49 protein-coding genes, 1 tRNA gene and 3 pseudogenes are annotated in these 42,294 nt (G+C 65.9%); 19 read left to right on the forward strand and 34 right to left on the reverse strand.

Annotated features, from left to right (window positions below; all coding sequences use genetic code 11):
* Positions 1–42 precede the first annotated feature (42 nt).
* Positions 43–636 carry an FxDxF family PEP-CTERM protein gene (locus GRI89_RS10585; RefSeq protein WP_159794972.1) on the reverse strand — a complete coding sequence of 198 codons (594 nt, stop codon included), beginning with the start codon at positions 634–636 and terminating at the stop codon, positions 43–45.
* A gap of 194 nt (positions 637–830) precedes the next feature.
* On the opposite strand from GRI89_RS10585, the gene GRI89_RS10590 reads away from it, so the two are divergent.
* Positions 831–983: a hypothetical protein gene (locus tag GRI89_RS10590; protein WP_159794975.1), complete on the forward strand. Its 153-nt coding sequence runs from the start codon at positions 831–833 to the stop codon at positions 981–983.
* A 324-nt stretch (positions 984–1,307) separates the two neighbouring features.
* Here GRI89_RS10590 and GRI89_RS10595 read toward each other — a convergent pair whose 3' ends face one another.
* The 3 genes from GRI89_RS10595 to GRI89_RS10610 form a co-directional block, all read right to left on the reverse strand.
* Positions 1,308–1,823: a hypothetical protein gene (locus tag GRI89_RS10595; protein WP_159794978.1), complete on the reverse strand. Its 516-nt coding sequence runs from the start codon at positions 1,821–1,823 to the stop codon at positions 1,308–1,310.
* 372 nt (positions 1,824–2,195) lie between these two features.
* Positions 2,196–2,723, reverse strand: a complete 528-nt coding sequence (locus tag GRI89_RS10605) for a hypothetical protein (RefSeq protein ID WP_159794984.1) — start codon at positions 2,721–2,723, stop codon at positions 2,196–2,198.
* Positions 2,720–3,334, reverse strand: coding sequence for a TetR/AcrR family transcriptional regulator (locus GRI89_RS10610; protein WP_159794987.1), 615 nt, complete (start codon positions 3,332–3,334; stop codon positions 2,720–2,722). The genes GRI89_RS10605 and GRI89_RS10610 overlap by 4 nt, the downstream gene beginning before the upstream one ends.
* Before the next feature lie 76 nt (positions 3,335–3,410).
* Between GRI89_RS10610 and GRI89_RS10615 the strand changes: the two are divergent.
* Positions 3,411–4,612, forward strand: a pseudogene (locus GRI89_RS10615) (IS3 family transposase); the annotation flags it as partial.
* Positions 4,613–4,763: 151 nt separating this feature from the next.
* Here GRI89_RS10615 and GRI89_RS10620 read toward each other — a convergent pair.
* Positions 4,764–4,850: transfer RNA gene (locus GRI89_RS10620), tRNA-Leu, on the reverse strand.
* 176 nt (positions 4,851–5,026) lie between these two features.
* Between GRI89_RS10620 and GRI89_RS10625 the strand changes: the two genes are divergently transcribed.
* Positions 5,027–5,260 carry a hypothetical protein gene (locus GRI89_RS10625; protein WP_159794990.1) on the forward strand — a complete coding sequence of 78 codons (234 nt, stop codon included), beginning with the start codon at positions 5,027–5,029 and terminating at the stop codon, positions 5,258–5,260.
* A gap of 10 nt (positions 5,261–5,270) precedes the next feature.
* Here GRI89_RS10625 and GRI89_RS10630 read toward each other — a convergent pair whose 3' ends face one another.
* The gene (locus GRI89_RS10630; protein WP_159794993.1) at positions 5,271–6,083 is read right to left on the reverse strand and encodes a zinc-ribbon domain-containing protein; all 813 of its coding nucleotides are present in this window, start codon (positions 6,081–6,083) and stop codon (positions 5,271–5,273) included.
* 161 nt (positions 6,084–6,244) lie between these two features.
* Here GRI89_RS10630 and ftsE point away from each other — a divergent pair, with 161 nt between their 5' ends.
* The 4 genes from ftsE to GRI89_RS10650 are packed head-to-tail and all read left to right on the forward strand — an operon-like array spanning position 6,245 to position 9,088.
* On the forward strand, positions 6,245–6,964 hold the full coding sequence (gene ftsE, locus GRI89_RS10635; protein WP_159794996.1) for a cell division ATP-binding protein FtsE: 720 nt from the start codon (positions 6,245–6,247) through the stop codon (positions 6,962–6,964).
* Positions 6,964–7,887, forward strand: coding sequence for a cell division protein FtsX (locus tag GRI89_RS10640; RefSeq protein WP_159794999.1), 924 nt, complete (start codon positions 6,964–6,966; stop codon positions 7,885–7,887). The genes ftsE and GRI89_RS10640 overlap by 1 nt, the downstream gene beginning before the upstream one ends.
* Entirely contained in the window at positions 7,884–8,408 is a 525-nt protein-coding gene (locus GRI89_RS10645; RefSeq protein ID WP_328598208.1) for a YdcF family protein, read from the forward strand. Before GRI89_RS10640 ends, GRI89_RS10645 begins: the two co-directional genes overlap by 4 nt.
* Positions 8,405–9,088, forward strand: coding sequence for a lysophospholipid acyltransferase family protein (locus GRI89_RS10650; protein WP_328598209.1), 684 nt, complete (start codon positions 8,405–8,407; stop codon positions 9,086–9,088). Before GRI89_RS10645 ends, GRI89_RS10650 begins: the two co-directional genes overlap by 4 nt.
* Here the strand turns inward: GRI89_RS10650 and GRI89_RS10655 are convergent.
* Entirely contained in the window at positions 9,085–9,996 is a 912-nt protein-coding gene (locus GRI89_RS10655; protein WP_328598210.1) for a prephenate/arogenate dehydrogenase family protein, read from the reverse strand. The two genes, GRI89_RS10650 and GRI89_RS10655, sit on opposite strands and share 4 nt — an antisense overlap.
* Entirely contained in the window at positions 9,993–11,096 is a 1,104-nt protein-coding gene (locus GRI89_RS10660) for a pyridoxal phosphate-dependent aminotransferase (protein WP_159795126.1), read from the reverse strand. The genes GRI89_RS10655 and GRI89_RS10660 overlap by 4 nt, the downstream gene beginning before the upstream one ends.
* A gap of 69 nt (positions 11,097–11,165) precedes the next feature.
* Here GRI89_RS10660 and metX point away from each other — a divergent pair, with 69 nt between their 5' ends.
* The 8 genes and pseudogenes from metX (at position 11,166) to GRI89_RS10700 (ending at position 16,238) form a co-directional block, all read left to right on the forward strand.
* Positions 11,166–12,269 carry a homoserine O-acetyltransferase MetX gene (metX, locus tag GRI89_RS10665; protein WP_159795005.1) on the forward strand — a complete coding sequence of 368 codons (1,104 nt, stop codon included), beginning with the start codon at positions 11,166–11,168 and terminating at the stop codon, positions 12,267–12,269.
* Positions 12,266–12,856 (forward strand): methionine biosynthesis protein MetW, encoded by a 591-nt coding sequence (gene metW / locus GRI89_RS10670; protein WP_328598211.1) that lies wholly within the window; start codon positions 12,266–12,268, stop codon positions 12,854–12,856. Before metX ends, metW begins: the two co-directional genes overlap by 4 nt.
* Positions 12,857–13,183: 327 nt before the next feature.
* Positions 13,184–13,486, forward strand: a complete 303-nt coding sequence (locus GRI89_RS18415) for a methyltransferase family protein (protein ID WP_456236772.1) — start codon at positions 13,184–13,186, stop codon at positions 13,484–13,486.
* Positions 13,444–14,115: pseudogene (locus GRI89_RS18020) on the forward strand (methyltransferase). Before GRI89_RS18415 ends, GRI89_RS18020 begins: the two are co-directional and overlap by 43 nt.
* A 249-nt stretch (positions 14,116–14,364) precedes the next feature.
* Positions 14,365–14,694, forward strand: coding sequence for a hypothetical protein (locus GRI89_RS10685; protein WP_159795014.1), 330 nt, complete (start codon positions 14,365–14,367; stop codon positions 14,692–14,694).
* Between the two features lie 121 nt (positions 14,695–14,815).
* Positions 14,816–15,253 carry a hypothetical protein gene (locus GRI89_RS10690; protein WP_159795017.1) on the forward strand — a complete coding sequence of 146 codons (438 nt, stop codon included), beginning with the start codon at positions 14,816–14,818 and terminating at the stop codon, positions 15,251–15,253.
* Between the two features lie 129 nt (positions 15,254–15,382).
* Complete coding sequence (locus tag GRI89_RS10695; protein ID WP_159795020.1) at positions 15,383–15,922, forward strand: hypothetical protein; 540 nt, start codon at positions 15,383–15,385, stop codon at positions 15,920–15,922.
* 94 nt (positions 15,923–16,016) lie between these two features.
* Positions 16,017–16,238 (forward strand): hypothetical protein, encoded by a 222-nt coding sequence (locus tag GRI89_RS10700; protein WP_159795023.1) that lies wholly within the window; start codon positions 16,017–16,019, stop codon positions 16,236–16,238.
* A gap of 75 nt (positions 16,239–16,313) precedes the next feature.
* Here GRI89_RS10700 and fdhD read toward each other — a convergent pair whose 3' ends face one another.
* The 14 genes from fdhD to GRI89_RS10770 all read right to left on the reverse strand — a co-directional run bounded on the left by fdhD (position 16,314) and on the right by GRI89_RS10770 (position 28,713).
* Positions 16,314–17,105, reverse strand: a complete 792-nt coding sequence (gene fdhD / locus GRI89_RS10705; protein ID WP_407924978.1) for a formate dehydrogenase accessory sulfurtransferase FdhD — start codon at positions 17,103–17,105, stop codon at positions 16,314–16,316.
* A 92-nt stretch (positions 17,106–17,197) separates the two neighbouring features.
* Complete coding sequence (locus tag GRI89_RS10710) at positions 17,198–17,479, reverse strand: formate dehydrogenase subunit delta (protein WP_235913223.1); 282 nt, start codon at positions 17,477–17,479, stop codon at positions 17,198–17,200.
* Complete coding sequence (fdhF, locus tag GRI89_RS10715) at positions 17,476–20,331, reverse strand: formate dehydrogenase subunit alpha (RefSeq protein WP_159795028.1); 2,856 nt, start codon at positions 20,329–20,331, stop codon at positions 17,476–17,478. The genes GRI89_RS10710 and fdhF overlap by 4 nt, the downstream gene beginning before the upstream one ends.
* On the reverse strand, positions 20,321–20,851 hold the full coding sequence (gene mobA, locus GRI89_RS10720) for a molybdenum cofactor guanylyltransferase (RefSeq protein WP_159795030.1): 531 nt from the start codon (positions 20,849–20,851) through the stop codon (positions 20,321–20,323). Before mobA ends, fdhF begins: the two co-directional genes overlap by 11 nt.
* A gap of 1 nt (position 20,852) precedes the next feature.
* Positions 20,853–22,409 (reverse strand): NADH-ubiquinone oxidoreductase-F iron-sulfur binding region domain-containing protein, encoded by a 1,557-nt coding sequence (locus tag GRI89_RS10725; protein WP_159795032.1) that lies wholly within the window; start codon positions 22,407–22,409, stop codon positions 20,853–20,855.
* Entirely contained in the window at positions 22,409–22,837 is a 429-nt protein-coding gene (locus tag GRI89_RS10730; RefSeq protein WP_159795034.1) for an NAD(P)H-dependent oxidoreductase subunit E, read from the reverse strand. Before GRI89_RS10730 ends, GRI89_RS10725 begins: the two co-directional genes overlap by 1 nt.
* On the reverse strand, positions 22,834–23,670 hold the full coding sequence (gene fghA, locus GRI89_RS10735; RefSeq protein ID WP_159795036.1) for an S-formylglutathione hydrolase: 837 nt from the start codon (positions 23,668–23,670) through the stop codon (positions 22,834–22,836). Before fghA ends, GRI89_RS10730 begins: the two co-directional genes overlap by 4 nt.
* 13 nt (positions 23,671–23,683) lie before the next feature.
* On the reverse strand, positions 23,684–24,415 hold the full coding sequence (locus GRI89_RS10740) for a CPBP family intramembrane glutamic endopeptidase (RefSeq protein WP_159795038.1): 732 nt from the start codon (positions 24,413–24,415) through the stop codon (positions 23,684–23,686).
* An 18-nt stretch (positions 24,416–24,433) separates the two neighbouring features.
* Positions 24,434–24,817, reverse strand: coding sequence for a VOC family protein (locus GRI89_RS10745; protein WP_159795132.1), 384 nt, complete (start codon positions 24,815–24,817; stop codon positions 24,434–24,436).
* Positions 24,818–24,833: 16 nt separating this feature from the next.
* Entirely contained in the window at positions 24,834–25,211 is a 378-nt protein-coding gene (locus tag GRI89_RS10750) for a VOC family protein (protein ID WP_159795040.1), read from the reverse strand.
* Between the two features lie 110 nt (positions 25,212–25,321).
* Positions 25,322–25,678 carry a cupin domain-containing protein gene (locus tag GRI89_RS10755; protein ID WP_159795042.1) on the reverse strand — a complete coding sequence of 119 codons (357 nt, stop codon included), beginning with the start codon at positions 25,676–25,678 and terminating at the stop codon, positions 25,322–25,324.
* Positions 25,679–25,691: 13 nt separating this feature from the next.
* A complete protein-coding gene (locus tag GRI89_RS10760; RefSeq protein ID WP_159795045.1) occupies positions 25,692–26,804 on the reverse strand; it encodes an S-(hydroxymethyl)glutathione dehydrogenase/class III alcohol dehydrogenase in 1,113 nt (370 codons plus the stop codon).
* Between the two features lie 21 nt (positions 26,805–26,825).
* Positions 26,826–28,244, reverse strand: coding sequence for an MFS transporter (locus tag GRI89_RS10765; RefSeq protein WP_201290910.1), 1,419 nt, complete (start codon positions 28,242–28,244; stop codon positions 26,826–26,828).
* A 31-nt stretch (positions 28,245–28,275) separates the two neighbouring features.
* Positions 28,276–28,713 carry a MarR family winged helix-turn-helix transcriptional regulator gene (locus GRI89_RS10770; protein ID WP_159795137.1) on the reverse strand — a complete coding sequence of 146 codons (438 nt, stop codon included), beginning with the start codon at positions 28,711–28,713 and terminating at the stop codon, positions 28,276–28,278.
* 101 nt (positions 28,714–28,814) lie between these two features.
* Here GRI89_RS10770 and GRI89_RS10775 point away from each other — a divergent pair, with 101 nt between their 5' ends.
* Positions 28,815–30,299 (forward strand): carotenoid oxygenase family protein, encoded by a 1,485-nt coding sequence (locus GRI89_RS10775; protein ID WP_159795048.1) that lies wholly within the window; start codon positions 28,815–28,817, stop codon positions 30,297–30,299.
* Positions 30,300–30,319: 20 nt separating this feature from the next.
* Positions 30,320–30,727, forward strand: coding sequence for a glyoxalase superfamily protein (locus GRI89_RS10780; protein WP_201290911.1), 408 nt, complete (start codon positions 30,320–30,322; stop codon positions 30,725–30,727).
* Positions 30,728–30,729: 2 nt separating this feature from the next.
* Here GRI89_RS10780 and GRI89_RS10785 read toward each other — a convergent pair whose 3' ends face one another.
* From GRI89_RS10785 to GRI89_RS10810, 6 genes are all read right to left on the reverse strand, one after another.
* Positions 30,730–31,368, reverse strand: a complete 639-nt coding sequence (locus tag GRI89_RS10785) for a murein L,D-transpeptidase catalytic domain-containing protein (protein ID WP_159795051.1) — start codon at positions 31,366–31,368, stop codon at positions 30,730–30,732.
* 49 nt (positions 31,369–31,417) lie between these two features.
* Positions 31,418–32,155, reverse strand: a complete 738-nt coding sequence (locus GRI89_RS10790) for a hypothetical protein (RefSeq protein WP_159795054.1) — start codon at positions 32,153–32,155, stop codon at positions 31,418–31,420.
* 57 nt (positions 32,156–32,212) lie between these two features.
* Complete coding sequence (locus tag GRI89_RS10795) at positions 32,213–32,734, reverse strand: retropepsin-like aspartic protease family protein (protein ID WP_159795057.1); 522 nt, start codon at positions 32,732–32,734, stop codon at positions 32,213–32,215.
* A 69-nt stretch (positions 32,735–32,803) separates the two neighbouring features.
* Positions 32,804–33,037 (reverse strand): hypothetical protein, encoded by a 234-nt coding sequence (locus GRI89_RS10800; protein WP_159795060.1) that lies wholly within the window; start codon positions 33,035–33,037, stop codon positions 32,804–32,806.
* 25 nt (positions 33,038–33,062) lie between these two features.
* The gene (gene ispG / locus GRI89_RS10805; RefSeq protein WP_159795062.1) at positions 33,063–34,196 is read right to left on the reverse strand and encodes a flavodoxin-dependent (E)-4-hydroxy-3-methylbut-2-enyl-diphosphate synthase; all 1,134 of its coding nucleotides are present in this window, start codon (positions 34,194–34,196) and stop codon (positions 33,063–33,065) included.
* 25 nt (positions 34,197–34,221) lie between these two features.
* The gene (locus GRI89_RS10810; protein ID WP_159795065.1) at positions 34,222–35,757 is read right to left on the reverse strand and encodes an FAD-dependent monooxygenase; all 1,536 of its coding nucleotides are present in this window, start codon (positions 35,755–35,757) and stop codon (positions 34,222–34,224) included.
* A gap of 182 nt (positions 35,758–35,939) precedes the next feature.
* Here GRI89_RS10810 and GRI89_RS10815 point away from each other — a divergent pair, with 182 nt between their 5' ends.
* Together GRI89_RS10815 and GRI89_RS10820 are read left to right on the forward strand one after the other, a co-directional pair.
* Positions 35,940–36,695 (forward strand): hypothetical protein, encoded by a 756-nt coding sequence (locus GRI89_RS10815; protein ID WP_159795068.1) that lies wholly within the window; start codon positions 35,940–35,942, stop codon positions 36,693–36,695.
* Positions 36,696–36,760: 65 nt separating this feature from the next.
* Positions 36,761–37,780 carry a CorA family divalent cation transporter gene (locus GRI89_RS10820; protein WP_159795071.1) on the forward strand — a complete coding sequence of 340 codons (1,020 nt, stop codon included), beginning with the start codon at positions 36,761–36,763 and terminating at the stop codon, positions 37,778–37,780.
* Here the strand turns inward: GRI89_RS10820 and GRI89_RS10825 are convergent.
* The 6 genes and pseudogenes from GRI89_RS10825 to GRI89_RS10850 all read right to left on the reverse strand — a co-directional run.
* On the reverse strand, positions 37,777–38,289 hold the full coding sequence (locus GRI89_RS10825; protein WP_328598212.1) for a GNAT family N-acetyltransferase: 513 nt from the start codon (positions 38,287–38,289) through the stop codon (positions 37,777–37,779). The two genes, GRI89_RS10820 and GRI89_RS10825, sit on opposite strands and share 4 nt — an antisense overlap.
* On the reverse strand, positions 38,286–38,750 hold the full coding sequence (locus GRI89_RS10830; protein WP_328598213.1) for a GNAT family N-acetyltransferase: 465 nt from the start codon (positions 38,748–38,750) through the stop codon (positions 38,286–38,288). Before GRI89_RS10830 ends, GRI89_RS10825 begins: the two co-directional genes overlap by 4 nt.
* On the reverse strand, positions 38,747–39,610 hold the full coding sequence (locus GRI89_RS10835) for an RDD family protein (protein ID WP_159795114.1): 864 nt from the start codon (positions 39,608–39,610) through the stop codon (positions 38,747–38,749). The genes GRI89_RS10830 and GRI89_RS10835 overlap by 4 nt, the downstream gene beginning before the upstream one ends.
* The gene (locus tag GRI89_RS10840; RefSeq protein WP_159795117.1) at positions 39,607–40,659 is read right to left on the reverse strand and encodes a stage II sporulation protein M; all 1,053 of its coding nucleotides are present in this window, start codon (positions 40,657–40,659) and stop codon (positions 39,607–39,609) included. The genes GRI89_RS10835 and GRI89_RS10840 overlap by 4 nt, the downstream gene beginning before the upstream one ends.
* Positions 40,659–41,969 carry a DUF58 domain-containing protein gene (locus tag GRI89_RS10845; protein ID WP_328598214.1) on the reverse strand — a complete coding sequence of 437 codons (1,311 nt, stop codon included), beginning with the start codon at positions 41,967–41,969 and terminating at the stop codon, positions 40,659–40,661. The genes GRI89_RS10840 and GRI89_RS10845 overlap by 1 nt, the downstream gene beginning before the upstream one ends.
* A gap of 139 nt (positions 41,970–42,108) precedes the next feature.
* A pseudogene (locus GRI89_RS10850) lies at positions 42,109–42,294 on the reverse strand (AAA family ATPase); the annotation flags it as partial.

The following is a 42,294-nucleotide window of genomic DNA, read 5'->3' on the forward strand; positions in this document are numbered from 1 at the left end:
AGCTGCTAGCGACCCTGGTCACGCGTTCAGCGGGCAGCGAGCTTAGGTATATGAAAGCCGGATACGTCTGCCAGCTTTCGCGTCCTTGCGACGCCGCATGGCGAAACCAAGGACCGCGAAACCCACGATCATCATTGTCCATGTGGCTGGCTCGGGGACTGGCAACTCAGGTTCGCGAACAACCTTCCCGAACGACAAAGTGCCCGCAAAACTCCCGCGTCCGCCCGTATAGCCGGCAACATTCAGGATATTAATCGCCTGCATCATCACGGGTGGAATGGTGCCGAATTCGGAAATGCCACCATCAGGACTGAAAAAGGCAAATGGAATTCCATTCAAGGTTGCTGAAGTAAAATTGATGTTGTTTGAAGCCGCCGTCGCGGGGCCAGTGGTAAGGGCTGCACCAACGAGTTGCCATCCGGGATTGGCCGCGAACGTGCCGCTAGCCGTAAAAATGCCAGCGCATCCTGTGGGGCCCAAATCACAGCTAACCTGATTCAAAGGGCCGATGCCCGACTGGAAAGTGCCAGCTGGATTTCCAGGACCGAAGTCAAACGAAATCACCGTTGCCGCATTTGATGCGCCGCCAAACAAGAGACCGACCGCGAGGTCTACGAGTGAGGTGGAAATTTTCATGACGAGTCAACATTGCCAACTATTCGACTAAGGCCATATTTCAATGGCAGCAAAATAAGCACTCCACAGATAATTAAATGACGTGTGAAATTAACCATTTTGTCCAAGTATCCACTTTATTAGGATTTGAATACGCTCAGAAGAATTCACGCTTGCCCGAAATCGCACCGATCAGACTAGGGGGATGACTCTCAATGGGTGTCGTCCTTGCCGATGGTGAAAAGACCGCCGAGATTCACGACTGTCAGGAATGCACTAATGACAAGCAGCCTAATCGCAGCTTTCAGACTAAACAAAGCATTGCTGCAAATCTCTTCGTGCGCGGTCATCCACGAATGATGGAATAGCTGAATGGTAAGAAGCATGGCTCGCACTTGCCAAGCGGGAGGCAGGGCAGGTCCGAACCCTTAAGCCCAATACTTAAGCTTAAGCTGGGTCACGTTAAGTTGCCAGAGTTCAGTTGTGGCGATTTTGCTGCGGTGTTTAGACGTATTGGCTTGGCACTCGCCCTAACGCGTTTGGGCTGAGCGTTAAGGGCGATACCGCTGGGCAAGACCAGTTCCAAAAGTGCTAGCGCTTGGTCGGAAGGCGAGCGAAACTTAGGTCCGATTTTCGCTCACTCTTTGCCCCCGCCGCAGAGCATGGCGCGGTGCGTCACAAAAAGCAGCTGTTCAGGATTTGAACACTGTAGGTTTCATCTCACGTAACCGACTTTCGAGGTCAACTTTTCTTGCTTCTATTGACTTCCACTCGGGAAGTCGCTCGGCTTCCGAACCGTGTTTGGCAAGTAACATACTTTGCGAATCGATCAGCATGTCCCGCTCCGAAACTAGGTCATCCCATCTCTCTTGCTTGAGTTCCCAAGAGTTCTTTGGCCTTCGTGCTGCAATTCGTTCTGCGCGGTCCTCCGCGTCTCTAACAATTGTGAGTTCGATCGCTTCGCCGACGGTTTTTGGCGGATATCCATTAGGGTCAACAAGTGGGTGACCGCAAAAGCTGGCGGACGTGAGGCTGTGCTTGACGACATAATTGGCAAAAATGGCACCATCGTTGGCGCTGAGTTGGGACCGAATCCCTTGCACTGTATCCATGTCGCTGAGATCGACATCAGTTAGTTTGATGCTTCGCGCATCTGGAGCGCAACTTAGAAGCATCATGCAAGCAAGGGGAATTAATGCGCGAACCATGGCCAATCTCGTAGTGGCCTCCTTGGGCCTTTTCGATGAATCTTGAGTTAACGAGGCGCCAGCAGCGGCATTGTCAGACTAACTGCACTTGGTCGATTTTGGATGAAATTGACTAGCTTCGGAAGCCCGAATTTTGGCCAAATGCCTCTGATCCTAGGAGCGAAGCCGGAGACAAGGCGAGACTGACAGCAGCCCTGAGCTGCGGACAATAGGTTAAGGTGCAATTGCTCTGACAATGCCCGGAATGTGGTTAGTCGCCTGCTGCCGTGCGATGAAAGCGTCGATCGTACTGGCCTGCGCGACCGCCGCGGTGGGTGTGACCGCTTGGCACAGCGACAGCAGCGCTTTCGGCGTCATCGACAGCACTCCCGCTCAGGCGGCCAGCTGAGGTACCAGTCCCGGCCCGAACATTCCGGCGCATCCGGCCGGGTTCATGAAGCCCTTGTAGCGGGCCACCTCGGCTTCGGTAAGCACTTCGATCAAGAAGGTCCCGTCGATCCACAATTCGACTAGGCCGAAGATGCCGGCGCGCTCGCAACGGACGGCGCGGATCCCGGCCTCCTGGGCAAGTGCAATGATCTGGATTTCCGACAGCCGCGTCGCCAGCGCCATATGGAAGGCGGATGGGCGCACCTGGTAATCGTCGACATAGATCTGGTCTTCCCATGCCATCGTCGCCGGACCGGCGATCTCGACCGTGGGATCGGCTTCTCCCACCCCCGGGTGATGGGCCATACAATCGGGATAGACTTCGACCGCGAGACCCGAACCATCGTTCGCGACGGCGATCCACGCTCCGGGGACAACCGGAAATTCGAAGGCCTGGCCATCGATCAGAGCGGCAAGCAGCAGCGCAGTTGTCCGCGGATCGGTGGCGGGCATCGAGATATGGGCAATCATGGGTTCGGTTCCTTTATTCGTTCGAGAATGAGATCGAGCAGCCAACGGGTCGCTTCGGCGGCTTCGTCACCGCTCAGCTCCCACTGCTCGCGCAACGAAGCCCAGGCATAGGCGCTGTGTAGCAGCTGGATCAGCGCGGCGATCTTCCGGCTGTGGCTGGTGTCGAGTTGGGGCGCCACCTCGGCGACGATCGCGAGGAAGGCTTCCTGCCGATCGTCGTTAAGCGCGGCGCGCATCTCGCGCCCCTGCGGAGTGCCGATGGCAGCGATGATCTGCGCCGACAGGCGATCGAAACCGGCAAACAGCTGCTGATGCTGGCCGAGCATTTCTTCGACCGTCCGCGGCATACCGATGCGTGGGTCCATCTGGGCGTTGAGGTACTCCCACACACCCTTCAGCAGGGCGTCGCGGTTGGGGAAGTGCCGGTAGACGGTCATTTCGGTGATCGCGGCGGCTTCCGCGACCGCCTTGAAGGTCATCGTTTTAGGATCGCCGTCGGCAGCCAGCAGAGACGCCGCCGCCTTCAGAATACGGTTGCGAGTCAGCGCCGCCTGCGCCTCACGCAGTGAAGGACTGGATTTGGTGGATGAAGTTAGTGATGATATAACCATGTTAGTATCACTAACATTACGCTATTAGTTTGTCAAGCGATGGCGTCGGCATTGTCACGTTAACTCGTCCGAGTTGCGCGAACAGCTTTTTGCCCAGAGCCTGTATTACACCTGGTCGAAGGAGTTCATGGAGGCCGGCAAGCGACGCCTGGCCGGTGACACGGCCCGTGCCGCGACCACTGACAAAGTGCAGGATCTGCGCCGCGAAGCCCGTGCCCTGAAGGAATGTGTGGCCGACCTGACGCTGGAAAACCGGCTGCTCAAAAAAAGCATGATCGCGGATGGGGGCGACGACGAATGAGGTATCCCGCATCCGAGAAGCTCGAGATAATCCGGATCGTCGAGCAGTCGCACCTGACCGCCAAGCGGACGCTGGACCAACTCTGCATCGCCCGGCGGACGTTCTACCGCTGGTACGATCGCTTCCTCGAAGGTGGCCCGGAAGCGCTGGAAGATCGGCCATCGGCACCGAACCGGGTGTGGAACCGCATCGCGCCCGAGGTGCAAGATCAGATCGTCGAGATGGCACTGGAGCACAGCGAGCTGTCACCGCGCGAGCTGGCGTTGCGCTTCACCGACGAGAGGCGCTACTTCGTCTCGGAAGCCACGGCTTATCGGCTGTTGAAGGCCCACGACCTGATCACCAGCCCGGCCTATGTCGTGATCAAGGCTGCAGATCAGTTCCACACCAAGACCACCCGGCCGAACGAGATGTGGCAGACCGATTTTACCTACTTCAAGATCATCGGCTGGGGCGGGATGTATCTCTCGACCGTGCTCGACGACTTCTCGCGCTACATCATCGCATGGAGGCTATGCACCAACATGCGGGCCGAGGACGTGACCGACACGCTCGACCTCGCACTGGCAGCTTCCGGCTGTGACAGCGCCACGGTGCTGCACAAGCCCAGGCTGCTCAGCGACAACGGCCCCAGCTACATCGCCGGCGAACTGGCCGAATACATCGAGGCTAACAAGATGAGCCATGTCCGCGGTGCATCGTGCCACCCGCAGACGCAGGGCAAAATCGAACGATGGCACCAGACCCTGAAGAACCGCATCCTGCTGGAAAACTACTTCCTGCCCGGTGACCTGGAGGCCCAGATCGAGGCGTTCGTCGAGCACTACAACCACCGGCGATACCACGAGAGCCTCGATAACGTGACACCCGCCGACGCCGACTTCGGCAAGGCGCCAGCCATCATCAAACAGCGTGAAAGGATCAAACGACAAACCATCGAGCATCGGCGCTTGCTTCACCGCAAGCTCGCCGCTTAACATCAACCCCAAGACGAGGCCCGCACTCCGCTAATCTACGCCGCGAGTTGTGCCGAATGTTCTGACGACGGACAGGGCACCCCGGCCGGGGTGTTTTCTCATCATCAATGCTGGAAAAAATATCGTTCTTTTACAAGAACTTAGGACTGTTTGGTGCGGTCGAGAAGACTCGAACTTCCACGGGCTTTCGCCCACAACGACCTCAACGTTGCGCGTCTACCAGTTCCGCCACGACCGCACGTGAAAAAGGAGCCGTTAACACCGGCTCCTCCGGGGTAGGTGCGCGCCCTTAGCAAAGGGGTCACACCCCTGCAAGCGGCTCAGCGCTAAGAAATGCACGCCCCGTCCTCTCACTGTGGAACGCCCCTAACGGTCCCCTTGCGAACATAGTGAACGACGCGGCAACTATTGCCCATGAGCTTTGCCGCCGCCTTCCTTCTTGCCGCAGCCGCCGCCACACAGGCTGCGCCCGCCGCGAGTGAAGAGGGACGCGGGCAGGGAGCGCAGGTCGCCAGTGCCGATGTTTCGGTGACGATCCTGCGGGGCGTGGCGGTCCGCGGCGGCGAGCTGAGCAGTGCGAACTCGACGGAAGCGCCGCGCAGCCAGGTGCACAAGAGCGCGGCCCTGGTTACCTACGAATTCGAATAGGCGCTGACGCTTACTGCGGCTTCCAGCCGATTTCGGCGACCTTGGCCGCGCGCGGTACATCGGTCACCGCCTCGTTCACCGACATCGATTCGCCCGGCGCCAACGTGCGCTTGGGCGGATAGACTTCCCACGAATAGACGATCCGGTCGCGCGCATCGCGCAGGACGATGAGGATCGGCGGGACATCGTGCGAAGTGCTGCCGATGTTTGTGATCGTTCCGCTGGCGCCGAAGAACTCGGTGCCGTTGGGAAGTTGCCGCCGCTCCTGCTGGTCGGCGGGGAAATCGAGCTGCAGGTCGCGCTGGCCCATGGCGAAGGTCGGGCGGCTGACCGGCACCCAGTCGGGCAGGCCGAGATAGCTTACCGCGGCGATCAGGCCGCCCGTGACGAGCGCGAAGACGACCCCTGAATAGGTAAGGACCTTGAGCCAGTTGCGGCGCGGCCGGAACGGGGGCTCGTGTTCGAAGTGCGAAGGCTCGTCCTCGAACGGCGGTGGAGGCTCGCTCCTGACAGGCGGAGGCAGCGGTTCGTCGAACGCCGTCGTGCGCGGTTCGGGCTCGAGTTCGGCAACCGCAACCGGTGAAGCGGCGACGGGCTCCGGCGCGGGCTGCCGGATCGGCCGCGAAGTCGGCGGAGGGGGAGGTGGCGGCGCGGCGGCCGGCCGCGCTTCCTGCGCCGCAGGTTCGGACACGGCCTCGGGCGGTGCCCCTTCCTGGAACCACGAATGCCGGCACTTGGCGCAGCGCACCGTCCGCCCGTCGACGCCGACGGCGCTTTCGGGCACGACGTAACGGGTCGCGCAGGCAGGACAGGAAATTATCATGCTAGGGTCAAGCCTAGCGCCCCGCGGCGCATGGCAACAAGATGCGCGACCGTGAACATGCGTCCCTCTGTGGCTTTTTTCCACACTGATAGGAAGCTATAGCCCGCCCGAATGCCGCCGATTTCCGCCATCAGGGTAAACGACGAGCCGGATCTTCGCCGATGAACGCGGCGGAGGGCAGCATCGTGCAGTTCGACAACGTCGGGCTGCGCTACGGAACCGACCGCGAAGTGCTGAGCGACGTGTCGTTCACGCTCTACCCGGGAAGCTTCTACTTCCTCACCGGTGCGAGCGGTGCGGGCAAGACCTCGCTTCTCAAGCTGCTCTACCTCGCCCAGCGCCCATCGCGCGGAATGATCCGCATGTTCGGCACCGACGTGATCACGATGCGGCGCGAGCGGCTGCCCGCCCTGCGCCGCCGCATCGGCACGGTGTTTCAGGATTTCCGGCTGGTCGACCATCTCTCTTCGTTCGACAACGTCGCACTGCCGCTGCGGGTTTCCGGCGTTCCGGAAAGCGATATCGAAAAGCCGGTCGCCGACATGCTCGACTGGGTCGGGCTGTCGCATCGTTCCGAAGCGCGCCCGCCGACGCTGTCGGGCGGCGAGCAGCAGCGCGTGGCGATCGCCCGCGCGGTGATCGCCCGGCCCGAGATCCTCGTCGCCGACGAACCGACCGGCAACGTCGATCCGGACATGGCGATTAAGCTGCTGCGCCTGTTCGAGGCGCTCAACCGGCTCGGCACGACCGTGGTGGTCGCCACCCACGACCTGCATCTGCTCAAGAAGGTGCCCGAATCGCTCATCATGCGGCTTGACAAGGGGCGGCTGCACGATCCCACCGGCGCGCTGCGCTACCCGCCACGGCGACAGGTCGGCTGATGGCCGCGCCCGGACTCTTGAAACGTCACCAGCCGCGCTTCGGCGCCGAGCGCTCGGGCATCCTGCAGCAGACGCGCCTCGCCGGGCCGATGCCGTGGGTCATCGCCATCATGATCGCGCTGACCGTGATCGCCGCGGCCGGCGGCCTCGCGCTCAGCAACATCGCCGCCAACGCCCGCTCGCAGATCGCCGGCGGCCTGACCGTGCAGGTGGTCGAGGCGGCTCCGGCCGAGCGCAACCGTCAGGCCGAGGTCGCGGTGGCGCTGCTGTCCAACCGCGAAGACATCGCCAGCGTTCGCCGTGTGCCCGACGAGGAACTCTCCGCGCTGCTCGAACCGTGGCTGGGCGACTTTGCCGGCGAGGGCGACGAAGCGATCCCGACCCCGGCACTGATCGACGCCCGACTCAAGGGACCGATCACCGCGCAGCGCCTCGCCGACCTGCGTGACAGCCTGGCGGCATCGGTGCCGTCGGCGCGGGTCGATGCGCAAGCCAGCTGGCTTGCGCCGGTCTTCCAGGCAATTTCCTCGCTGCAATGGCTGGCCATCGGCCTCGTCGTGCTGCTCGCCGCGACCAGCGCCGCGGCGGTCTGGCTGGCGTCGCGCAGCGCGCTCGGATCTAACCGCGACACCATCGAGATCGTCCACCTGCTCGGCGGGACCGACGGGCAGATCGCGCGCATCTTCCAGCGTTCGATCGCCGCCGATGCGACCGTCGGTGGCGTGGTCGGCCTTGGGCTCGGCGTCGCCGCGCTGTTCGTGCTCGGACGCCAATTCTCGGCGCTCGATTCCGGCATGGTCGGCGGCGGTGGACTGGGCGTGGTCGACTGGGCGCTGATCGCTGCGATCCCGGTCGTCGGAATTGTTCTCGCGCTGCTGACCGCGCGCTACACCGTCCTCGCCGCCCTGCGGAGTATGCTGTGATCGCGCGCTTCGCGGCTTTCGTGCTGGCGATCTGGCTGCTCGGCTTCGGCTGGTTCGCCGCGACCCTGCCGCAAGCCGCTTCGAACAAGGAGCGCACCGACGTGATCGTCGTGCCGACCGGCGGCGTCGGGCGGATCGACCGCGGCGTGGCGCTGCTGCACGAAGGCTCGGCGCAGAAGATGCTCGTCTCGGGCGTGTTCGAAGGGGTCAAGCCGGACGAGTTCGCCGCCGAATACAAGCTCAGCCCCGAGGAAATGGAGTGCTGCGTCGTACTCGGCTTCTCGGCGCTCGATACCCGCGGCAACGCCCGCGAAACGGCGCAGTGGGTGCGCAACGGCGGCTACCGCTCGCTGCGCCTCGTCACCAGCGATTGGCACATGCGGCGCAGCGCCAACGAGATCGAGCAGGTGCTGCCGCCGGGCGTGCGGGTGCTCGAGGATGCGGTGCCGAGCGAGCCCTCGCTCAAGATCCTGTTCCTCGAATATCTCAAGCTGCTGGCGAGCTGGCTGGGCAACCTGTGACCGTCCTGCGCAATCTGCTCTTCTACCTGCTGTTCTACGGCGGCTCGCCGGTCTTCGTGATCGGAACGCTGGTCTCAAGGGCTCTCGCGCCGGACGGGAATTTCCGCGAATGGCCCAACGCCTGGTCACGTTATCATCGCCGGTTGGTGGTCCACGTGCTCGGGATCGAAGTGCGGATCGAGGGCACGCCGATCGCCCAGCAGGCGCTCTACGCGATCAAACATGAGAGCTTTTACGAGGCGATCGACCTCGGCTCGTTGTTCGACATGCCGGTGCCCTTCGGCAAGGAGGAACTCTACCGCATCCCCGGCTGGGGCAAGGCGGCGATGGCCTACGGTTCGGTGCCGGTCTACCGCGACTCCGGGGCAAAAGGGCTGCGCGCGATGCTTGCTGCGGCGAAGCAGTTCATCGGCACCGGCCGCCCGTTCTGCATCTTGCCCGAAGGGACCCGCGTGCCGCACGGCACCCGCCCGCCGCTGCGCTCGGGATTTGCGGGGCTCTACAAACTGCTCGGACTGCCGGTGGTGCCCGTGGCGATAGATTCGGGGCCGACCTACCACCGTGTGTGGAAGCGGCGCGGGACGATCACCATTCGCTTCATGGAGACTGTCCCCCCGGGCCTGCCGCGCGACGAAGTCGAGGCGCGGGTGCACGAGGCGATCAACGCGCTCAATCCCTAGTCGTCGTGGTCCTTGCGGCCGAAGTCGGGTCGCGCGTCATCCTGGCCCTGCTCGATGATCGAGCGGCGGATGGCGCGGGTCTTCGTGAAACGGTCGAACAGCGTATCGCCGTCGCCGCTGCGGATCGCACGCTGAAGTGCGGTCAGGTCCTCCGAAAAGCGGCCGAGCACCTCGAGCACCGCGTCGCGGTTGTTGAGGAACACGTCGCGCCACATCGTCGGATCGCTCGCGGCGATGCGGGTGAAGTCGCGGAAACCGCCGGCGGAGTACTTGATCACTTCGCCCTGCGTCACGTCCTCGAGGTCGCTCGCCGTGCCGACGATGGTGTAGGCGATGAGGTGCGGGATGTGGCTGGTCACCGCGAGCACGAGATCGTGGTGCTGTGCGTCCATGATCTCGACCATCGAGCCTAGCGCGCGCCAGAACGCGGCGAGCGCGTCGACCTGCGCCGGGTCGGCATCGGCTGGAGGGGTGAGGATGCACCAGCGGTGGTGGAACAGGCTGGCGAAACCGGCGTCGGGGCCGGAATGCTCGGTACCGGCGACGGGGTGCGCCGGGATCACCGCGTGGCCGGGCAGCGCCTTGCCGAGCGCGGCGGCGATCGATGCCTTGGTCGAGCCGACGTCGCTGACCAGCGAGCCGGGCTTGAGCGCCGGGGCGATCTCGCGCGCCACCTCGCCCATCGCGCCGACCGGCACGCAGAGGATGACCAGGTCGGCGTCTGCGACCGCCTCCTGCGCCGTTTCGCAGATCGTGCCCGCCAGCCCGCGCTCGGCGGCGCGCCGGCGTACAGCCGGGTCAGCATCGAAGCCGGTGGTGGCGACGTCGGGAAGCGCTTCGTCGACCGCCAGCCCGATCGAACCGCCGAGCAGTCCGAGACCGATAATGGCGACGCGCTCGAAACTCACCGGCAAAGCTCCCCGAGCGCCGCGGCGACCGCGTCCATCTGTTCGGCCGTGCCGATGGTAATGCGCAGGGCCTGCGGCAGGCCCTGGCCGGGCAAGTGGCGAACCGCGTAGCCGGCGCCGGCGATAGCCGCGAGGGCCGCTTCCGCCGTCACCTCCCCGTTGAACAGCACGAGCACGAAATTGCCTTCGGTCGGCAGCGCGCGCAGGCCGTGGTTGCCGAGCGCCTCGATCGCGGCGACGAAGGCCTCGCGCACGGTGCGGTTGTGCTCGCGGCTGGCGGTCACGAAGTCCTGATCGGCCAGCGCCGCGACGGCGGCCTTCTGCCCGCTCTCGGTGACGTTGAACGGCCCGCGGATACGGTTGAGCGCGTCGATCAGGCCCGGCGCGCCGGTGCCCCAGCCGATCCGCTCCCCGGCGAGGCCGTAGATCTTCGAGAAGGTCCGGGTGACGAGCACGTTGTCGTACGCCGCCGCCAGCGCCAGCCCACCATCGTCTTCCCCCGGCGCGAGGTATTCGGCGTAGGCCTGGTCGTCGACCAGCAGGACGTCCTTGGGCAACCCGGCGTGGAGCCGCTCAACCTCGCCGCGTGGGAGGTACGAACCGGTCGGGTTGTTCGGGTTGGCGAGGTAGACGACGCGCGTCCGCTCGGTGACCGCGGCCAGCAGCGCATCGACATCGGCGGCAAAGTCGCAGTCCGCCGCCTCGATCGGGGTTCCGCCGCAGCGCCGTGCGGCAATGTCGTAGACGGCGAAGGAATAGCGCGGGAACAGCACCTCGTCGCCCGGTCCGGCGAAGGCCTGCGCGGCGAGGTTGAGCAGCTCGTCCGAGCCCGTGCCGCAGACGATCCGCGCAGGGTCGATACCGTGCAGTTCGCCCAGCGCGACGCGAAGCGCGGTGCTGTCGGGATCGGGATAGGCGGCGGGGTCGGCGGCCGCGGCGCGGGCGGCGAGCGCCTGCGGGCTGGTGCCGAGCGGGTTCTCGTTGGCGGAGAGCTTGACTAGCGGCGTGCCGTCGGCCGCGGCGCTCTTGCCGGGCACGTAGACATGGATACCCTTGATCCATTCCTTCATTTGGGGCTTCATTTCAGGCCGCTCGCTCATAACCGCGGCGCGCATAGCGGGTGCAGGCGGCAATTGACAGCACTTGCGTGTGCCCTACATCCCGCCGCCATGGCCAGCGCTGTCGCCCTCGACGCAAAGAGCATCGTGCTCGACGCCCCCCTGCCGCTCGATAGCGGGCAGGAGCTGCCCGGCGTGCGCCTTGCCTACGAAAGCTATGGCGAGCTCAACGCCGACAAGTCGAACGCCATACTGGTCTTCCACGCGCTGACCGGCGACCAGTATGTCGCGAGCAGCCACCCGATCACCGGCAAGCCCGGTTGGTGGGACCGCATGGTCGGCCCCGGAAAGCCGATCGACACTGCGCGCTACCACGTGATCTGCGCCAACGTCGTCGGCGGCTGCATGGGTTCGACCGGCCCGGCCAGCGCCGGACCTGACGGCGCGCCTTACGCGATGCGCTTCCCCGTCATCACCATCCGCGACATGGTCCGCGCGCAGGTCGCGCTGCTCGACGCGCTCGGCATCGGGCGGCTTCACGCGGTGGTCGGCGGATCGATGGGCGGGATGCAGGCGCTGAGCTTCGCCGCCAACTTCCCCGGACGGGCCGACCGGGTTCTGGCCATCGCCACGACCGCGCGCCATTCGGCACAGAACATCGCCTTCCACGAGGTCGGGCGACAGGCGGTCATGGCCGATCCAGAGTGGCAGGGCGGCGACTACTACGGGAAAGGCAAGGGACCGGAAAAGGGCCTCTCGGTGGCGCGCATGGCCGCGCACATCACCTACCTTTCCGAGGAAGGGCTGACCGAGAAGTTTGGCCGGCGTTTGCAGGATCGTGAGGCCAAGAGCTTCGGCTTCGACGCCGATTTCCAGGTCGAGAGCTACTTGCGCTATCAGGGCATCGCCTTCACCGACCGCTTCGACGCCAACGCCTACCTCTACATCACCCGGGCAATGGACTACTTGGACTTGGCTGAGGAGCACGGCGGGCGGCTCGCCGATGCCTTTGCCAGGAGCGACGCGCGCTTCTGCCTCGTCAGCTTCGACACTGACTGGCTCTACCCCACGGCGGAATCCCGCCACGTCGTCCACGCCCTCAATGCCGTCGCCGCGCCGGTGAGTTTCGTCGAGCTTTCCGCGCCCTACGGCCACGACAGCTTCCTGCTCAACGTCCCCGCGCTCGACCGGGTGGTGAAAGGCTTCATTGAGTGAGCCTTCGCCCCGACCTCGCCAAGATCGCCGAGAACGTGCCCGAGGGGGTCCGCGTGCTCGATGTCGGCTGCGGCGACGGCGAGCTGATGGCGGTGCTGCGCGAAACGCGCCACGTCGATGCCCGCGGTCTCGAGATTGATCCCGAACTGGTCGAGCGCGCCGTCGCCCGCGGCCTTTCCGTCATCCAGGGCGATGCCGACCGCGACCTCACCGAATATCCCGATGGCGCGTTCGACGTCGCCATCCTAAGCCAGACGCTGCAGACCGCCGCGCGCCCCGACCTGATGCTCGACCAGTTGCTGCGAGTCGGACGCCAGGCCTTCGTCAGCTTTCCCAACTTCGCCTACTGGCGGATGCGCGCCGCCTTGCTCGCCAAGGGCCGCATGCCGGTGACCCGGCACCTGCCGGTGAGCTGGTACGAAACGCAGAACATCCACCACGTCACGGTCGAGGACTTCCGCGACCTACTGTGTGCCAAGAACGTGACGGTTGAGGATTGCTGGTTCTTCTCCGGCGGACGCGAGATAGGGCGGTCCGGAGCCAACTGGCGGGCCGAGCACGCTGTCTTCCGGCTGAGCCGAAGATGACGAAGATAGCGTATTCTTCTTCGGCCGCGTCTTTATAATTGTATTTTATTACAATATTCTAAGCGAATATCGGAATCACCCCGCCGCGACCTTTGGCGACGCGCTGCCGCGCTGCCGGAAGGGATCGATTACCGCACCTACGATTCGAAAGAGTCGGTGGGAATCTCTCAGAATCAAGTACTTGTAGGAACGCGATTTTTCATTCGGGTTGGCGTGCTAGCCATTGCCGGGGTCGAATTTGGGGGATTCGCCATGCGAACTTTGCCGCCTACAGCGCAGGTCATTGGCCTAATGCTCGGATTGATGTAGACCGCCGCCGTTTCCGCCATTGTCCGGCTCGACGTTCCCGACCTCGTCGTGGACGGTGCCAAGCCGCTCGACGAACTCGCCGCCGCGACCGGCGCGCGTCACGACCTGCTGTACTGCGTATTGCGCGCGACCGAGGCGGTTGGCGTGCTGCGCGAGAGGCCGGACGGCACGTGGGAGCAGACCGAACTCAGCGAAGTGCTGCGCTCCGACGTTCCCGCAACGCTCGCGACGTGGCGATCTTCTCGGGCGACGACTGGCACGTGCGTGCGGACGCGGCGATGCACCGCGCGGTCCGTACCGGCAAGGACGCGATCGATCTGATCTACGGCGTCGCGCCGTTCGAATACCTGAGCGACCACCCCGAGGAAGGGCTCAACTTCAACCGCGCGATGACCTCGTTCTCGACCACCGAGGTCCCGGCGATCGTCGAAGCCTACGACTTTGCACAGTTCGGCTCGCTGGTCGAGGTCGCCGGCGGGCACGGGCTGTTCCTCTCGGCGATCTTCGCCAGCGCGCCCGATCTCAAGGCCACGCTGCTCGAACTGCCGCAGGTCATCGCCGAGATGGCCGAGACCCCACTCGATCCCTACCGCGACCGCGCTGCGATCATGCCCGGCGACATGTTCGTAAGCGTCCCCGCTGAGGCCGACGCCTAAATCATGAAGCGCATCGGCCACGATTGGTCGGACGAGATGGCCGGCAAGATCCTCTCCGCCTGCCGCGCCGGGGTCAATCCGGGCATGAAGCTTCTGGTGGCCGACGCCGTGGTGCCGGACGGACCCGAGTTCTCGCCCGCCAAGTTCATGGTCGTGACCATGATGATCTTCTCCGCCGGCAAGGAACGCACCGAGGCCGAATTCCGCCGGCTCTGCGCCGACAACGGGTGGAAGCTCGAACGGATCATCCCGACAGCATCGTCGATGTGCTTGGTCGAGGGCGTCGCGGCGTGAGTGAAGTCTGGCACAATGTGCGCGGTCCGCTGACCTGGCTGGTGTGCTGCCGGCGGTGCTATTCAGCCTCGAATCTACCGTCGAGACGACCGCAGACGCGTATATCGCAATGATCCAGACTCCGGAGACGCTGGTCGCGATCGGTTTCCTCAATATTCTGTAACTGTGGGCGGCGATTGCGCAGGGCACGCTTTTGGTCATACGCGCACGTGGCAATCGTGCCGCGCTCCTCCTCGGACTGATGCTGCTTTGCATCCGCGTCCTGCACCGCTGACTTGGGTGTCTGCCAGGGTATTCGCTCTGCTCTGGCTGGCCGACACTTCGATCTCGTCATTCTTCGCGGCCTTTCAGCTCGGCTTCGCGCTGGAGACTTCCGGCGTCGCAGCGAACAGGCGGATCTCGCATGTCGTCTGGGCGGTGGCCGGAGCCATGACGATCCTGTTCTTTATCAACAGGTTTACCGGATCTTACGCCATTCGCCTTCCGATCGAATTGCAACCCTCCGCGGGCATCGCCGGAAACCTGAGTTTGCTGGGCTCCGTTGCAATCATCGCCTGGGACTATTGCCACAACGATTAGACCGGGCGCAACCGCCTCAAGATCGCGTTGGCTGTATTTGGCGCTTTCCTCGTGGGGGGCCGCATGCTTTCCATCTCTCGCTTCAGCGGTCGCGCCGTCTTGATGACCGACGGGGGTGCTCATGGCCCTCGTGGAGCTCGCTTTGCTCACATATGCGACGCTCAAGCAGGGGCTGTTTGACTTCGGCTCCGCGGTCAACCGCACGCTGGTCTACGGCGCGGTGACCTTCATCCTGCTGGCGACCTTCGGCCTGCTAGAATGGAGCGCCGAGCACTTCATTCCTGAGGCCTGGCACGAAGGCGGAGCGGCGATCAACGCAGGAATCGCGCTGGCGCCGTTCTTGGTCATCCACCGCGTCCGCGAATGGTACGAGCATCATGTCGAGCGGGTGTTATTCAGTGGCTGGCACAAGGCCGAAGCGGCATGGGCCGTTTTTGTCGAGAGCGTAGGGCACTTCGAGCAGGAGGCCGCGCTGTGCCGCGATTTCGCGGGCGAACTGGCGCGCTATGCGGTTGCTCCAGCGGTACTCTACATGCGCGAGGAAGATGGTGTTGTCTAGCGCGCGGGCAGGCTCCCCGGGGCGAAGGCGAAATATGCCGAGGACGTGCGCGGGTTCGTGGCGATTCGGAGCGAGCCCAAGCCGCTCGTCCTCGCTTCCGCCGACCATCCACTCCCCGGAGCATTGGCCTTGCCGATGCTCGATCAGGGCAAGCTGCTCGGCTTTGCGCTGCTCGGCGAGAAGACCGACGGGATGCACTACCGCCCCGACGAGGTTGAAAACCTCGGCTGGGCGGCGCACCAGGTCGGCCTCGACCTGCGCGCGCTGCACGCTAGGCAGCTGGGGGGGGCGGATTGGCTGGCTGGCGATGGAAATTGTCGAACTTGCGGTGGATCGAGACCGGCTCTCGGCCCTCCTCGCACCCTACGTTATTTCGCCGCCGGCGCCGTCCGGCTGACCAACGCACCGGCGCGAGCCGGGCTGGCAGGGAGCGACATAACAACGGCGAGCGCTATTGCTGTCAGCGCTGCCTGTGGCTTGGCGATACTAGCCCGCCCGATAAGCCCAATGCCGATGATCTACTTCATGACTTTGAGTTTGGCCAAACTCTTTGCGAAGTTAAAGCGGGACGGCAAGTCATTTACTGCCGCCTCTCGAATCGCCTCAATTGGCCTTGATTGTGCAATGCACCATTTTGGGCTTTCTTTTTGCGATGCAACGGGCTCTTGACACGACGAAGTGAGTTCCAGCGTCGTTCCGGACGGAAATTTTGTGTTATCTTCAATTCGTTCGTAGCTATTAGAGTTGTTGGGGAATCAGGTATATGAAGACTTTTCTTGCCGCCACCGCCGCGTTCGGGCTGGTCGCTTCGCCGGTTACGGCGCAAGCTGCCGAAGCTGCCCGTGAGAGTACGCCGATCAACGCGTCTGAGCGCTTCGCTGGAGACGGCACATTCCTGTACGTCGTGATAGCCGCGGTGGCGATCGTCGCCGGCATCCTGATCTTGTCGGACGACAACAACAACGACCTGCCGACCAGCCCGTAGTTCGGGCAACTAGAGGCACATCGGATAGGGGGCTGCCGGTTTCCGGTAGCCCTTTTTCGTGTCCGGTATCCGTTGTCAGGAACCAGCCTCGCTGACGCACAGCACGCTGTCACCGCGCGCCAGGCACCATAGCGAAAGACCGGAGTTCCGCGCCCGCTCGACCGCCATGCTCGTCGGCAGCGAGACGGTGACGAGGCGCGTCGCTCCGGCGCGCACCGCCTTCTCGACGATCTCGTAGGAACAGCGCGCGGTCGAGAAGATGAAGCCGCCGGAAATTTCGTAGCTCGGATCGGTCCCTGATGCGGCGAGCGCACCGACCAGCTTGTCCATGGCATTGTGCCGGCCGACGTCCTCGCGCACTGCGAGGATCGCGCCGTCGGGGCTGCAGAAGGCGGCGGCGTGCGCCGCGCCGGTCGCCCGGGTCAGCGGCTGGTGGTCGCGCAATGCCGCCTGCGAGGCGAAGATCGCCTGCGGGTCGAGCGCATCGTGCACCGCCACAGGTGGCAGCGGCCTGCCTACCGCTTCGAGGTTCTCGATCCCGCACAGCCCGCAGCTCGATTCCGCTACTCGGGTGCGGACGCGTTCGGTCAGCTTCTCCACGCCCAGCCCGGCAAGTTGCGAGCGCACGATCCAGCCGAGTTCGGTCTCGGCAATGCCGATGTCGGTCACGTCGGTCGGCGCCCCGGCCAGCCCTTCGGTCAGCGCGAACCCGCGCGCGAAGTCCTCGAGATCGGCCGGGGTGGCCATCATCACCGCGTAGCTGAGGCCGTTGAATTCGAGCGCGACGGGCACTTCGGGCACCCAGTCGCGTGCTATCGGGCGGCTGCTGCCGTCGCGGCCATGTTCCGTGAGGTCAGGCAACCACACCTCCGTTCGTACTGAGCCTGTCGAAGGACACTAGCGGTACTCCGGCGGGCTTCGACAAGCTCAGCCCGAACGGGGATGTGAAGCGCCGGACGTCAGCCCGCGTCGGAACGTCCGACCCCATCGACTTCGTTGAACTTGGTCGCGCGGGTTTGCGAACCCGGATCGCCCTTGGAGGCGAGGTGCTCGATTGCCTCGCGCGCGATCGGGAGCAGCTTCGAACGGTCGTCGGCGAAGATCGCCGCCTTCATCCGTGGGTCCCAGAACTGGTAGATGTGGTCCGCCGTCGCCAGCACCGCGTTCTCGTGGCCCATGGCCTCGAAATTGCGCGCGATGTCGCCGGCCATGCGCCGCAGCGTCTCGATGGTCGAGCTCATTCGGCGGGCTCCATCGCGGTGGAATCGGCAATCCGGCGCGAACGCTCGGAAAGCTCGGTGTATTCCTCCTGCCATTCGGACGGGCCGTTCGACGGCACGACCTGCACCGCGGTGACCTTGTATTCAGGGCAGTTCGTCGCCCAGTCGGAGTAGTCCGTGGTGACGACGTTGGCCTGCGTCTCGGGGTGGTGGAAGGTGGTGTAGACCACGCCCGGCGCAACGCGGTCGGTGACCAGAACCTTGAGCGTGGTTTCGCCCTTGCGGCTGGCCAGCCGCGCCCAGTCGTCGGTCTTGAGACCGCGATTCTCGGCATCGACCGGGTGCATCTCAAGCACGTCTTCGGCGTGCCAGGCGACGTTGCCGGTGCGCCGGGTCTGCGCGCCGACGTTGTACTGCGTCAGGATGCGCCCGGTGGTCAGCAGCAGCGGGAAGCGCGGGCCGGTCTTCTCGTCGGTGGGCACGTATTCGGTGATCACGAACTTGCCCTTGCCGCGCACGAAGCCGTCGATGTGCATGACCGGCGATCCGTCGGGGAACTTCTCGTTGATCGGCCACTGCACGCTGCCGCGAATGAGCAGGTCGTCCCACGACAGGCCGGCGAAGCTCGGCGTGAGCCGGGCAATCTCGTCGATGATCTGGCTCGGGTGTTCGTAGTTCCACCTGGCGCCCAGCGCGTTTGCGAGCAGCTGGGTGATCTCCCAGTCGCCATAGCCGTTGGCTGGCTCCATCACCTTGCGCACCGGCTGGATGCGGCGCTCGGCGTTGGTGAAGGTGCCGTCCTTTTCGAGGAAGGTCGAGCCCGGCAGGAAGACGTGCGCGTAGTTCGCAGTCTCGTTGAGGAAGAGGTCGTGGACGATCACGCATTCCATCGCCTCGAGCCCGGCCGCAACGTGCTGGGTGTTGGGGTCGGACTGCAGGATGTCCTCGCCCTGGATGTAGATCGCCTTGAAGGTGCCATCCACGGCGGCATCGAGCATGTTGGGGATGCGCAGGCCGGGTTCCGGATCGAGGCTGACGCCCCAGTCCTTCTCGAACAGGTTGCGCGTCTCGACGTCGTGGATGTGGCGGTAGCCGGGCAGTTCGTGCGGGAAGCTGCCCATGTCGCAGGCGCCCTGCACGTTGTTCTGGCCGCGCAGCGGGTTCACGCCCACGCCGGGGCGGCCGATGTTGCCGGTGCACATCGCCAGGTTGGCTATGGCCATCACGGTCGAGGAACCCTGGCTGTGCTCGGTCACGCCGAGGCCGTAGTAGATCGCCGCGTTGCCGCCCGTGGCATAGAGTCGCGCGGCGGCGCGCAGTTCTTCCGCCGGCACGCGGGTGACCGGTTCGAGGAATTCGGGGCTGTGCTTCTCGTCGGAGACGAAGCGCGCCCAGTCCTCGTACTCGTCCCAGTCGCAGCGCGCGCGGATGAAGTCCTCGTCGGCGAGGCCTTCGGTGACGATGACGTGCGCGAGGCTGGTGAGCACGGCGACGTTGGTTCCGGGCTGCAGCGGCAGGTGGTGCGCCGCCTCGATGTGCGGGCTCCGGACGAGGTCGATGCGGCGCGGATCGATCACGATCAGCTTCGCGCCCTGGCGCAGGCGGCGCTTCATGCGACTGGCGAAGACCGGGTGCGCGTCTGTCGGGTTGGCCCCGATCACCAGCATCACGTCGGTTTCCATGACGCTGTCGAAGTCTTGCGTGCCGGCACTGGTGCCGAAGGTCGTCTTGAGGCCGTAACCGGTCGGCGAGTGGCACACGCGGGCGCAGGTGTCGGTGTTGTTCGAACCGAACACCGCGCGGACCAGCTTCTGCACGAGGAATGTTTCCTCGTTGGTGCAGCGGCTGGAGGTGATGCCGCCGAGCGCATTGGCGCCATGCTTGTCGCGCAGGGTGCGGACGCGGTTCGCGGTGTAGCTGATCGCCTCGTCCCAGCTGACTTCGCGCCACGGCTGGTCGATGGAATCGCGGATCATCGGCGAAGTTATGCGGTCCTTGTGGTTGGCATAGCCGTAGGCGAAGCGGCCCTTGACGCAGGAGTGCCCACGGTTGGCCTTTCCATCCTTGTAGGGGATCATGCGGACGAGCTGTTCGCCGCGCATTTCGGCGCGGAAGGTGCAGCCTACGCCGCAATAGGCGCAGGTGGTGACCACGGCGCGCTCGGGCTTGCCGATCGCCTTGACGCTCTTTTCCTGCAGCGTTGCGGTCGGACAGGCCTGCACGCAGGCGCCGCAGCTCACGCATTCGCTGGAGAGGAAGTCGTCCTCGCCCTGTCCGGCGGAAACCTTGGAGGCGAAGCCGCGCCCGTCGATGGTCAGCGCGAAGGTGCCCTGCACCTCGTCACAGGCGCGCACGCAGCGGCTGCAGACAATGCACTTGCTGGGATCGAAGTCGAAATAGGGATTCGAATGGTCGGTCGGCTGGTCGAGGTGGTTGTCGCCGGCATAGCCGTAGCGCACGTCGCGCAGGCCGACCGCGGCGGCCTGATCCTGCAGCTCGCAGTCGTTGTTGGCCGAGCAGGTCAGGCAGTCGAGCGGGTGGTCGGAGATGTAGAGTTCCATCACCCCCTTGCGCAGCTTTTCGAGCCGCGGGGTCTGGGTGTGGACCACCATGCCCTCGCCGACCGGCGTGGTGCACGAGGCCGGGGTGCCGCGCGCGCCGTCGATCTCGACGAGGCACAGGCGGCACGAGCCGAAGCTCTTCATGTTGTCCGTGGCGCAGAGCTTGGGAATGTCGCCGCCGATCTCGGCCGCCGCGCGCATGACGCTGGTGCCGGCCGGAACCGTCACCTTGCGCCCGTCGATCGTCAGCGTGACCGCGTCTTCCGACTTCGATTCCGGCGTCCCGAAATCCTTCTGGCGTTCAAATCCCATGGGTCTTCTCCGCGGCGGCCAAATCCGCCGGTGTGTTGATATTAGCAGGTTCGTGCGCGGATTTCACCGCTCGCGCATTAATCATATTGGCGAAGGCCAGCATCGAGTGACGTCCGTTGCCTTCGAGGATCGCCTCGATGTCCTTCGCGGCGCTGGCGGGCCAGTGGCCGATGACCGGCTGGTCGGCCAGATAGGCCGGGGCAGGGCTGAGCAGGTCGAGCAGGTCCTCGGGTAATTCGGCGCTGTCGACGCCGCAGGTCAGCACGGTTTCGAAGCCTTCGTCGAGCGCATGGTGCATGGCCGACGCAATCCCGCCGAGCGGCCCTTCGCCTTCGTGCGGCCAGTCCGGGATGCAGCGCGCCGGGCCATGGTCGCGCCCGGCGATCACGACGAGTTCGCAGAATCCCGAGAGGCTGTCGACCGCGCGCGCCAGCAGGGTGCGTCCGCCCAGCTCGGCGAGCGCCTTGTCGCTGCCGAAACGGGTGGACTTGCCGCCTGCGAGGACCACGCCGAGGATCATCTTACTCTGCCGCCTCCGTTTCGGCGGCCGCCTTGCCGGTGAAGTCCTCCGGCCAGTTCTTGAGCGCGCTCATCACCGGGTAGGGGGTGAAGCCGCCGAGGGCGCAGAGGCTGCCGAACTTCATCGTCTCGCACAGGTCGGTCAAAAGGCCGATCTCGTCGCCGGCGCTGCGGCCGTGGCGCGGGGCGTTGTGCATCTGCGGGGCGCGCTCGATCTCGTCGGGCGTGCGGCCGCCGGCGCGGATGCGGTCGATGATCTCGACCCCGCGCACCGAACCGATCCGGCATGGGGTGCACTTGCCGCAGCTCTCCGCGGCGCAGAACTCCATCGCAAAGCGCGCCATTGCGCCCATGTCGGCGGTGTCGTCGAACACAGTGATGCCGCCGTGGCCGATCAGCGCGTCGGCCTTGGTGTAGGCTTCGTAGTCGAACGGGATGTCGAACTGGTCGGGGTGGAGGTAGGCGCCGAGCGGCCCGCCGACCTGTACCGCCTTGACCGGGCGTCCACTGTCGGTGCCGCCGCCGATGTCGTTGACCAGCTCGCCAAGCGAGATGCCGAATGCGGTCTCGAACAGGCCGCCGTGCTTGATGTTGCCCGCGAGCTGGATCGGCATCGTGCCCTTCGAACGCTCGATGCCGAGCTTCTCGTAGAGCGAGGCCCCGCCCTCGGTCAGGATGTGCGGGATGGCCGCCAGCGTCAGCACGTTGTTGACCACCGTCGGCTTGCCGAACGCGCCTTCGAGCGCCGGGAGGGGCGGCTTGGCGCGCACTTCGCCGCGCTTGCCTTCGAGCGAGTTCAGCAGCGAGGTTTCTTCGCCGCAGACGTAGGCTCCGGCTCCGACGCGAACTTCGCATCGGAACGGAGCGATGGTGTCCCGGCACTTCTGAAGCGCTTCATTGAGCTTGCGGATGGCGTCGGGATACTCGCTGCGGACGTAGATATAGCCCTGGTCGGCACCGACCGCGGCACCGGCAATCGCCATGCCTTCGATCAGCAGGAAGGGATCGCCTTCCATCACCATGCGGTCGGCGAAGGTGGCGCTGTCGCCCTCATCGGCGTTGCAGACGATGTACTTCTGCGGCCCCGCCGCCCTGGCCACGGTCTGCCACTTGATGCCCGCCGGGAAGCCTGCCCCGCCGCGGCCGCGCAGGCCCGACTGGGTGACTTCGGCGAGGATCGCCTCGCTGCCGATCTGCCTGGCACGGTTGAGGCCGGTCCAGCCGCCGGTCGCCGCATAGTCTTCCATGCTCGTCGGCCGGGTCTTGCCGGCCCGGGCGAAAGTCAGGCGCTGCTGCCTGGCGATGAAGGGGTGCGCGGCAATCGGGCCGATGCAGATCTCGTCGCCATTGCCGGCGAGGATGTCGTCGACGTCCTCAAGCGTCGCCGGACCCCAGCCGATGCCGTCGATCTCGACCAGCGGTTCGAGCCACTGCATGCCCCAGCTCGAGGTGCGGTGAACCTCGCAGCCCTTCTTCTCGTAGGCAGCGGCGAGCTTGTCGGCGCCCAGCGCACGGGCGAGGGCATCGTCGGAGATCCTGATAAGTCGCTTGTCGGCCATCACGCGTTCTCGATCACTTTGGCCAGCGCCGGGCCGTCGAGCCGGGCGTGGAGGGTGTCGCCGACGCGGGCGTTGGGGCCCACGCTGCACAGCCCGAGGCAGTAGACGGTGTGGAGCTTGACGCGGTCGCCGGCGGCGGCGCGGGCCTGCTCCATGATCGCCTCGACCCCGCGCGCCTTGCACGCCTCTGCGCGGCAGATTTGCACCACCGGGCGCTGCTCGGGCTCGGCGGTGAAGTCGTGGTAGAAGCTGACCACCCCGTGGACGTCGGCACGGCTCAGGTTGAGACCCTTGGCGATCAGTCCCTCGCTCTCGGCGTCGACGCAGCCGAACTCTTCCTGCACGTCGTGCAGGATCGGCAGCAGGGGGCCTTCGCGGCCGTGATGTTCGGCGATGATCTCGCCGATCTTTTCTGACTTGGAACTCATGCCTTCAGTCTCTCTGCATGCCACGCGACGTGGTCTGCGATGAACGTGGAAATGAAGAAGTACGAATGGTCGTACCCTTCGTGGAGCCGGATGGTGTGCGGAATGCCCGCCTTGCGGCAGGCCTCTTCCAGCAGATGGGTCTTGAGCTGTTCCTCGAGGAACTGGTCGGCGCGGCCCTGGTCGACCAGCAGGTCGGGCAGGCGGGCGCCGTTCTTGATCAGCGCGCAGGCATCGTACTGCTGCCAGGCGACGATATCGTTGCCGAGATAGCCGCCGAGCGCCTTCTCGCCCCACGGGCAGCTGATCGGGCTGACGATCGGCGCGAACGCGCTGGTCGAGCGGAAGCGGCCGGGATTGCGCAGGCTGATGGTCAGCGCGCCGTGCCCGCCCATCGAATGGCCGGTGATGCCTTGCCGGTTCATGTCGAGCATCGGAAACTCGTCGGCGATGAGTTCGGGCAACTCGCGCTCGATGTAGCTCCGCATCTGGAAGTTGGCCTTCCACGGTTCGCGCGTCGCATCGACGTAGAAGCCTGCGCCCTTGCCGAAGTCGTAGGACTCGTCGTCGGGCACATCGTCACCGCGCGGGCTGGTGTCGGGGCCGATCAGCGCCACGCCATGCTCGGCGCAGGCGCGCTGGTAGTGGCCCTTTTCCATCGCATTGGCGTGGGTGCAGGTCAGGCCGGAGAGGTACCAGAGCACAGGCAGCGTCTGGTTGGTGCGGTGTTCGGGAATGAAGACCTGGAAGGTCATCGGCGTGCCCGTGGCGGAGCTGTGGTGGGTATAGACCCCCTGGCTCCCGCCGAAGCACATCGCATTGCTGACGCGTTCCATCGTCCGTCTCTCCTCAGGCCAGCCGCATCGCGAGGCCGATGAGGTTGTGGCCCACGGCCGGCAGGACCAGGCTCCCGCTCTTCAGGCGCATGGCGACGAGGATTGTTCCCGCCAGCGCGACATAGCCGATCATGAAGGGGCTTACGCCTATCGTGGCGCCATTGGGAACTATTCCGTGGGCGAGAGCGAAGACCATGGTCGCCATGACCGCCGCCCAGCCGATCGCCTTGGCGGTGCCGCCCAGCGCGGCGGAGAGCAGCGAGACTTCGAGCCCGCGGTACATCAGCTCTTCCTCGATGCCCGGAAGGGTCAGGTGATAGAGCAAGCCGAGAGATCCCGGCACGTCGCCCGCCCCGGCGTCCATCCCGCCCGGCATGAGGCCGAGCGTGACGAGCAGAGCGATACCGAGCAGCGACCACGGCAACGAGCCGGGCTTTTGCCTGAAGGTCAGCCCGAGCCCCTCTGCGGTGAGGAGCTTGTGCCGCTTCCACAGAAGTGCCGCGATCAGAGCTCCAATCGCCAGCTGGGCAATGCGACTGTACCAGCGAGCTTCCGCGGGCAGCGAGGCGACGTCTGCCGGCAGGGTCCAGTACCCGGCCAGCGAATAGAGCGCATAGGTCAGCGCCGCCACGCCGAACCAGCGCCAGTCGAGCTCGGTCTGCCCGGTCACCTTGAGCACGAGCGCCAGCATCAGCGGCGGCAGCCACCAGCAGGCGAACAGGATCAGGGCGGTCGCTATCGACATCAGGTCAGTTCGGCTCTCTCACGCACCCGGAGGACAGAAGGCGCAAAGCTTGTTGCCATCCGGGTCGCGCAGGTAGGCGCCGTACATCGGCGGGTCGCCCCACGGTCGCTCGCCCGGAGGGCCTTCGTCGCTGCCTCCGTTGGCCATGCCCGCGGCGTACCACGCATCGACCGTCGGGCGATCCTTTGCCGGGAAGCCGATGGTGCCGCCGTTGGCGCAGGTCGCCGGTTCGCCGTTGCGTGGGGTAACGACCCCGAACATGCCTTCGCGTGCTTCGGGATCGCCGTAGAAGGCACCGTTGGGGGTGCTCATGCCGGAAATGCCAAGCACCCCGAACGTCGCGTCGTAGAACGCACGCGCCTTTTCCTTGTCGTTGGTGCCGACCATGACGTGGGTGAACAGCGGCATAGCAGCCTCCTCAGTGGCGCATGTGGAAGGCGCAGATCTTGTTGCCGTCCGGATCGAGCAAGTAAGCGCCGTGCGACTGGTTTGGGGCCGCGGCGCGCGGTCCGGGGCCGCCCTCGTCGGTGCCGCCGTTAGCGACGCCGGCTTCGTGGAACCGGGCCACCGTCTCGTCGTCCGGCGCGGCAAAGCCCAGCGTGTGGCCGTTGGAGACCGTAGCCGGTTCGCCGTTGAGCGGCTTGCCGACGATGAAGGTGCCCTGCGGACCCGCGTAGATCAGGCGGCCGGCTTCGGGCGGAGCGACGTTCTTGTAACCGAGCACGTCCATTACCGCGTCGTAGAACTTGCGGCTGCGCTCGACGTCGTTCGAACCGAGGAAAACGTGGGTGAACATGGGGGTCTCTCTCCTGTCTTGCGCACGCGGATTCGTCCGCCCGCGCGGTTGTTTATCGCATAGACGAAAATTTCGGACTTGTGAAAGACCGAAATTCCCAAATCCTTGCACTAGATCGCGGTGACGACTTTCGCCGTGGCCGGGTCGCCGGTGTTCGGTGTGCCGTCGGCGTCCATCACCAGCATGGAAACCTCGCCGTGGGGCACGCGCGGGCGATGCTCGGTGCCGCGCGGCACGACGATCATCTCGCCCGGCCCGAGGCTGGCGGTGCGGTCGCGAAAGTCGATTTCGAGCTGTCCCTCTATCACGAGGAACAGCTCGTCGGTGTCGGGGTGGCTGTGCCAGTGGTAATCGCCGGCGGCCTTGGCCAGCCGGATTTCGTTGCCGTTGTAGCGCCCGGCGAGCCGCGGCGACCAATGCTCGTCGAAAAGCGCGAACTTTTCGGCGAGGTTGATCGCCCCGTTCATTACGACCGGCCCATCAGAACACGACCACGCTGCGGATGCTCTCGCCCGCGTGCATCAGGTCGAAACCCTTGTTGATGTCCTCGAGGCTGAGGACGTGGGTGATCATCGGGTCGATTTCGATCTTCCCGGTCATGTACATGTCGACGATCTTGGGCACGTCGGTGCGTCCCTTGGCCCCGCCGAACGCGGTGCCGCGCCAGTTGCGGCCAGTGACGAGCTGGAACGGCCGGGTGGCGATTTCCTTGCCCGCCTCGGCCACGCCGATGATGATGCTGGTGCCCCAGCCGCGGTGGCAGCATTCGAGCGCGGTGCGCATGACCTCGGTATTGCCGGTCGCGTCGAAGGTGTAGTCGGCGCCGCCGTCGGTCATCTCGACGACCTTGGCGACGATCTCGTCCCGGCTCATTCCCTTGGTATTGAGGAAGTCGGTCATGCCGAACTTGCGGCCCCATTCCTCGCGGTCGGGGTTGATGTCGATGCCGATGATCTTGTTCGCACCGGCCAGCCGCGCGCCCTGGATCACGTTGAGGCCGATCCCGCCGAGCCCGAACACCACGACGTTGTCGCCGACCTGCACCTTGGCGGTGTTGGTGACTGCGCCCACGCCCGTGGTGACACCGCAGCCGATGTAGCAGCTGGTCTGGAACGGCGCGTCCTCACGGATCTTGGCGACGGCGATTTCCGGCAGCACGGTGAAGTTCGAGAAGGTCGAACAGCCCATGTAGTGAAAGATCGTCTCGCCCTTGTAGGAGAAGCGGCTGGTGCCGTCGGGCATCAGCCCCTTGCCCTGCGTGGCGCGGATCGCGGTGCACAGGTTGGTCTTGCCGCTGAGGCACGACTTACACTGGCGGCATTCGGGCGTGTAGAGCGGGATCACGTGGTCGCCCGGCTTCACGCTGGTCACGCCCGGCCCGACTTCGCGCACCACGCCCGCGCCCTCGTGGCCGAGGACGCTCGGGAAGATGCCCTCGGAATCGAACCCGTCGAGGGTGTAGGCGTCGGTGTGGCAGATGCCGGTCGCCATGATCTCGACCAGCACTTCGCCCGCCTTGGGACCTTCGAGGTCGAGCTCGACGATCTCGAGGGGCTGCTTGGCGGCGAAGGCTACGGCGGCACGGGTCTTCATTTCGGTCTTGTCTCCATAAGATCAGTCGATGGGCTGGGCTGCCAGTGCCTCGAGGTCGGCATCGGCGTCACGCAGTGGCACCAGCCAGACGAGGACCGCGCCGAGGATCGCGCCGAGGCACATGATCAGCGAGACGGTCAGCAGGTTTTCATTGCCCAGCACTGTAAAGAGATATCCGGCGATGATCGGCGAACCGGCCGCTCCGGCCCGGCCGACTCCTAGCACGAAACCTGTGCCGGTGGCACGGGCATATGCCGGGAAGCCGCGGGCGAAGGCGGCGTAGTAGCCGACGATCGCGGCGTTGAGGAAGAACATCGTCAGGAATGCTGCGAAGCGCCACTCGCCGAGGTCGCCATGACCCAATCCGAACCACGCCACCGCGATCACCCCGAGCACGCAGGCGCCGATGGTCGGACCCTTGATGTCCCACTTCTTGAGGAACAGTCCGAACAGCCCGCCGCCGATCGCCCCGCCGATGTTGGCGTAAGTCAGCGTGCTGGCCGCGTCGGGTTGGCTGAAGCCGGTGTCGGCGACGATCTGCACCGCGAACTTGAGGATGTAGTAGAAAGTCAGCGTGTGGAACATGTAGCCGAAGGCCAACATCAGCGTCACCGGGCGCAGGCGCGGGTTAGCAAGGATGTCGGTAACCTTGGGCTTGTTGGCCTTGCTCGGAGCAGTCGGAATCTCGGCAATCGGTGCCTTGGCGAAGGCCTTGAGCGAGCGGTTGATCTTGTCGAGCGCACCCTCGGGACGTCGGGCCAGGAAGTAGGCCGGAGTCTCGGGGACGAGCAGGATGACCAGCGGGATCATCGCCGCAGTCACTACAGCACCGAACAGGAAGACCGAACGCCAGCTGCCGAGCTCGAAGCTGACACCGAGGCTGCCGATGCCGAGGAAATAGGGAGCCTGGTCGGGGACCAGCAGCCAGCCTTGCGCGGCGAAGCCGCCGATCACGCCGCCGACCGGATAGCCGATGACGTAGAGCGCCATGGCGATGCTGCGGCTCGCCTTGCTCGAACTCTCCGCGGTCACTGCGTTGGTCGCTGCCAGCATGCCGCCGATGCCGAGGCCGGTGATAAAGCGCCAGGCGGTCAGTTCGCTGACCCCGGTCGCGGCGTGGGCTAGCCACATGCCGGCGGTCATCACCGCGAGGCACAACAGCATGGTGCTCTTGCGACCATAGCGGTCCGCCATGCCCCCGAGGATGATGGAGCCGAAGCCCATGCCGACCAGCTCGGCCGATAGCACCACACCAAGCTCGGACCGGGGGATGCCCCATTCCATGGTGATTCCCGGCGCCGCGAAAGCGCTCGAGAGCACGTCGAACCCGTCGAGTGCATTGAGCAGGATCATCAGGAACACGACGATCCACTGCCGCACGCCCATGGGCGTATCGTTGATGGCTGCGATGGGGTTTGCGCCTGCGGCTGGTCCGGCCATTTAGTTCAATTCCTCTCCCTTGGGCGCCCGCTCATTCGTGGATTCGGGCGAGCATTTCCACCAGTTTTTCGGCTTCCTCGGCACTGAAGCGGCTCTTCAGCCACGCCTCGTGCTCGGCGATTGCGGTCTTGGCGCGGGCGAGGGCCGCGCGCCCCTCGTCGGTCAGGTGCAGCGCCTGCTTGCGCCCGTCGCTCTCCGAGCGTTCGCGGCGCAGGTAGTCGCGATCCTGCAGGCGGTTGACGATGGTCATGGTCGTCGCCCGGTCCATCTGCAGGCGCCGGCCGACGTCGATCTGCGAAATGGCCGGGTGGTCGTCGACCAGCCACAGGACGCTGACCTGCTTCTGCGTCAAGTCGAGATCGGCAAACGTCTCGGTGAAGTGACGATAGACCGCGACGTGCGCCAGGCGGATATGGAAGCCGATGATATCGGCGAGTTCGCCGATGTCGTCTTCGTTGTCCTCGGTCAATGCAGCCGTTGGCACCGCGATCCTATCCCTCACACCTCTTGTCGTGCTTGCCTATTTGTTAGTGGAGCATACAATTCGGTGCAAGGAAGAGGACTCTAAAGATGGCACAGTTTCCCGATACTCCCAGTTTCACGGGCTTCAACACGCCGAGCCGCATCGAAGCGGATATCGAGGATCTCCAGCATACGGGCACGATCCCGCCCGAGCTCGACGGAGCCTTCTTCCGCGTACAGCCCGACCCGCAGTTCCCGCCGCGGCTGGGCGACGACATCAGCTTCAACGGCGACGGGATGATCACCCGCTTCCACTTCCACGACGGGAAGTGCGATTTCCGCCAGCGCTGGGCGCAGACCGACAAGTGGAAGCTCGAGCACGTCGCGGGCCACGCGTTGTTCGGCGCCTACCGCAACCCGCTGACCGACGACGAAAGCGTGAAGGGCCGGATCCGCTCGACCGCCAACACCAACGCCTGGCTCTACGGCGGCAAGCTCTGGGCGCTCAAGGAAGACAGCCCGGCGCTGGTCATGGACCCGGCGACGATGGAGACCTTCGGGTTCGAGAAGTTCGGCGGAAAGATGACCGGCGAGACCTTCACCGCGCACCCCAAGATCGATCCCGCCACCGGAAACATGGTCGCCATCGGCTATGCCGCCAGCGGGATGCACACCGACGACGTGACCTATTACGAGGTCAGCCCTGACGGCGAACTTGTCCGCGAGGAATGGTTCAAGGTTCCGTACTACTGCATGATGCACGACTTCGCGATCACGCCCGATTACCTCGTGCTGCACATCGTGCCTTCGGTCGGCAGCTGGGAGCAGCTCGAGCAGGGCAAGCCGGCCTTCATGTTCGACACCACCATGCCGGTCTATCTCGGCGTGATCCCGCGCCGCGAAGGGCTGCGCGACGAGGACATCCGCTGGTTCAAGCGCGACAACTGCTTCGCCAGCCACACGATGAACGCCTGGCAGGAGGGCACGAAGATCCACTTCGTGACGCCCGAATCGAAGAACAACTTCTTCCCGTTCTTCCCCGACATCCACGGCGCGCCGTTCAACCCGATGGAGAGCGTGACCCACCTGACCGACTGGGTGGTCGACCTCGCCAGCAACGGCGAGGACTTCGCCGAGATCAACCGGCTGACCGAGACCTTCAGCGAATTCCCGCGCATCGACGACCGCTTCACCGGGGTGAAGAACCGCTACACTTGGGGCCTCGAAGTCGACATGCGCCGCCCGCGCGACGAAGTCGGCGGCAGCGCCGGCGGGGCGCCGATGAACTGCCTGTTCCTCAAGGACCTCGAAACCGGCGCCGAGCAGCACTGGTGGGCCGGATCGGTCAGCACGCTGCAGGAACCGTGCTTCATCCCGCGTTCGAAGGACGCGCCCGAAGGCGACGGCTGGATCGTGCAGGTCTGCAATCGCCTCGCGGAACACCGCAGTGATCTGCTGCTGTTCGACGCGCTCGACATCGAGAAGGGCCCGGTCGCCACGATCCAGGTGCCGATCCGCCTGCGCTTCGGCCTGCACGGCAATTTCGCCCGCAGCGAGGACATCGGGCTGGCAAAGGAGCTTGAACGGGCCTGAGGCCGCACGAGGAGGAGGCTTTGAGCGAGGAAGCACAGCCGCCGGCCTTGCGCCCGGCCGTCCCGATCCTGTTCGTCCGCGACGTTGCGGCGGCGGCCCAGTTCTACCGCGACAGTCTCGGCTTCGCGGTAGAGTTTCTCTACGGCGAGCCGCCCTTCTACGGCGAGATCAAGCGTGACGGGGCGGTGCTCCATTTGCGCCATGTCCATGAACCCAACTTCGCCGAACTTGCTGCGCGTGAGGAATCGCTGATCCTCGCGACGATCCTCGTCTCGGACGTCCGCGCGCTCTACGCCGAATTCGCTGGACGTGGCGTCGAGTTCGCGCAGGAGCTGCAAACCCAGCAATGGGGTGGGACCGACTTCCATGTCCTCGACCCCGACGGCAACTGCATCTCGTTCGTGAGTTACCAGGCGCCGAACGCCTGAGTTCAGTACAGGTCGAGCTTGTCGGCGTAGACCAGCCGGCCGCCCGAAAGCCGCGTCAGCGCCCACATGAAATCGCCCGGGGCCATCGCGAAGCAGCCGTTGGAGCGGCCGAGGCGGCCCCACTTCGCGACGTGTTCGGGCTTGGCGTATTCGGCCGCGTGCATCACGATCGCGCGCTCGAACGTGTTGGTGTTGTCCGGGTCAAGCCCGCCGAGGCGGATCGAGGTGCCGTACTTGCCCTTGTACCATTCCCACGAAACGTAGGCCCCGCGCGCGGTCGCATTCGAGTTCACTTCGTTCGAAAACCAGTTGAGCATCCCGTCGTGCTCCGGATCCGACCCAGTGCCGTGCGCCACGAGGTAGCTCGTTACCGTACCTTCCTCGAGGTTCGCGAAGTGCATGCGCGGGAGCGAGGAATGCAGGCCGAAGTCGGCGATCCCGGCAATATCCCTGCGCCACAGCACGTCGCCGGCGCGGGCGACCTCGCGCTGCGCGATTTCGAGGATCTTGCGATCGCGCGGGGATGCGTAAGAGGCTTGGGCGAACACGCGCGTCGGTACGGCTAGCGCACCGGCAGCCGCCGTCGCCGCGGTAATGAACCCCCGCCGATTAGTCGTCGCCCCGTCGTTCTCCCAGCTCATGGACGCACCATAGCACGAAATTGCTGTGTCCGCGCTGAATGATGCATTTTCACTGTCCGAGCATCGCAAGCGCCGTCCGGCTTGCCGCTGCATGGGCGGCGGCGGCGCGCGGACCCGGCTTGCCGAAGGCGGCGAGGGCGCAGGCCGGCAAGTCCCTCTGCGCCGGGTTCGTGCGGTAGCGGTCGGCGGGCAACGCAACCGGCGCGGCCTCGCGCACCATAAGCATCTCGCGCGCGGTCAGGTCGCTTTCAGCCAGGGCGGCGATGATGCGCTCGGCATCGGGCCGCCGCGGGCCGCCGGCGGAAAGGCCGAACAGCCCCGGGCCCCACAGGCTGCGATTGGCGGCGATGGCGCGGGCAATCTCCGGCACCTCGCCGAGCGCCACCGCATGCGGATCGATCAACAGCCAGTATTCGCCGCCCCGCCCGTCGAGCGCGGCAATCAGCGGCTCCCACTGGCATCCCGGCGGAAAACCGCCGAGGCGCATGGACCCGCGCGGGGTGATCGGCGGATCGCCGAGATGGTGCGCCAGCGTCGTGCGGTCGGCGCCGGTCAGCGTCCCGTCATCGAGCACCACGCAGCGCCCGCGCCCAAGCTGTCGTTGCAGGCTCTTGAGCGCGACGAGCGCCGGAAGGAGCTGCTGCGTCCCGATCCGCGTGCACAGCACCAGCCCACGGCCCGAGGGGACGAGCGGCGCAGTATCGAGCACGCCGGCCAGCGCTTCCGCCTGGTGCGGGTCTCCGTCCCGAGTTCGCCAGCGCTGCGGCAGGAGTCCGATCGTGCTCATGCGCGGTATCCTAAGGGCCGAAAGTTAAACGAGTCTTCGAACTGCGGGGCGGCAGGATCACTGCGAGAGGGTCAGCGTGTCCCCGTTTATCGCCACGTTGTTGATATGCGACAGGAAGCTTTGCCCGAGCAGCGAAATTCCGAGCCCCTCGGGAATGATCACGGCATCGACATTGTGGGCGACGAAATCGCCGACGGCCACTTCCTCGAGCCGCACCGGAACGCCCATCACCACGCCGCTGGCTCCCCGCGCCACCGGCTCAAGGTGACCCGGGTCCCAGTCGAGACCCAGCTCGCGGGCGTCGTCGCCGGTCAGGGCGACGACGCTGGCGCCGGTGTCGACTAGCATGCGCAGGTCGCGGGTCTCGACCCGCACCCCGGCATAGAAATGTCCGTCGTTCGCGCGCTGCAGCTCCATGTCGCCGCCGTACCAGTCGGGCTTGGCGGCAAGGTCGAGTTGCTGCTCCGGCTTCTCGACGATCATCGAGCCGCCCGCAGCCTTGTCGGGGGCCGTGAAAGAGGGCCCGACCCAGCCGATCAGGGCGCCGGCGACGATCACGGCTGCGACGAGCGTCTTCATGACGCGCGAAGGTACGCGTTCAGGCTTAAGCGAGGGTAAAGCGCTGTCCGGCGGGACTATCCGCCCGGATCAGTCGAACTCGATCTTGCCGATGCTCAGGCGGTCGATCCGGGCATTGCTAACCCTCAGCCTACCGACCGTGAGCCGCGCCACGAACAGCGCGCCGATTGCGAATGCGCCGAGTGCGAGGGCGCCGACTGCCAAGGCCCCGGTGGCCGATGCACCCGTTGCCGAGGCGCCGACCGCGGTCGCGCCGGTCGCTACAGCCTTGTGCCGCTCGACTTCGCCGGTTTCGATTTCCATCTCGGTCCCGGTCCCTTCCATCGGATTATTCGGCTGCCACCGCGGTGCTGGCTTCGGCGGATGCTGCTTCCAGTTCGGCGGCCTTGGCCTCGACCAGTTCGACGATGTGGTCGAGCATGTCGGCGTCCTGCACGTGGTGGTCGGTGACGCCCGAGAGATAGACCATGTGCTTGCCCGCGCCGCCTCCGGTGATGCCGATGTCGGTCTCGCGCGCCTCGCCGGGGCCGTTGACGACGCAGCCGAGGACCGAGAGCGAGAGCGGGGTCTTGATGTGCTGCAGCCGCTCTTCCAGCGCCTGCACGGTGCGGATCACGTCGAAGCCCTGCCGCGCGCAGGACGGGCAAGAGACGACCCGCACGCCGCGGGTGCGCAGGCCGAGGCTCTTGAGGATCTCGAAGCCGACGCGCACTTCCTGCTCCGGTTCGGCCGAGAGGCTGACGCGGATGGTGTCGCCGATCCCTGCCCACAGCAGGTTGCCGATGCCGATGCTCGACTTGACCGTGCCGCCGATCAGGCCGCCGGCCTCGGTGATGCCGAGGTGCAGCGGGCAATCGACCGCATCGGCTAGCCCCATGTAGGCGGCGACCGCGAGGAACACGTCGCTGGCCTTCACCGCCACCTTGTATTCGTGGAAGTCGTGGTCCTGGAGCAGCTTGATGTGGTCGAGCGCGCTTTCGACCAGCGCCTCGGGGCAGGGCTCGCCGTACTTCTCGAGCAGGTCCTTCTCGAGGCTCCCGGCGTTGACGCCGATGCGGATCGCGCAGCCGTTGGCCTTGGCGGCGCGGACCACTTCGGCGACGCGTTCGGAGGAGCCGATGTTGCCCGGGTTGATGCGCAGGCAGGCGGCGCCCTTGTCGGCCGCTTCGAGCGCGCGCTTGTAGTGGAAATGGATGTCGGCGACGATCGGGATGTTCGCCGCCCGGGTGATCTGGTCGAAGTTCGCGGTCGCCTCGGCCGTCGGGCACGAGACGCGGATGATGTCGGCCCCGGCGTCCTCGCAGCGGCGGATCTGGTCGATCGTCGCACCGACATCCTCGGTCGGGGTGTTGGTCATCGTCTGGACGGTAATCGGGGCATCGCCGCCGACGGGGACGTTGCCGACCATGATCTGGCGGGACTGGCGGCGCATGATATCGCGCCACGGGCGGATCGAAGACATGGCCCCGCCTATAGGCCGCGCAGTATTAAGGGGCAATGACGCTGCGGAGAGCCGCCACCGCATCGCTCGCCGGCCCGCGCCAGGCGACGAAGCCGTCCGGGCGGGCGATGAGCGCGTCGCCGGGGCCCAATCCGCATGCCGTGGCCGCATCGACAGGCAGGCGAACCTGCGGCAGGGTGCAATCGCTTCCCGCGTCCTGGCCAAGCAGCAGCGTGAGACCGGCTGCGGCGAGGTCGGCGGTCGAACGACCATCTTCCAACCATGCATGGGGGATGCGCGAACCCGGATGGCCTTGCGTTGCGTCGGGATGCATGCAGGCCGGCTCGTCCTCGCCGCGTCCGCCGATAACCGCTCCCGAACGGTAGTACTGCCCGATCTCCATCGTCAGCTCGTCGCGCATTTCGGGGGTGTCGGCGGTAATCTCCTCGGGCACGACCCGGCGGATGTAGCGGGCATGGGCCTGCTCGACGGTCAGCTGCCCGACCGGTCGGCGTTCGGCTTCATAGCTGTCGAGCAGCGCCGCGCCGGCTTCGCCCTTAACGACCATGGCAAGCTTCCAGGCGAGGTTCGCCGCGTCCTGCACCCCGGTATTGCCGCCGAAACCGCCGGTCGGCGGCACGACATGCGCTGCGTCGCCGGCGAGGAAGACCCGCCCCTTGCGATAGGCCTCGGCGCAGACCGCTTCCGCCTTCCATGTCGCGACATCCTCCAGTTCGACCGCCAGGTCGGGGACACCGACCGCCGAGCGGACGAGCGCCATGCAGCGTTTGGGTGAGAGATCGCCGGAAACGTCCTTGGCATCGGGAAGCGAAAGGTCGCCGAGGGTGTTGACCGCAAGGAATCCGCGAGTCCCACCTGCCTCGAAGCGGAAGAAGCCCCGCTGGTCGGCATTGACCACGTAGATCACCCCAAGCTGGCGGCCTTCGAGCCACGGCCGACAATCGGCGCGGAAATAGATAGTGATCGAATCCGACAGCCAGCCCGGACCGCTCACACCAATACCGAGCGCCGCGCGAACAGGGCTGCGATTGCCGTCGGCGGCGATCATGTAACGCGTGCGGATGCGGTTGACTTCGCCGTTTTCGAGATCGCGCACTTCGGCGAACAGTTGGTCCCCGCGGTCCTCGAAACCGACGAGCTCGGTGCGGTAGCGGAGGCGGGCCCCGAGTTCGGCCGCGCGATCGTGCAGCAGGGGTTCGAGGCTCTGCTGAGTCATGAAGAAGCGCCGGCACGGACTGTACGGTGCCACCCCGGCATTGATGTCGGGCACGTGGCGGGCCAGCTCGCGCCCGGCGAGCGACTCTACCGCGTTGATGCCTCCGTCGGGACCGAATTGCGCGCGCGACGCCTCGCTGATCGCGGCTTCGAGTCCGATGCGGCGATAGGCTTCCATGGTGCCGATATGAAAATAGCCGGCGCGCGGATGAATCGAAGTCCCCGCGTGTTTCTCGATGACCAGCGGGCGTACGCCCTGCACGGCAAGGAAACAAGCCGCCGACAAGCCGACGAGGCTGCCTCCGACGACCAGCGCCGGGCAATCGAGTTCAGCATACTCTCCCACGCCGCAAGGCTATGTGATGGCCGTGCGCCCCGCAACATCGAACCGCCGTCGCCAAACCTGTCCCGATCCGGGACGGCAGGATTTCTCAACCATTCGCCTTAACCGACAGGGCCGCCGTGGGGGCGTATGAATAGCCCTTCACTGCGCACGGTGCGCGGTAAGGAATAGAAAAGGTGGCGGCCATGCAGATTGTGGCCCTGATCAAGGAAATTCCCGCCGTGCTGCGCGAAGTCCTCTTCGCTCCGGCGCTCCGCACCATTGCGCTCATTATACTGCCCTATGCAGGCCTGATCATCGGCATGGACGTGGCCAGCCGGTACGGCGACGTGACCGGACAGGCGCTGCCGGTGCAGTTCTTCGTCTCGCAGGACTGGAGCTTCGGCGAAACGCTCGAATACTCGGTGATGACCGCCACGGCGGTCATGCTGTTCGGGATGTGGCGGCGCGACCGCTCGCCGATCTACCTTGTGAACGCGCTGCTGTTCACCTACCTGACGATCGACAACGCCGTCGAGATTCATGAGTGGTTCGGGTTCTGGATCGCTCCCGCGCTCGAGATGATCCTGCCAGACAACCTGCCGATGGCTGCGAACTACTTCGGTGAGCCGCTTCTGTTCCTCGCGGTCGGGCTGGTCTGGCTGGTCGGCCTCGGCCTGTCGCTGCGCCAGTCGCGCCCGCGCCCGATCATCAACTCGCTGCCGCTGGTCGGCTGCATCTTCATGGCCGCCTTCTTCGGCATCGTCGTCGATGCGGCGACCGACTGGGGACCGCACTCCGTGGCGCGGACCGACATCGAGGCGTTTATCGAGGATGGCGGCGAGTTCGTGATGATCCTCGTCTGCTTCTTCCTGACCACCGCGATGTACGACATCGAAAAGCGCCGCGCCAAGGCGCTGGCCGAAGGCGGAGTCGCCGGCGAATTGCCGCTGGCAGCATGACGCCGCACGCCCCCGGTTTCCGGGGGCATAGGCAATCGCGCATCCATCGGGCATAGTCCTGCCCGATGGACGCGCTGACCCGAACCGACGACATCACCGCCGAAGGGCCGCTCCTGTTCGCCCGCGTGCTCGACGGCAAGGGCGGCGGGCGGCCGATTTCGTGGAACGAGGTGAATGTCTGGAAGCCCGCGGTACCGGGCGAGGTTCTGTGGGCCCACCTGTGCCGCACCGAGCCGGGAGTCCTCGAGTTTCTCGAAAACGACCTGGACGTTCCCGAACCGACAGCCGAACTGCTGACCGGGGACATGACCCGGCCGCGCGCCTTTCGCGACGGCGAAGTGCTGGTGGCCACGCTGCGCGGGATCAATTTCAACCCCGGCGCCCTGCCCGAGGACATGGTCTCGATGCAGTTGTGGTGCGACGGGGTGCGTCTCATCACTCTGCGCCGGTTCAAGCTGCAGACCCCGCGCGACACACTTGGCGAGATCGACGAAGGGCGTGGCCCGACCGACGCCGGGGCGCTGGTCACCTCGCTGACCGAGCACATGGTGCACCGGATGAACGCCGCGATCGTCGACATGAACGACGAGCTGACCAAGCTCGAAGACCTCGATTTCGACGAAGAGGATCCGGATCCGTTGTTGCGCAAGATCGCCACGATCCGCCGCAACTGCCTCGCCCTGCAGCGCCACATGGGGCCGCAGCACGTTGCGCTCGAGGCGATCAGCCGCGACGCGCCCGAGTGGTTCGAAGGACACGACCGGCGCGAGATCGGCGAGACCATCGCCCTGCTGCGCCGCTTCCTCGACGACATCGACGTCAGCAAGGAAAGCGCCGTGGTGCTGCTCGACGAACTTCGCGGCCGCTCGCTCGCCGCTTCGGAACGGACCAATTACCTGCTGACGATCGTCGCGGCGATCTTCCTGCCGCTCAGCTTCCTGACCGGCCTGTTGGGTATCAATGTCGACGGGATGCCGGGGGCTGGCGAGGGCCTCCATCCATATGCGTTCTGGACCGTGGTCGGCGTATGCGCCGCGCTGATCGTGCTGATGCTTTGGCTGTTCCGCCGGTGGAAGTGGCTCTAGAGCCGTAGCTCGAACAGGAACTCCTCGTCGCACTGGTTTCCGACCCAGAATTCGATGTCGGCGATATTGGCGAAGCCATAGCGGGCATAGAAGCGCTGCGCCCCGTGGTTGCCGCTCCATACAGAAAGCTGCACCGCATCGGCGTTTTGGGCCCGCGCCTCACCCAGCGCCCAGTCCATCAGCGCGGCGCCGATGCCCGCCCCGGTGCGGCCGGGCGCGGTGTAGAGCTGCTGCAGCGCCATCGGGCGGCGGGCGTCGGAGTGTTCGGCAAACTCGCTCGGCATCGAGATCATGCAGTAGCCGGCAGCGACGCCTTCGATCTCGGCGATGGCGGTCCGGTACCCGGGCTTGGCGAGATAGGCGGCGAAAGCCTCCTCCGTCTTGTGCCCGCCGAGGAAGGCGTCGAGGTCCTCAGGCGAATAGAGATACTCGAAGGCGGCGAGGAAGCTGTCGCGGCCGAGCGCGGCGACGAGCGTAGCATCGTCCGGGGTCGCGATACGGATGTTCACAGCGCGCGCTCCATGCACAGCGAAAATTCGTCGCTGACGTAGTCGCCGAACGCCGGGCATTCGGCGAAGCCGTGCTTCTCGTAGAGCCTTCGTGCCGGAACGAAGGGTTCGGGGCGGCCGGTTTCGAGCCCGAGCCAGGTCATCCCGCGGCTCTCCGCTTCGGCCATGAGGTGCAGCAGGATCGTCTCGCCCGCGCCCTTGCCGCGATAGGCCGGTGCGGCGCGCATCGACTTGAGCTCGCCGCGTCCCGGCCCGAGCTCCTTGAGCGCGCCGACCGCGGCGAGGTGCTCGCCGTCCCAGGCGGAATAGAACATGACGTCCGCCTCGCGCAGCCGCTCGATTGGCATGGCGTGCACCTTGCATGCCGGGGACCAGCGATGCATCTCGTCGAGGTGCAGGCGGAGCAGGTCGGCGACGTCCTTTCCAGTGAGGTCGTCCTGCTCGATGCGGTAGGCGGTCACGAAAACTTGTCCTTCTTGCGCTTGCCGAAGCGCATGTCGCTTTCCAGTCGCTGGCGCAATGCCGCGTAGAAGGCCTCGAGGAATTCGTGCTCGTCGCCGCTGCCGGGGGTCCAGCCGAACTTGGCGCAGATCGTCTCGGTCACCTGGCGCAGGGCCTCGGGCCGGTCCTCGCGCAGCACCCGTTCGAGCACCTGCAGTTCGTGTTCGCCGTAGGTCGACAGCGACGCCTCGTCGAAGTGGTACTGCGAGCGATGGTCCTCGCCGATCGACATCGCCGCCTGCAGCCTGGGGCGCCGCGATTCGATCACCCAGGTGCCGGCGACGAGGTCCCCGGCGCGCAGCGCGTCGCGGTTGAAGAAGGGGAACAGCACGAAGACCAGCAGCCAGGCCGCCGCGGCGTAACCGGCGATCCCGCCTTCGCCGCCGATGCTCCCGATGATCCAGATCAGCGGCAGGAACAGCTCGGCGTCGCGCAGCAGGTTGCGCGCCAGCACCGCTTCGGCGGTGAGCCGGCGATCGCCGCGGGCGGCGACGCGGATACCGAGCGCGCGCTTGCCCGGCGTTGCTCCGCGCGGCCCCAGCTCGAAGGCGGTGAAATAGACGTAGCGGCACAGGAAGACCCCGAGGATCAGGACGACGAAAAGGAATTCGCCGACCGCCGAGGACTTGCCGTTTTCGGCGTCGCTCAGGTTCATGCCGATCGAGCCGAGCACCAGGATCAGGATAAAGAACCCGAAGACGATCAGGCCGAGATCGAGCGCCAGCGCCGCCGCGCGGGCGCCGCGTCCGGCGAGCGTTACCGGCATGGCGATGCCCTCGGGCGTGGTCATCGCCCGGATCCGGCGATCCACGCGCTTCATGCCCGCCGCCGCCCCGAGAGGGTGAAGTAGCCGAGCCACAACACCAGCATCGTCCCGCCGACCGCGAATCGCGTCGGGGTGACGTGAACCAGCTGGCGCCCAAACCCTTCGAGCAGCCCGGCGCAGACCAGCATGATGACGACGCCGGCCATGACCGTCGCCGCGCGCCGCCCGGCTTTCTGGGTCGCCGCCATCAGCGTGCGATCGCCGGGGAAGGCCATCGCCCGGCCGATGTGCAGCCCGGCGGCATCGGCGAGCAGGAAGGCGGTCAGCTCGGTCGTCCCGTGGATCGAAAGCCAGGCGGCGAAATCGATGCCGAGACCCGCCTGGAAGAACAGCCACAGCATCGCACCCATGATCGCCAGGTTGTAGAACCCGAGGAGCAGGGTCGGCACGCCGAACGCGAAGCCGAGCGCGAAGGCCATGATCGCCACGCCCGAATTGTGCGAGAACAGGTAGGTGGCAAAGGTGGCCAGCCCGTCAGCATCCTTGGTGCCTTCGAGCGTCTCGGCCAGCACTTCGCGGCTTGCTCCGGGTTGGCGCGTATCGCCGAAGTCCGAGGAAACGAGCGCGTAGTACCAGGCGTCGTCGCGGGCGACGAGCAGCCATCCCGCCACGGCTCCGGCTATCGAGACGGCCAGCGCGATGCAGATGTCGAGCCAGATCTCGCGCACCGCCCGCGCCCAGCCGCCGCCGAGGAAGCGCAGCATCCAGCGCCCGAACCCCTCGCGCGGCCCGTGGACCTGCAAAGCGGCGCGCCGCACCAGTCCTTCGAGATAGTCGAGCGTCGCGGCGTCGAGCGAAGTCTCGCGCGCCACCGCCAGGCTCGATGCGGCCTTGCGGTAGAGCACCGGCAGTTCGAGCAGGTCGGCGTCCGAGACCCGCCGGATGCGGTTCTTCTCGAGCCGGGTGACGACCTCTTCGAGCCGCCGCCAGTCGGTCTCGCGTTCGAGCCGGAAGCGGTCCGAACGCAGCGCCGCCGCGGCCACGTCGTGCGGCGGCGCCGGCGGCTCGCGGCGCCGGAACGGGAGGTTGACGGTAAGCGCCATCAGCCGATCGCCTCGGCGTGCTTGGTGGCGAGGTAGCGGTCGATGAGCTGGTAGGTCAGCGTCTCCCACGGCGCTTCGATCACGTCGACACCGAGATGGCGCAGCCGCTCCAGAACCAGCGCGCGCTGGCGGGCGAGGGCGTCGGCCGAAACCGCCGCGGCGACGTCGCCGACGCTGTCGGGCGCGGCGGACGACAGCGATGCCAGCTCGGCGTCCTCCATCGTCACGAACAGCACGAGGTGGCGGCGCACCAGCCGCTCGACGCTCTCGATCATCAGTTCCGCCGAGGTCGGGTCGGTGAAGTCTGAGACGATCACCACCAGCGAGCGCCGCTTGAGAGTCGTCGCCAGCGTCGCCAGCGCGAGGGTGAAGTTCGGCTCGCGCCCCGAATAGTCGAGGACCGCGGCGGCCTGCTGCAATTGCGGAAAGGCACGCGTGCCCTGTGCGAACGGGGAGAGCGGGCCGGGCCGCTCGGCAAAGCCGAATAGCGCCACGCGGTCGCCGCCGTGGAGCGCGACATAGGCCGAGGTGAGCGCGGCCGAGACTGCCCGGTCGATGCGCGGCAACCCGTCGATCGGCTCGCTCATCGCCGCTCCGCAGTCGAGCGCGAAGACGATCTGGTTGTCGCGCTCGGCCTCGTTCTCGCGCGCCAGCAGGCCGGTGTGGCGGGCGCTCGCCTTCCAGTCGATCTGGCGCCGGTCCATGCCCGGCTGGAACTCGCTCAGCGCCTCGAACTGCGTGCCTTCGCCGCGAATGCGCCGCGCGACCATGCCGGTCATGGCATCGCGCAGGTAGTGCTGCAGCACCGGCGAACGGACCGGCGAGAGATCGGGCCAGACGCGCATTTCCTCGCCGACCTCGCGCCGGACCTGCCGTCGGGCGAGGCCGAGCGGCCCGCGCCATCCGATCCACAGAGTCTCGACCGTCCCGGTCCCGCGGCGCTGCGGAACAAGGGTGAAGCTGCCGTGCCAGACATCGTCCGCCTCATCGCGTGCGAGCCGGCATTCGGCCGCCCCGTCGATGCCGAGGCGCGGATCGAAGCCGATGGCGGCGCGCGGCCCACTGCCGCCGCCCTTCTCTGCCAGCACCGGGATGGTGACCGGACGGCCGATCTCGGCATCGCCGGGCACGACCAGCCGGACGTCGCGCATGGGACCGGCCATCCAGCCGTCGAGCGCGACCAGCACCAGCAGCGCCAGCCCGGCGACCGGCAGCAGCAGCCAGCCTTGCGGTGCGAACGCGGCGACGACCAGCGCCGCAGGCGCGGCGAGCACGATCAGGGCCAGGGTGCGGGCGGTCGGGGCGATCACTGCTACTTCCTCCCCGTCCCGGGGAGGGGGACCATGCGAAGCATGGTGGAGGGGATACTCGGCCAGCGGCGAAGGCGCGGACGGAGAATCCCCTCCGCCAGCCCTGCGGGCTGCCACCTCCCCATGCTGGGGAGGAAACTCACTTCGGCGCCTCGACCTGCTCGATCAGCCCGGCGACGAGGTCCTCGACGCGGCGGCCCTCTATCTCGGCCGCGGGCGAGAGCAGCAGGCGGTGGCGCAACGCCGAGGCGGCGAGCGCCTTGACGTCGTCGGGCAGCACGTAGTCGCGGCCCTGCAGCGCGGCGCGGGCGCGGGCGCCGCTGGC

Source organism: Croceibacterium salegens (genome assembly GCF_009827435.1).
Classification (GTDB): domain Bacteria; phylum Pseudomonadota; class Alphaproteobacteria; order Sphingomonadales; family Sphingomonadaceae; genus Croceibacterium_B; species Croceibacterium_B salegens.

Excerpts from the sequence above, each read along its gene's own strand:
- GRI89_RS10585 (WP_159794972.1), bottom strand. The coding sequence starts at position 636 with ATGAAAATTTCCACCTCACTCGTAGACCTCGCGGTCGGTCTCTTGTTT.
- GRI89_RS10590 (WP_159794975.1), top strand. The coding sequence starts at position 831 with ATGGGTGTCGTCCTTGCCGATGGTGAAAAGACCGCCGAGATTCACGAC.
- GRI89_RS10595 (WP_159794978.1), bottom strand. The coding sequence starts at position 1,823 with ATGGTTCGCGCATTAATTCCCCTTGCTTGCATGATGCTTCTAAGTTGC.
- GRI89_RS10605 (WP_159794984.1), bottom strand. The coding sequence starts at position 2,723 with ATGATTGCCCATATCTCGATGCCCGCCACCGATCCGCGGACAACTGCG.
- GRI89_RS10610 (WP_159794987.1), bottom strand. The coding sequence starts at position 3,334 with ATGGTTATATCATCACTAACTTCATCCACCAAATCCAGTCCTTCACTG.
- GRI89_RS10625 (WP_159794990.1), top strand. The coding sequence starts at position 5,027 with ATGAGCTTTGCCGCCGCCTTCCTTCTTGCCGCAGCCGCCGCCACACAG.
- GRI89_RS10630 (WP_159794993.1), bottom strand. The coding sequence starts at position 6,083 with ATGATAATTTCCTGTCCTGCCTGCGCGACCCGTTACGTCGTGCCCGAA.
- ftsE (WP_159794996.1), top strand. The coding sequence starts at position 6,245 with ATGAACGCGGCGGAGGGCAGCATCGTGCAGTTCGACAACGTCGGGCTG.
- GRI89_RS10640 (WP_159794999.1), top strand. The coding sequence starts at position 6,964 with ATGGCCGCGCCCGGACTCTTGAAACGTCACCAGCCGCGCTTCGGCGCC.
- GRI89_RS10660 (WP_159795126.1), bottom strand. The coding sequence starts at position 11,096 with ATGAGCGAGCGGCCTGAAATGAAGCCCCAAATGAAGGAATGGATCAAG.
- metX (WP_159795005.1), top strand. The coding sequence starts at position 11,166 with ATGGCCAGCGCTGTCGCCCTCGACGCAAAGAGCATCGTGCTCGACGCC.
- GRI89_RS10690 (WP_159795017.1), top strand. The coding sequence starts at position 14,816 with ATGGCCCTCGTGGAGCTCGCTTTGCTCACATATGCGACGCTCAAGCAG.
- GRI89_RS10700 (WP_159795023.1), top strand. The coding sequence starts at position 16,017 with ATGAAGACTTTTCTTGCCGCCACCGCCGCGTTCGGGCTGGTCGCTTCG.
- GRI89_RS10710 (WP_235913223.1), bottom strand. The coding sequence starts at position 17,479 with ATGAGCTCGACCATCGAGACGCTGCGGCGCATGGCCGGCGACATCGCG.
- fdhF (WP_159795028.1), bottom strand. The coding sequence starts at position 20,331 with ATGGGATTTGAACGCCAGAAGGATTTCGGGACGCCGGAATCGAAGTCG.
- mobA (WP_159795030.1), bottom strand. The coding sequence starts at position 20,851 with ATGATCCTCGGCGTGGTCCTCGCAGGCGGCAAGTCCACCCGTTTCGGC.
- GRI89_RS10725 (WP_159795032.1), bottom strand. The coding sequence starts at position 22,409 with ATGGCCGACAAGCGACTTATCAGGATCTCCGACGATGCCCTCGCCCGT.
- GRI89_RS10730 (WP_159795034.1), bottom strand. The coding sequence starts at position 22,837 with ATGAGTTCCAAGTCAGAAAAGATCGGCGAGATCATCGCCGAACATCAC.
- fghA (WP_159795036.1), bottom strand. The coding sequence starts at position 23,670 with ATGGAACGCGTCAGCAATGCGATGTGCTTCGGCGGGAGCCAGGGGGTC.
- GRI89_RS10740 (WP_159795038.1), bottom strand. The coding sequence starts at position 24,415 with ATGTCGATAGCGACCGCCCTGATCCTGTTCGCCTGCTGGTGGCTGCCG.
- GRI89_RS10750 (WP_159795040.1), bottom strand. The coding sequence starts at position 25,211 with ATGTTCACCCACGTTTTCCTCGGTTCGAACGACGTCGAGCGCAGCCGC.
- GRI89_RS10755 (WP_159795042.1), bottom strand. The coding sequence starts at position 25,678 with ATGAACGGGGCGATCAACCTCGCCGAAAAGTTCGCGCTTTTCGACGAG.
- GRI89_RS10760 (WP_159795045.1), bottom strand. The coding sequence starts at position 26,804 with ATGAAGACCCGTGCCGCCGTAGCCTTCGCCGCCAAGCAGCCCCTCGAG.
- GRI89_RS10765 (WP_201290910.1), bottom strand. The coding sequence starts at position 28,244 with ATGGCCGGACCAGCCGCAGGCGCAAACCCCATCGCAGCCATCAACGAT.
- GRI89_RS10775 (WP_159795048.1), top strand. The coding sequence starts at position 28,815 with ATGGCACAGTTTCCCGATACTCCCAGTTTCACGGGCTTCAACACGCCG.
- GRI89_RS10785 (WP_159795051.1), bottom strand. The coding sequence starts at position 31,368 with ATGAGCTGGGAGAACGACGGGGCGACGACTAATCGGCGGGGGTTCATT.
- GRI89_RS10790 (WP_159795054.1), bottom strand. The coding sequence starts at position 32,155 with ATGAGCACGATCGGACTCCTGCCGCAGCGCTGGCGAACTCGGGACGGA.
- GRI89_RS10795 (WP_159795057.1), bottom strand. The coding sequence starts at position 32,734 with ATGAAGACGCTCGTCGCAGCCGTGATCGTCGCCGGCGCCCTGATCGGC.
- GRI89_RS10800 (WP_159795060.1), bottom strand. The coding sequence starts at position 33,037 with ATGGAAATCGAAACCGGCGAAGTCGAGCGGCACAAGGCTGTAGCGACC.
- ispG (WP_159795062.1), bottom strand. The coding sequence starts at position 34,196 with ATGTCTTCGATCCGCCCGTGGCGCGATATCATGCGCCGCCAGTCCCGC.
- GRI89_RS10815 (WP_159795068.1), top strand. The coding sequence starts at position 35,940 with ATGCAGATTGTGGCCCTGATCAAGGAAATTCCCGCCGTGCTGCGCGAA.
- GRI89_RS10820 (WP_159795071.1), top strand. The coding sequence starts at position 36,761 with ATGGACGCGCTGACCCGAACCGACGACATCACCGCCGAAGGGCCGCTC.
- GRI89_RS10835 (WP_159795114.1), bottom strand. The coding sequence starts at position 39,610 with ATGAAGCGCGTGGATCGCCGGATCCGGGCGATGACCACGCCCGAGGGC.
- GRI89_RS10840 (WP_159795117.1), bottom strand. The coding sequence starts at position 40,659 with ATGGCGCTTACCGTCAACCTCCCGTTCCGGCGCCGCGAGCCGCCGGCG.